Here is a 57,671-nt window from a genome sequence, read left to right as displayed (position 1 = left end):
AAAAAAACTGCCAAAAACCGGGGAAGTGAACGCAGTGGCACGAAAGTTTCCCGATGCTGCTGTAGCGCTTTCTCTACTGCACAGTATTGGTCAGTTGAATTGGCTTGACCCTTTCCATTACAGCATTATTTCGGGCGCGAAAAGTCAACCAACAACACAATTACAAGCTGCCAAGCAGATGAATCAGTATCTGATCGCCAAGCAGTGTCGCTGGCAGTTTTTGTTGAATGCTTTTGGTTTTGAAAAAGATGCTCTTAACTGGCGATGCGGTCATTGTGATAATTGTCATTAGTCAAGAGTCAAGAGTCAAAACCTATGAACTCTGAACCCTTAACTATGAACTCTTGACTATTTTTAAAATTGCTGCAAAAAGCGCAAATCGCTAGTATAGACACGCCGGATATCATCCAGTTGGTGCAGCACCATTGCAAAGCGTTCTACGCCAAAACCAGCAGCAAAGCCAGTATAAACTTCTGGGTCGTAACCTACTGCTTTTAACACATTGGGATCGACCATACCGCAGCCCATCACTTCTAACCAGCGTCCATTCCACTGCAAATCAACTTCAGCTGATGGTTCCGTAAACGGGAAATAACTGGCACGAAAGCGAATTGGCAACTCACCAAACATCTGCTGCAAAAATACTTTGATGCTACCTTTGAGGTCGGTAAAAGTTAGTCCCTCGTCAATTGCCAAAAGTTCAATCTGATGAAAAACTGCTGCGTGGGTGGCATCGACGTTATCTCTTCGATAGACTCTCCCAGGGGCAACAATGCGGATGGGAGGTTCTTCGGCTTCCATGTAACGAATTTGCACCGATGAGGTATGAGTCCGCAGCAAATTACCGTCTGGCAGATAGAAGGTATCCTGCATATCGCGGGCAGGATGATCGGGTGGGGTATTCAGCGCCTCAAAGTTGTAATAATCTGTTTCCATTTCTGGCCCAGAAGCTACTGTGTACCCCATACCAACAAAAATATCCAGCGCCCGGTCGATGATGCCGTTAATAGGATGGACTTTACCTTGGGGGCGGTAAATTCCCGGCATGGTTACATCTAAAGTTTCAGCCTCTAGCTGTGCCTGAATTTTAGCTGCTTCCAGGGTGGTACGTTGCTGGTCAAGGCTTTTTTGCAGAGCTTCTTTGACTGTATTGGCGATCGCTCCAATTTTTGGTCTCTCCTCTTGTGGGAGTTTGCCCATACCGCCTAAAAGTACTGATAAATCACCTTTTTTACCAAGGTATTTAACTCTCAGTTCTTCTAACCTTTCTAGCGTATCGACAGCGGCGATCGCTTTTTCTCCTTCTTCTTTTAGTGCTAAAAGTTGAGCCTCTAAGTTGCTTGTCATTAGTTAATAGTCATTGGTCATTGGTCATTGGTCATTGGTCATTGGTCATTGGTCATTAACAAAAGACAAATGACAAATGACTAATCAAATTAATTAATAAGTCAAATGTGGATTAAAGGCAACGCTTAAAACCCAACCTACCACTACCAGTTTAGAAGTGATTGAGTTGAATGAACGTTTTTTATTTCATACTTGTGACACACGGCATTGACAATCGACCAAAGACTGTTGACTAATGACTTAATGAGATATCACTATAAACTGATTGTGTATGAAATTACTTATCAGTAACGATGACGGTATTTATGCCCTTGGTATTCGTACACTTGCCAATACGTTGGCGGAAGCAGGACATGAAGTTACTGTAGTTTGCCCAGATCGGGAACGTTCCGCCACTGGTCATGGACTCACACTACACCAACCAATTCGCGCTGAAATTGTCGAATCAGTTTTTCATTCCGCCGTCAAAGCTTGGGCTTGTGATGGCACTCCCTCTGACTGCGTCAAATTGGCGCTATGGGCTTTGCTTGAATCTCCTCCGGACTTAGTTCTTTCTGGTATCAATCAAGGTGCAAACCTGGGAACGGAGATTCTTTATTCAGGTACTGTTTCTGCGGCAATGGAAGGCTTAATTGAAGGTATTCCTAGTGTGGCACTCAGTTTAACTAGTTTTTCTTACAAAGATTTTCAACCTGCGGCGAAATTTGCCAAAATCCTAGTAGAACATCTGGCGAAAAAACCTCTCCCTGATTTGATGTTGCTTAACGTTAATATTCCTGCTGTCGATTGGGAAGAAATTGCAGGAGTCACCATCACCCGTCAAAGCGTACGGCGCTATGTAGATGTTTTCGACAAGCGCATCGATCCGCGTGGTAAAACCTATTACTGGTTAACAGGGGAAGTTTTAGAGGATGTAGAACCACCATCAGGATTAAAATTGCCTCAAAATATACCTATGGATGTACATGTTATCCGTGAAAACTACATCAGTATAACGCCATTGCAATATAATCTTACTTACGCAACAGGATTGCATCAATTATATCAGTGGGATTTTAAATTTACGTAAATAACGGGTGTATGGGTAACAGTATTGTGATAGTTAAATGCATCACAAAAAAATATAGGCTATAAAGTAGGAGCGCATTCTTAGATAACCTGACAAACTCCCTAAAAAATTAAGGCAAACACTCTAGAATGCCTAACTTGTATTAGGGAAAACTAGCCAAGTAAATGTATGCTGTTTTACCAAATAAATTACACCTGCCAAAAGTGGTAATACAGCATAAACTGAACAAAATAAGTAACATTTTTTATTGTTCGCCCGCTCAGTCCAGCAAGCAACACCCATGTCAAGGATAGAGAACCAATTTACCGTGCATTTTTGGGGCGTTCGCGGCAGCATCCCCTGTCCAGGACCTAACACCGTCCGTTATGGAGGTAATACCCCTTGCGTAGAGATGCAAGTGGGCGGCAAGCGCTTAATTTTTGATGGTGGCACGGGACTGCATGTTCTAGGGCAATCCTTGTTGCCTAAAATGCCCATAGAAGCTCATATATTCTTTACTCACTCTCATTGGGATCACATGCAGGGTTTTCCCTTTTTTACACCAGGGTTTGTCAAGGGAAACGCTTTTTGTATCTATGGCGCGATCGCTCCCGATGGTTCAACTATAGAGCAACGTCTTAACGATCAGATGCTGCATCCAAATTTTCCTGTACCGTTGCAGATTATGCAGGCTAATTTGGATTTTTACAACGTCATACCAGGGCAATCCATACATATCGATGAGATTACTATAGAAACTGCACCGCTGAACCATCCCGGTGAAGCAGTTGGATACCGAGTTAATTGGCGTGGTGGTACTGCTGTTTACATTACCGATACCGAACATTTTCCGGATAGGCTGGATGAAAATGTTCTGTGGCTAGCTCGTGATGCTAATATCCTCATCTACGACTCCACTTATACCGATGAGGAATATCATTCACCAACTAAACCAAAAATCGGCTGGGGACATTCTACATGGCAAGAAGCCGTGAAGGTAGCTAAAGCTGCGAATGTTAAGACACTGGTGATTTTCCACCATGACCCTGCCCACGACGATGAATTTTTAGATCGTGTCGGAGAAGAAGCCCGTCGGAAATTTCCTAGTGCAGTTATGGCACGGGAAGGAATGGTTCTTCAGGTTCCTGTTTCAGTTCCCTTATCAGAATCTTTTCCTGTTAGTAAGTTTTCTGCGTAAATATTGCTCAAGGAAGCGATATTAAATTTTAGATTAGATTGGTGATCGAGAGCTTATCCTACAAGAAAGCGACCTCTGGGTATCTGTAGCAGTCAGCGATCGCCTTTGTGGAGTCGTTCACAAGTCAAAAGCTGATAGCACCAGTGCCTTCAAAACAGGTTCTCTTAGCCTAGAAGACGCTTAAAAAGGCGGCTTTGTGTAGGGTTTGCTTGAAAGCTGAACAAACCTAAAATCCCAGAATCGACGTGCCAAATCTGTCTCAAAATGGGTGTTCTGTGTGGGTAACATCTTCAACTCAATTGGCTCTAACGCCAACTGCTGTTGCGCTTGGCAAATTTGATGGTGTACATCGCGGTCATCAACGAGTCATTCAACCAATATTGGAAGACATAGGGACACGGGGACACGGGGACACGGGGACATTTTCACTCTCCGCGTCCCCACGTCCCAATCTCTCCGCGTCATCCAAAGATCGCATTTATTCGACCGTTGTCACCTTCGATCCTCATCCGCAAGAGTTTTTTACTGGTCAACCCCGGACTTTGCTCACACCATTGGATGAAAAAGTCCAGCAGTTGCGATCGCTTGGAGTCGAACAATTGGTACTATTGCCTTTCGATAAAGACTTATGCGCTTTGAGTCCCGAAGAGTTCGTAGAAAAAATTCTCGTCGAACAACTGCAAGCAGTACAAATTAGCGTTGGGCAAGATTTTCGTTTTGGTTCTAGACGCACTGGTACTGCTAAAGATTTACAAGTACTCGCCGCCAAGTACAACATTCCCGTCACCATCGTCTCTTTAGAAACTTGTGCAGACTCCCAAGCAAGCCAAAGCAGCGACGCCACCGAGGAGACTCGCATTAGCAGTTCACTAATCCGCGACATTCTTGCTAACGGCGATATCCAACAGGCAAACAAACTGCTGGGACGTCCTTACACTCTGATCGGTACTGTGATTAAAGGTCAACAACTTGGCAGAACTCTTGGCTTTCCCACCGCCAACCTACAATTACCCAAAGACAAGTTTCTGCCTCACCAAGGTGTTTATGCTGTCCGCGTTTTCATTGTTGGTGAAACATTAGATATTGCAGGGAATGGCTATTTGGGCGTCATGAATATAGGCAACCGCCCTACGGTAAATGGTATTTGTCTGTCAGTAGAAGTCCATATTTTTGATTGGTTTGGTGACTTATATGGTAAAAAGCTAGCAGTGCAGCTAGAAAAATTTTTGCGACCCGAACAAAAATTTCCCAATCTGGAAGCCCTGAAAACCCAGATTCAACTAGACTGTACTGCCGCTAGAGCTTTTTTTGGGTGCTGAATGTTAATTTCGTCCTGCCAAGGGAACACTAAAAAAGGGACTGGTTAGTGGTTAGTGGTTAGTGGTTAGTAGTTAGTTTTTGACCACTAACCACTAACTACTAACTATTTCCTCAACCCTATCCCCTAATTACTGGTGCATGAGAGATAAAATTGACGCTCTAACACAAAATTTGGCTTACACTATCGTTGGTAAAATCGAGGCGATACGCTTAGTACTAGTCGCCTTACTGGCTGGTGGTCATGCCCTGTTAGAAGATGTTCCTGGTGTAGGCAAAACACTCCTGGCAAAAACACTCGCTCGTTCCATAGATGGCAAATTTCAAAGACTACAATGCACTCCTGATTTATTACCAACTGACATCACCGGTACCAACATCTGGAACCCCAAAAGCGGTGAATTTCACTTTCTTCCCGGCCCGGTATTTGCCAATGTGCTGCTAACCGACGAAATTAACCGCGCCACACCCCGCACCCAATCGGCTTTGCTGGAAGTCATGGAGGAGCATCAAGTCACAGTTGATGGCGTTTCTCGTGCTGTCCCCACACCATTTTTTGTCATTGCGACTCAAAACCCCATCGAGTACCAAGGTACTTTTCCCTTACCGGAAGCTCAGATGGATCGGTTTATGCTGTCGTTGAGTTTGGGCTATCCTTCTGAAGAAGAAGAACTGCAAATGCTGCAACGCTTGCACAAAGGAGTGAATGTTCTTGATTTGCAGCCTTGTATTAGCTTGGCAGAAGTCCAACAATTGCAGCAAATCTGCGCTCAGGTAAAAGTGGATATTTCCTTGCAACAATACATTCTTGACTTAGTCAGGGCGACGCGATGCGATGAAGAAATTACTCTTGGCGTCAGCCCGCGTGGTACTGTGGCATTGCATCGGGCTACTCAGGCGCTGGCTTTTCTGTTAGGGCGTGATTACGCTATTCCCGATGATGTGAAGTTTCTTGCCCCTTATGTTCTTTGTCATCGCCTCATTCCCACAGGCGGACGCAGGGCAAGAACAGTGATGGAACGGTTGTTGCGAGCTGTGCCGATTCCTTAAATCAATCATCTAGAGGTTCACTCCAAACTCGAAGCTTGCCGTCCGCCTAAACGTTGTTCTTGCGCCGCAGGTAGGATGTTCACACAGATGGTTGCATAAGCACCTTGCTCCTGACCAATGATAATTAGGCGAATAAAATCTCCTAAGCCTTCCACTAATCGCGCATTGCGTAAAATTCCGGTATCGATTGGTAAAAATCCTATCTCTTCTGCAAGCTGCATTACTGTTTTTCTGGCTTGCTCATCATCTGCTGCAACAAACACGGAAACTCCATAATCCCTCAGCGGCTCAGGTGCTAATTCAAACACTTATTGTGCCATTGTGTTAAAAGCTTTGACTACACGCGCATTCGGTACATCTTTAGATTGTTGGCGGTGTTTAAATGGTTGGATGAACTATTGACAAAGCCAGATTGTTTAGGCTGTCCGTTCCTCATTACAACAGCAGAATTTGCACAATTGGACTATCCGGGACATCAAATTGCGATTAAGCATAAAGAAGCGGTGCGCGATCGCCTGATGCAATTATCCGAACAAGCAAGTGCAAGCAATCCACGCGAACTCGGTGCAAATTTACTGTTGCTAATTGATGGCGCATTTGCCCAACGGCGCTTATTTGGTCAAGTTGCGGAGGTATCTTTAGAAAAAGCAGCAGCTACGCTAATTAATGCGTACTTGTCTGCATAAATCTTAAGTTAAGAATATCCGTTAATGCACCCTCTCAATTCTCTCTCATGAGTGCAAATAGATTCGATTTTGAAGCGCTGTTCGACGAAGATTATCTTTACTTCTACGAACCACTGTTGACACCAGAACGGACGGAACGCAATGTTGATTTAATCTGTCGTCTGCTGAATTTAGAAGCAGGAATGGCTGTATTAGATTTAGCTTGTGGACACGGGCGAATTGCTAATCAACTGGCTAAAGGTGGCTGTAATGTAACTGGGCTTGATGCTACAGCTTTATTTTTGGACAAAGCCCGTCAAGATGCAGCGACTAGCAGTGTGGAAGTTGAGTACATCCAAGGTGATATGCGTTCTCTGCCGTGGAGCGATCACTTTGACTGTATTATCAATTGGTTCACCGCTTTTGGCTACTTCGATGACGATGAAAATCGCTTGGTACTAGCTGAAGCCTATCGCGCCCTCAAAACAGAGGGCAAATTGTTAATTGATATTCAAAACTTGTACCGCATAATCAAAGACTTTCATCCTACCTTTATTACCGAACGCGATGGCAATTTCATGATTGATACTAACCGCTACGATATCTCTACTGGTCGGACATACAACGAACGAATTATCATCCGTGATGGGCAGATACGTCGCATCAATTTCTTTGTTCGTCATTTTACCTTTACAGAACTCCGCGACTGGTTATGCCAACCTGGTTTCCGTCAGGTTGAGGGTTACGGACACGATGGTGAGCCATTCGCACTTGATAGCCGCAGAATGATTGTAGTAGCAACAAAGTGAAGGGATTGGGAACTAGGAATTAGGTAATAGGTCATGGAAAAAACAATCATAAATTATTAATCTCCAATCCACAATCCAAAATCTAAAATCCAAAATCAAATAGGGGTGAGGATGTCAAATATTATTAAGCGTCGTAACCACCGCCAACTCAAGAGAAAGCCTTTTGGTTTACTTTTAGTAGTCTTCGCTTGGAGTTTGGCTATGGGCTGGTTACTATCCTTTGCAACTAACGTCCAAGGTGCTACTCCCACTTCCGAGATCGGCACTGTTGATGTAGTACCTAGCCAATACCAACTAGGGCAGGAACTTTACCTCGAAAATTGTTCTAGCTGTCACATTGCCTTACCACCAGAAGTTTTTCCGACTCAAACTTGGAAAAATCTCTTAGAAGACTCACAACATTACGGCAGCCAGCTCAAACCTTTAGTCGATCCACCACGCATTTTGATTTGGAGATATCTTGCTACTTTTTCCCGTCCTCAGCTAGAAGAAGAACAAACGCCCTATCGCCTCAATAATTCTCGTTATTTCAAAGCTTTGCATCCCAAAGTCAAGCTGCCACGTCCTCTAGAGATAAACAGCTGTGCCTCCTGCCATCCTGGTGTTAATGAGTATAATTTCCGCCGTCTCACGCCGGAGTGGGAGAATTCGCCGTAATGGGAATTGGGCATAGGGCATGGGTTATGTTTGATGGAGGTTTTTTGGGTGTTTTGGATGGCACGACCCGATTTTGAAGATTTGCAAGTTTACCAACTGGCTGAGAAGCTAGCTAATGAGATTTGGCAGATTGTTCAGAGATGGGACTATTTCACGAAGGATACTATTGGCAAGCAAATTGTTCGATCTGCTGATAGTGTTTGTGCCAACATCGCAGAAGGGCGAGGTAGGTATAATGACCCGGATAATCGGCGTTGTGTCAAAATTGCCAGAGGATCTTTATATGAAACAGTCAGTTGGTTGAGACTAGCTTACGCTCGACAACTTTTAACAAATGAACAGGTAAACAAATTCAAGCCAATCATTGACGAGCTATTGCCCAAACTCAATGCTTATTTAAACTCCATAGGAAATAGGGAATATAAATAACCCATGCCCATTGCCCAATGCCCAATGCCCATTGCCCCATGCCCAATGCCCATTGCCCAATGCCCCACTCCCCCTAAAGGACGGCGATCGCTACTTGAGCATGGTTGGAGTTCACTGCTTCATCTGGGGGCAAAATGATACTATTAATAAAGTTTCAAACATAAACTTGTAGTTTAAATTCATCATTTAGTAAGTAGATTGGTCAGTCTTCTTGCTGTTTTTGAGGAAATTTACATTACCAGCCCTGCTGTTGAGTATTAAGGCTCAGTTGGGTTAGATGCTTATAATCAATTCCAAATCTTAAATTCCCCTCTCCCTTGATTTTGTTCAATAACCTGCCATGCTAAAAACTTTGTTGGGCGACCCCAACGCTCGTAAGCTTAAAAGATACCAACCTTACATTACAGAAGTTAACCTCTTAGAGGAAGATATTAAAGCCCTTTCTGATGAGGAACTCAAGGGCAAAACAGCGGAGTTTAAGCTGCGTTTGACTAAGGGCGAAACTTTGGATGATATCTTACCAGAAGCGTTCGCTGTGGTCAGAGAAGCTGCACGGCGAGTCTTAGGGTTGCGGCATTTTGATGTCCAAATATTAGGCGGTGTCATATTACACACAGGGCAAATTGCCGAAATGAAAACTGGTGAGGGCAAAACCCTGGTTGCTACCCTACCTAGTTATTTGAATGCTCTGACAGGCAAAGGCGTACACGTAGTTACGGTTAACGATTACTTGGCTCGTCGTGACGCAGAATGGATGGGACAGGTGCATCGTTTCTTGGGGTTGAGTGTGGGGCTAATTCAGGCAAGCATGACTCCCCAAGAGCGAAAGAAAAACTACGAGTGTGACATTACTTATGTCACCAACAGCGAGGTAGGTTTTGACTATCTGCGCGACAACATGGCGACAGACATGAAAGACGTGGTGCAGCGCCCGTTCAACTACTGTGTAATTGACGAAGTAGACTCGATTTTAATTGATGAAGCGCGGACTCCGTTGATTATTTCCGGGCAAGTAGAACGACCAACAGAAAAATATCTGGAAGCAGCCCGGATTGCCGCAGCACTCAAAAAAGATGAGCATTATGAAGTAGATGAAAAAGCTCGTAATGTACTGTTGACTGATGAAGGCTTTGCCGAAGCAGAACAGCTGTTGGGAGTAAAAGATTTATTCGATCCAGAAGATCCGTGGGCACACTTCGTTTTCAATGCTATTAAGGCGAAAGAACTGTTTCTCAAGGACGTCAATTACATTGTCCGCAACCGGGAAGTGGTGATTGTTGATGAATTTACTGGGCGGGTGCTACCTGGACGCCGTTGGAGTGATGGACTGCACCAGGCAATTGAAGCGAAAGAACGGGTAGAAATTCAACCAGAAACTCAGACTCTAGCAACAATTACCTATCAAAACCTGTTCTTGCTGTATCCAAAACTAGGTGGAATGACAGGAACGGCAAAAACAGAAGAAGCTGAATTTGAAAAAATTTACAAACTAGAAGTAACGGTAATTCCTACCAACCGTACCAGAAGACGTGAAGATTTGTCCGATATGGTCTTTAAGACCGAAGCGGGTAAATGGAGGGCGATCGCCAAAGAATGTGCCGAAATGCACCAACTAGGCCGACCTGTATTGGTAGGAACTACAAGTGTAGAAAAATCAGAATATCTCAGCCAGCTGTTGAAGCAAATGGAGATTCCCCACGAACTGCTCAATGCCCGACCGGAAAACGTAGAGCGTGAAGCAGAAATTGTGGCTCAAGCAGGACGCAAAGGTGCTTTGACCATTGCCACCAACATGGCTGGTAGAGGTACGGATATTATCCTTGGTGGTAACGCCGAATACATGGCGCGTTTAAAGCTGCGGGAATACTTCATGCCCCGGATCGTGAAGCCGGAAGATGAAGATATGTTTAGCATCCACAGAGCGTCTGGTTTACCTCCCGCCGGAAGTGGTGGTGGTCAAGGCTTTGTGCCTGGTAAAAAAGTTAAAACTTGGAAGGCTTCACCGCAGGTTTTCCCAACTCAGCTTTCTAAAGAAGCAGAACAAATGCTCAAACAAGCTTTAGAATCTGCGGTGCGAGAATATGGCGATCGCAGTCTGCCAGAATTAGAAGCAGAAGAAAAGGTAGCTGTAGCAGCAGAAAAAGCTCCTACCGACGATCCTGTGATTCAGCAATTGCGAAACGCCTACAACCGCGTCAAGCAAGAGTATGAAGCATTCACCAGCCGCGAACACCAAGAAGTAGTAGAACTGGGAGGCTTGCACGTAATTGGTACAGAACGTCACGAATCGCGGCGGATTGACAACCAGTTGCGGGGACGTGCCGGACGGCAAGGCGACCCTGGTTCGACGAGATTTTTCCTCAGCTTAGAGGATAACCTGATGCGGATTTTTGGTGGCGATCGCGTTGCCAAATTGATGGAGATGTTCCGCGTCGAAGAAGATATGCCCATTGAATCTGGGATGCTTACCCGCAGTTTAGAAGGCGCGCAGAAAAAAGTCGAAACTTACTACTACGACATCCGCAAACAGGTGTTTGAGTACGACGAGGTGATGAACAACCAGCGCCGCGCCATCTACGCCGAACGCCGCCGAGTCTTGGAAGGGCAAGACTTGAAAGAACAGGTGATTGAGTACGCCGAAAGAACGATGGATGACATCGTTAACTACTACATCAACCCAGACTTACCCTCAGAAGAGTGGGAATTAGACAAGTTGGTGGAGAAAGTCAAAGAATTTGTTTATCTGCTAGCAGATTTGCAGTCAAACCAACTAGTAGATATGTCAATGGCTGAGATTAAAGCCTTCCTGCACGAACAAGTGCGGATCGCCTACGACATCAAAGAAGCCCAGATTGACCAAATTCAACCCGGATTGATGCGTCAAGCCGAACGCTTCTTTATCTTGCAGCGAATTGACACCCTGTGGCGGGAACACCTACAACAAATGGATGCCCTGCGCGAGTCCGTAGGATTACGGGGTTACGGTCAAAAAGATCCATTAATTGAGTACAAGACCGAGGGTTACGAACTCTTCTTGGATATGATGACCAACATTCGCCGAGATGTGGTCTACTCATTGTTCATGTTTCAACCCCAACCCCAGCCAGTAGTGCAAACATCATCAGAGATGGTGTAAGTCTAGGCACTAGAAATCATTTTACGTAAAGACGCTAAGAATAACTTGGCGTCTTTGCTTTTTGGCGTCAATCATATTTCAGCTAGAGAATCTGGGAATAATCAAGCCAGAACAGATGAGGATGAACAATTGGCAGTTGAACGTGCGTATTGGCTAGCTTGGTCGCGTATATCTGGGATTGGCCCAGTATTGCTGCAACGATTGCAAGAGCATTTTGGCACACTCAAAGCGGCTTGGGAAGCTAGTCCGGCACAATTGCAAGCAGTTGACGGTTTTGGTTTTCAGACATTAGAAAAGGTGACAAGACAGCGATCGCGTCTCCATCCCGAACAACTACTCACCCAACACCAAGAACAAAACCCTAATTTCTGGACACCAGCAGATGCAGAATATCCCCGCTTGCTCTTAGAAACCCCTAGTCCACCGCCATTATTGTACTTTCGCGGAGAAGTCGAACCCCAAGAGAATCTCGGACAAAAGCCACTAGTTGCCATTGTCGGTACGCGCCAACCCTCAGAGTATGGTATCCGTTGGACTCGTCAAATTAGCACGGCTTTGGTTAAAAATGGCTTTACAGTCGTTTCTGGTTTAGCAGAGGGAATTGACACAGAAAGTCACGCCGCCGCTATCAAAGCTGGAGGGCGTACACTAGCAGTTTTAGGTACAGGCGTAGATGTCATCTATCCAGCCAAAAATCAGGAATTGTACAAGCGAATTCTCGCTGCTGGATTGGTTTTGAGTGAGTACCCAACTCAAACTCCCCCCGATCGCGCCCATTTTCCCCGTCGCAACCGGATTATCGCTGGGTTGAGTCGTGCTGTATTGGTGATGGAAGCACCTCTAAAATCCGGTGCACTGATAACAGCTAACTATGCGAATGAATTTGGCAGAGATGTTTATGTACTCCCAGGAAGATTGGATGATTACCCATCTCAAGGGTGTTTAAAGTTACTCAGCCAAGGTGCGGCTCCCATTCTTAAAGAACTAGACGAACTGTTAAAAATGCTGGGAGCAATACCAAAATTAGATTCTGTTCAGGCGTCACCACAATCCCAACAGTTAATATTGCCTAACTTATCAGCAGAAGTTCAGCAGGTAATGAATGCGATTTCTTCAGAGCCTTTGTCCTTTGATGTTATTGTCAAACAAACAGGCATGGCTGCGGGTGCGGTTGCTAGTGCTTTGTTGCAGTTGGAACTAATGGGTTTAGTCTCGCAACTGCCAGGAATGAGATATCAGCGTATTTGATAGCATTTTGGGATTTTTGATAAATTGATTTTCCCTTTTGAGCATCATCTTTGGTGAATTCTAGCCAGTAATCGAAAATTAAATTTCACCAAAAAATTTGGAGAGAATCTGGAATTGACCAACTTCTGTTGGTAGCTAAGTTTGTTGCGTTCAGATGGTGAAGCATACTCTTGTAAGCTCAAAATTCCAGAAGCAAGCCTATATATTTGTAACCATACTAGATTGTTTACCTATTTGTCTGTATCAATGTAGGTGCTTGTGTGCTGAATAAGTACAAATTTTTAATTCAAGGGTAATTGATAAATGCAAATACAAAAATCTAACCAAGATATTGCGCTCCGAGTCACAGATCAAGCAATTAAAAAGAAAATTTTTGGAGCAACTTTTTTGATCGCTGCTATCTACTTTCTGGTGACATTATCTGGTTTTGGCTACACATTCTGGCAAGCTTCAGATATGGGAAGCATTTCTTGGGGATGGAAAATCGCCCTAATTATTACTCATTTGCTTCCCTTTGTTATTGTTCCTGTCACCATGAAGGTATTTTACGACCGTGCAGATTACTTAGTATCAAAGGGGTTGCATTCTCCCTTTGCTCTTTACCTAGGGCTTCCTTTTCAAATGGTTGCTATTGCCTTTGAGATTGGCTGGCACATACAACAAAATTGGTTTTATCAAAATGATTATACCTTTTTGAACTTCCTATTCTATGCATTTTTAATTTCATCCTTTGCTTTGTGGGCAGATGCCTTTGCTCGAAATAAATGGGTTGATATATTATTTGTCGGCAGTTTACTTGCCATCTCAGTTTTATATCCTTTAGGAGCAAGTCTGGATATTTCTGCCTTTAAAATTCCCATTTATATTGCTCTCACAATAGTCTTTGGATTTTTGACATATAGAGCCTACAAAGTTCTCCAAGACTGGCGGATCATCTTCGTACCTATTTTTTCTGTTGGTGTTAACTTATTCTTTGTTTTTCTCCTAGCTCAACACCAATCTAATCCCACCCTAAATCCACTCTTCCATATTCTCCACGACTTAGCTGGTACAGAAATGGGAGTTATCATTTTTGCTTATTTGGTCTACATTAATCCGCTACGCCAAGCTAACTCAAAATCACTCCAACAGGCTCAAGACAAAGGCGTTATATAGGTAAGTCAATAGCGATCGCAATCAAGATGCAAGTGATGTAGATACATTGGAGAGCCAAAAAAGATGACGAATATTTTGTCAGTTATTCACCCATTCTGCCATCTCAGTTATATCTTAGTCGAATGGGTATTACTAGTTTGGTCAATTCAACTGTGGTGCAAGTCAAACAGTATAGCAATGATTGTCCTACCCATACTTTTAGTATGCAGTAGCTATGACAATTTTGTTTTGTTAGTGGGAAGCCTGCTTGGTGAAGGAAAATTGCTGGAATCACTCAGTATGCTGCGTTTTCTTGCCCACTATATTGTCGTTCCCCTGTTTATTGTAATTGTAGTTGAACTTGCTCATCGAGCCGGAGCAGATTGGGCAGGTAGTCGGTTTGTCAGAGTTTTAGGTTGGGTACTTGCGATCGGACTCGGTATATATGATGTAGCTACTCAGTTTGTAGGACTCGAACTGGTTCCTGAGACATTTGCTGGTATGTTACGTTATGTCGCGGCTCAACCCAATCAATTACCAATTATCACTATTTTAGTTAACCTCTTTGTGATGATTATTGGTATCGGTATTTGGCGTAGATTGAAATGGTCTTGGCTATTTGTAGGTGCTTTAGTTTCTTTAATTGGTAACGCTATACCCACAGATCTTGTTGGTACAGTTCTTGCTAGCGTTTCTGAACTAATACTCGCTTTGTGTATGCTATTAACTGAACAACGAACACAGTATATGATGGCTATGTTGAAGCTATCTACTGAATCTCAGCAATCTCAACTGAACTTGCAGACATATTGAAGGTACAGAATAAATTTCACTAGTTTAACAATTTACCGATCTTCGCAAGAAGAATATCTCCCTTATCTCTTTGTTTAGCATGGTTGGGAGAATTTTTTTTAATATCATATTAAATCCGTTTGTATCGAAATTATTTTTCCTTCCTCATCTCTCTGTGCCCTCAGCGTCTGGTGCGGTTTTTTAATCATTCAGATCCTACCGAATTTTATATCACAAGTAAAAATCATAAAAATAAATCTCATTATCTACGAAATCACCCTTGAAAACTGTGTATTAATATTTGATAAGTTTTTAGAGGCGTAAAAATGATAGATCCAGATTGGATGGGAAGAGTCAATTTTTATGAATTAGTTTTTGGCACTTTTCTATCTTATTTCTTCCTAGTTTTGATGTGGGAGCAAATTTTTAATACTAAATTTGACGAATGGAGATATATCATCATTACATTTCTTGGTGCTAGCTTTTTTTTAGTTAATCACTATTTTCAAAATGCGCCCTTTTACCTTTGGTTAATTTGCGGATATAGCCTTGTATTTTTTATCCTATATTACATTATTGGTGTTATACCAATGCAAGGTTTTTTTCTGAAAAAAACTTTGGCCGCTCTAAGTAGTATAGTCTTTACTATTGCCTTTATCTTGTTTGAAAATATAGCCAGATTGGGAGTTGATAATTATGGTATTAATGAGTTTTGGTTTATGTTAATAGCCTACTTTGGCTATCTCTTAATTATTCTCTGGCGTGGTGAAGTCTTCAAGCCAAGATTTCAACAAAATAAGGAATTGTAAATGAATACATTATGAATGATGAATTTTTCATAGTTTCTAATTCATCATTCATAATTTTTATGATTCACCATAAGCCATGCCATTTGCCTCAGCGTAACGATGCATAAATCTCATAAATCTTTCCCAATGGTCATCCCGTTCGATTTCAATTTTGCACTCTACCCGTTGTAGCTCATCACCTTCTGCACCCCCAAAAATAAATTTTACAGAAGAAGGTGTAACATTTATATTTCCTTCTTCATCAGTCAAAAGCATTGAATTTAAAGATTGTTTTGTGAAGCTATTCAATCCTTCTAAGGCTTTTAATTGATTGAATGTCATTAAAACTATACGCTTTCCAGAACTGCTTCGTCGCAAGCTGACATTACTCAGTTCTTCGTAAATGCCAGTAAAAAATTGAATTGATGATGTAGTAGATGCCATTAGCAATTTAATTAAATTCAGGATTCACAAGCAGCTAATAGTGATTAGCTATGAGCAATCTATAAAAACTAAAATGGGTAGGAAAAATTATCTTTGATAAGGGTAAGGATAATACTGTGGATTCATCATTGGTGGAGACTGATAACTAGTTGGAGGTAGAGAACCTCCGAAGTTATTAGGCAGAGGCGGACTCATGATGGGGTACTGATAATTAGTTGTGGGCAGAGAATTTGTCGGTGGTGCAAGAGGAGTCATGACTGGGGGCTGATAACTGCTTGTAGGCGCTGGAGTTGGTACAGCAATTGTCGGAGTGTTAGAAGTTGTAGGGGTTGGAGCCGGTACAACACCCGGGGTGTTAGAACTTGTAGGCGTTGGAGTTGGCACAGCACCCGAGGTGTTAGAACTTGTAGGCGCTGGGTTTGGTGGCGCACTTGTTGGAATAGTAGGAGTTGTTTCAGTAAATTGTTGGTAAGCAGCGCGAGAAATTGAGCTAATTAATTTTCTGGCGTTGGGGTCGTTGTTGGGGCGTTTTACCATCACAGCAACTACGTAACGTTTGTTAGTTGGGAGGTCAACTAAACCTGCATCTGCTAGCATCGTACCAATATCGCCTGTCTTGTGGGCAATAGTTGCACCCTGTCCTAAACCACTTGGTAACAAGGTATTTCTAACAGTATTACGCATGATATCAAGTATGCGATCGCGCGATATCATGCTTACTAAATTGCCTTGACTAACCATCCCCATCAAATTTCCTAATTCTTTGGGACTAGTAGTATTCGTACCTTGCAAGTCAGGAAGTTGGTTGCGAATAACTGTGGTTGTTAAACCCCAACTCCGGAAGCGCTGATTTAATGCCTCAATGCCACCCATACGCTCTATTAGCATATTGGTCGCTGTATTATCGCTAATTGTCATCATCTTAGTTGCAACTTCCAGCGCTTTGAACTGTGAACCTGCGGGTTTGTACTGCATATCACCAGAACCGCCTGCAACCATCTCTTTTTGCATGGTCAGCATTTCATCGAGGCGAATCTTTCCAGCATCCACATCCTGGAAAAAGGCAACTAGAATTGGAATCTTAATTGTACTGGCTGCGGGAAAACTTGAGGAGGCATTTATATCTACGTAACCACCATTGTCCAAATCGACCACAAAAACCCCTGGTGTCAGATTTGGGTTGCCAGCCATCAGACCTTGCATGGCAGTTTTCAAGGGGATAATTTCTTGCGATAATGATGGAGTAGAAACTGTAGCTGTAGGAGTGGGACTAGGCTGTGTCTGCGCTTGCCTTAAGTCATCATTGGCTGATATTCCAGTAGTGGCGATACGGCTAGCAGGGTCTAATACTGACAATACCGTTCCTACGATTGCACCAATACCAACTCCCACAATTAGTAAGCGCAGGGCATATAGAATGGTTCTTGCCATGGGCTTTAACCGTGTTTTTCGGGATGTTCTGATCTTTTTGGGCAAAGCCTGCTTACGCACTCGTACAGTTTTTACCTTGACATTGCTGGGCTTGAAGGGTGGAATCTTTCCCGGTTTAGTAGGGATGGGTTTGATAGCTGCTGGCACTACTACCCCCGGTCGCTTTTTAGCTGTACTAGCATTGTTGGCGGAAGGATTCACTTTTAAACGTGTCAGCGTTGTTCCGTTTTGAGGAGGGCGCTGTTGTTCCTTAGAAGCTTTCACTTGATTTGGCCCCAACTTTTGCACTTTTCGGGTAAGCTGGCGGCGTCCACTAGTAGGTTGACGTCGTGAGAAACCTGTCATATCAGTTCTGGTTTCCATAAAATAACGATGGTGATAGCGAGGTGTATAATCTAGCAGATACCTATAAAGTTTTACCTGGTTGGGGTGGGGTAGTTTTTTAATCCCTATAAGGGATAAAGACATAGACTCGACTTTTCTGCAAACTCCCGAACCACTATTTACTCCTGAAAATCCTCAAAAGCAAGCATATATGGAATATACGGACACTTAAGTGCGGCTAATACCGTCTAAGCGTGTCCTCTTCTATTTTTACTTGTATTTTTGTGTTTAGTTTAAGTCATAATTAATAGCCTTGGGGAAAATTGCGTACATGGTAGCTAATTAATTAAAATTTTTCACTATCGCTTTTGTTAGAGAGCGCCCATTTCACCTGTCGTAAAATACCTCGTAACATAGCAACCTCGCGAGTTTGTAATTGAGCGCGATTATACAATTGCCGGAATTTTTCCATCCGGCTGGCTGCTGTATGGGGATACAGATAACCAATCTTTAGCAATAGGGATTCTAATTGCTGATAGTATGCTTCCACAACATCCAAAGGTGCGATTTCGGACTCAGGTGCTGTTGCAGAAGATGCAGGGATGCAGGGAAGCGAAGATGGTGTGAAATTTTCTCTTTCTGCATCAAATTGTGCTAACTCGTAACAACAAATTGCCACAGCCGTAGCTAAATTCAGCGATGAATAATTGGGACTCGTGGGAATGCGGACAAAGCGCTGGGCATAGTTTAATTCTTGATTAGTTAATCCCCGGTCTTCTCTACCAAAAATTAGTGCTGCGGGTTGTCCTTCCTCTGCTAGTAACCAGGGTAGTGCTGTACGGGGGGTTTCTAAAGGCGCTTGCCAGTGATGATCAATACCAGTTGTGGCGATCGCTCTTTTACATCCTTGCAACGCTTCTGGTAATATCGCTACCGATACCGCTGCATCTAAAATATCCTGGGCATGAACTGCCATCTGCCTTGCTTCCATTCCCAAGGGGTCGCATTGGGGATTTACTAACACCAGTTGATGCAGCCCAAAATTTTTCATCACCCGTGCAACAGACCCAACATTCAAGGGGCCAGCTGGCTCAACCAGTATAATTTTTATTCCAGCCAATGTCATTTGTCGCCTCCCTTCAGGGACTCTTAAAATTTTGACGCCAAAACACAAAGACGCCAAGTTTCCTTAGCGTCTTTGCGATTTATTTAATATGCAATCTTGAAGCGCACCTACTCAATCATTATTGTTAAAACTTGACCGACGCAGACGACCTTGACGGCGACGCAGATAAGCTAAACCAGCTCCTGCTATTACAGTACCGCCCATTGTCAACGGTTCTGGGACTGGTTTGGATGATTTGGGAGTGAGTAATACAGTGCCGCCTCTACCATTTTTATTCTGGCCGAAAGCGATGATCTGACCTTTGTTGTTAATGGCGCTTGCGTACTCTACCGTCCAGCCCAAACTGGGGTCAATTACGGTGTTAAGATTAACCCAAATTGAAGTTTAAAGTCAGTATAAATTAAATACTTGTTTGTAAAATATTTATATGCGAATTTATCATGACAGTAATGGTAAAACTGGAATTCAAGTATTTACCAACTACCGCCATTGATTCTGCTTTTTTGTTTTTTGTGTCTAAGCTTTTGCAGAACGTCTTGCTTTTAAATATTCAAATACAGACTTATCCCCAATATCCGGAGGAATTGCTTGCACTGCCTTACGCACAGCAAAAACTAAAAACAAAATAGCCCAAGTTCCTAACAATACTCGTTCCCACTGAATAGGTAAAATCTTTAGTAAATGTCCCAGCAGTAGCAACGGCACAATCGGAGTTAGTAATTTGGTTTCCAAACGATTGAAGCAAAAGGCTTCTTTAAAATAAATACCTGTCAAAGCCGCAAAGGTAAAACCAATTCCAAGTAAGGAAAGTGGCTGAGTATAAACTGCGATCGCTAAAGGATCGCTGCTAGACAGCGCCAGTACAATTGCGGTTATACTGCCAATTAACCAAAAAACCTGTAAAAGTCGGTGCAACTCTACCATATAGATATGGATAGTCAATAAACTTACACCCAAAGCAAGACTAAAACAGGCGTACAGAGGCGTTAACAGTTTGAAAATGGTTGGGTGAGGAGCGAATAACACTAAAGCACTACCGATCGCAAAGCAAACAGCGGCTATCATTAAGCCACTGCGGTAGATAATGACGCCAGTGCGATCGCTTTTGGTAATTGTAAATTCGCCAAACTGACCTTGATATACTTCTGGTGCAGATATTGTTTGCGTAGTCATATGCCAAATTTAAGTAGACCCGTATGAATCAACGTATTTCTCGTGGTGACTGTTAGTGGTTAATGGATAGTGGATAGTGGTTAGTGGGTAGTGATTAGTTGGTAGAACAACCAACAACTAACTACTAACTACTAACTACCAACAACCAACAACCAACAACCAACTACTAACCACCAACTACTAACTACTAACTACTAACTACTTGTATGGTATCTCCCAACTGCATCTGCAACAGCGATCGCGCATTACCCCTATTAATGGCAATTTCTACCCAGCCATGACTGCCAATCAGTGCGATCGCACTCCCTACTTTAACATCTCCATAAGTTCCACTCCCGGTTATAGTCTTTTCACCTAAAACCACGCCCCAGCTTTTGCCTTGCACGTAACTTCCAGGAATATTACTGACTAAGTTACCGAAGTGGTCAATATATTGAATGCAGCCTGTTATGGTGTTACCTGTCCGACTGCATTCGGGTATCTCTAGCTTAACTAAAGTTTCTGGATCAATTTCTCGCCCTAGTTTTTTCAGGGGAACACCGCTAGCAAGATGTGCTCCCACTGGTGCAAAAATATCTCTACCGTGAAAAGTGCTGCTAGGGTGAAGAGTGCGCCAATACTCTGGGTTTGTCAGTTCTACCACTGCAATAGCAGGACTTTGACTCAAAACTCCACTAAATAAGCCATTGTCCGGCCCTACTAAAAATCCATTGGCAAATTCTACTGCGATCGCCCTTCTTAGTCCTCCTACACCCGGATCAACTACTGCCACATGCACTGTTCCCATAGGGAAATAGAAATAAGCATCCATAAGACAAAACCTGGCCGCAGCAATGTCTTGTGGTGGAATTTGATGTGTTAAGTCTACAATCTTCACTCTAGAGTTAATCGTGGCGATAACTCCCTTCATCACGCCGACATACACATCGCGATCGCCAAAATCACTTAACAATGTTAGCAGTGCTTGTTGATCCTGTTGATTCTCGAACATTACTGGTTTTTAAGATAATATAAAGTTTATTTTTTCTGTAGCAATAGTAACTAAATTTTTGATATGTTAAATTTACAAGACATAAGTAAAAAAACTAGTAAGGATAATTCTATGATTATGAATAGGCTAGAAGCCTCAAAAAAAGCACATGAAGTTCATAGAGAGAATATTAGGAAGAGCTTGCAGCATCGCTTGCAAGTAGCAAAAGCCAAAGGCGATGAAAAGCTCATTCGTCAGTTAGAAGCAGAAATGAAGTATTTCAGCTAAACCAAAAATTGATTGTTTTATGGTTCGTTCATAGTTCTGTTGTGTTTCAGCCCGCTATTTAGCGGGCTTTCCTAATTTATGAAGAAGGCTATTATGTTGAAGATAAAAAGCATGGCGTAAGGAACAATGGAAATTCTCGCTGACCAATTCGCAATGCCCAATGCCCTCTTTCATAATAATGTGCTGCTGTGAAGTGTTTATAACCGAAATATGGGAAAATATTAACTTATGTAAATAAAATCTCATGAAAAGTCAGATTTTCCTAAAATTTGAGCGAACTTAGTTAGATTAAGAGTAAGTATTGTTGCTGAATTAAAAAATTTTTAGCAAAATTTGGGTCAAACCTAGAAGCTGTAAAGATTGTGGATATTAATACGCTGTATATTAGTTTCTGATGACTGCTGTGTGTTGATTAAGCGATCGGCGCTCAGCCAAAAGTATGAAGGGTAAAAGGGCCATCCATAGGGCTTAGCTCTCACCGCTCCCTTTGGATAGGATGAAGTCAAAGAAAGCAAACTCTACACAAGCCCTCAATTTATTGGGTAAGGTTTGTTTCGTACTTCATACTTCTAACTATCCTGCGGCAGCAAGCTGCCCTACCAGCCTTTACAACCTTTAGCTGAACGCTATGAGCTTAAAGCTTTTATTTCGGTTTGATACAAAGAGGTAGAAAAATCGTGAAAGGATTGGTGCGTTTATTAACAGTCTTTGGTTTGTTATTGGTAGGATGCTTGGCATGGCTGGGTACGCCTCAGATAGCCCAAGCAAGCAATTTAAACAGTTTTGCTTTGCCATCAGTTCCTGTTCTAGCAGCGGATATTGCCCTGCGGAATCGGGCAGATGCTAAGCTTGCAGACGTATACGGTGAAAAAATCGATTTGAATAACACCAACGTGCGAGCTTTTCAGAAATACCCCGGATTTTATCCAAATTTGGCAGGCAAAATTATCAAAAATGCTCCTTACGATCAAGTGGAGGATGTGCTGAAAATTGAAGGATTAACCGAACGCCAAAAACAATTACTGCAAGCTAACCTGGATAACTTCATCGTCACAGAAGTGGAACCTGCTTTCACTGAAGGATTTGATCGCATTAACCCCGGTATCTACAGATAACAGATAACTGTATTTACAATTGATTTTTCAAACAGCAACCCACTCCTTTTCTGAGGGAGTGGGATGTTTTGCTAACACAGAGGAAAATAAAGAGGGGGAGAGTGGGAGAGAGAGAAATCTTAAAACTATTACCCCACTCCTCCACTCCCCCACTCCCCCCATTTCCCTACTCCCCCACTCCCCATCACTCATTACTCCATACCTTGCTGCAAACAGATATTCCTAGCCATTTTGATGTTTTAGTAGTCGGCGCTGGTGCTGCTGGACTATATACGGCACTTTGCTTGCCAGAGTCATTGCGAGTCGGCTTGATTACCAAAGAAACCATGTCTTTGTCGGCCAGTGATTGGGCGCAGGGTGGTATTGCAGCTGCGGTAGCCCCAGACGACTCGCCGTATCTGCACATTGAAGACACGATCAAAGCAGGTGCCTTTTTGTGCGATCGCCCTGCTGTTGAATTCCTCGCTCAACAAGCCCCAAAAAGCATTCAATCCTTAGTGGAGTTGGGTGTTGCTTTTGACCGTCAGGGCGGTGCGTTAGCTTTAACTTTAGAAGCTGCTCACTCCAAGCACCGCGTTCTCCACGCCGCCGACACTACAGGCAGGGAAGTTATTACAACTCTTACTGCCCAAGTACTCCGACGTAAAAATATTCAAGTAATTCAACAAGCTTTGGCTTTGAGCTTGTGGTTGCATCCAGAAACTTGGCACTGTCAGGGAATGAGCCTGTTTTATCAAGGTCAAATCACATGGGTTAAAGCTGGTGCGGTGGTGTTAGCAACAGGTGGTGGTGGTCAGGTATTTGCTCAAACCACTAACCCTGCCGTCAGTACGGGAGATGGAGTAGCGATCGCTTGGCGTGCTGGGGCAATTCTCAGAGATTTAGAATTTGTCCAATTTCACCCTACAGCCCTGACTAAACCTGGTGCTGACCGCTTTTTGATTAGTGAAGCTGTACGTGGTGAGGGAGCACATCTGATTGATAACGAAGGACGGCGTTTTGCCTTTGATTATCACCCTGCTGGTGAACTGGCTCCCAGAGATGTGGTAAGTCGGGCGATTTTTAGTCATTTGCAAAGTACTGCTGCCGATCCCGCCACTGCCCATGTCTGGTTGGATATGCGTCCCATTCCCGCCGAAAAGATTCGCTATCGCTTTCCTAATATCATCAGAATCTGCAAGCGCTGGGGTATTGATGTCTTTTCCGAACCAATTCCTGTTGCCCCCGCTGCCCATTACTGGATGGGTGGTATTCTCACAGATTTAATGAATCGCACCAATATTCCTGGTTTGTACGCCGTGGGAGAAACTGCTAGTACTGGCGTGCATGGTGCCAATCGTCTTGCTAGTAATTCTCTGTTGGAATGTATTGTTTTTGGCGCGCAACTGGCACATCTGCAATTGACAAGCGATCAAACTAGTGCAGAGAAAGAGACACAAGCCTTATCATTGCGAGAATACAGCGCCGGTGTAGATGAATGGCAAACCCAGCAAGAATTTTTAGAAGATTTACGACAAAAAATACCACGTTTAGTGTGGCAAAGTGCTGGTATTTGTAGGGAACAGTCAGGATTAGAAACGGCGATCGCGACAGTAGAATCTTGGCAGCAGGATTTTGCTAATTTAAGCATCAGCCAATTCTTGCTCTCTTTACGTGCCGCGGAACCTGCAAGTTTCGTCATACCTAATGTAGAACGACAATTAAGACTGTGGGCAGAAACTCGCAATTTATTAGATGTAGCTTATTTAATTCTTAAAAGTGCTGCTTTCCGGACAGAAAGCAGAGGAGGGCACTATCGCCTAGACTATCCCCAATCAGATCCCAACTGGCAAGTTCACACACTGGTACAAAACCACAATTGGTGGAAATCTCCTGTGTTGGAGTGAAGTGTTAGTAGTTAGTAGTTAGTGGTTAGTAGTTAGTAGTTAGTGGTTAGTAGTTAGTGGTTAGTGGTTAGTAGTAGCTCTTTGATGGTGGGTAAAAATGTTGCTCAAGAAACTCCTCTTTAACCCAATACAGTTCAGTTAAGCAATTTTTTCCTTTTTGGGAAGTCTATACGGCGGGGTAGTTCACCGTGTGCCACTACCATGTTCACCGTGTGCCACTACCATAAGAAGGACTGTCAGGGCCACCATAATTAGGTGGTTCGTAGTCGCTGCTTGATTTTGCACTTATATTTATAGGTTTTAAATATTGAGAGTCAACTCTGAGGCTGATTAAGCTACTTATGCTTCTTGTATTACTTCCATGATTAGTAGTCATGTTGCTGAATATCCAAGTACTATCAGCCATTTCGAGAATTATCAGAGCTGCTCCGATAAAAAACAAGACGACGCTAGTGATTTTCAAGCTAGTCCCCATAATCCTCAGTAAATTCACTTGTTTTTTATTGAATTGATTGCTTTTGGCTCTAAAAAACTGGATTTCGTTAACTATTGGATACTTTTAATTTTTTCCGGGCAATTACGTAATTAAAAAGTTACAGACAAAGTCAATAGATTTTGTCTAAAAGTTGCTGTTTTTGTAGATGCTTCATCGGTTTATTGCTGTCTACTTTCTATTACTCTGCAATAATTTACATCTACCTAAAGTAGTAGCTGTTCCATAAATACCACAATTATAATAACTACCTCCATTTAATTTTATAAAATTTTAACATTTAAGCGAGCAAACACTGTAATAACCGCATAATACACTTACATAAATTACGTATGGTTGTTGAAACTCTCTATATCAAAGGATTTACTCAGTGAAAATCACTAGAATTGAGGTAGTTAAAATGCGATTATGGCGATTTTTTCTATAATTCTACTTACAAAACTTTATATCCATAAATTTTAAGTATTATTACTTAGGCAAGGACGAATCTTAATCCGCATTTAGGCAAACACATATAATTCCATATCAAGCAAACTCATAGCGATTTTTACCAAGGTGCTTGGCACGGTACATAGCGGCATCTGCCTGTTTGATCAAAGTTTCATAGTCTTGACTATTGAGAGGGTAAACACTAATGCCAATACTGGCGGATACTTTGGTAGTGTGTCCGTCTAAGACAATTGGCTCAGTGATGGTTGCTAAGATTTTTTCAGCAACTTTGGCAGCCACTTCCAGTTTGGGAATTGCTCGTAAAATCACAGTAAATTCGTCGCCACCCAAACGGGAAACAGTATCACTACCGCGCAAGGAGTTGCTAAGCCGTTGACCTACGGTGATGAGCAAGCGATCGCCAATTTCATGTCCAAGAGTATCATTGACTTGCTTGAATCCATCCAAGTCAATAAACAGCAGTCCGAGTAACAAATTGTTGCTTTGTGCCCATTCAATTGACTCGCGCAGTTGTTCGGCAAACAATTTGCGATTGGACAGACCTGTGAGAGGATCGTGATATGCCAGATAACGCAATTGGTCTTCTTGAAGTTTCAATTCACTATTGGAGCGGAATAACTCGGCAGCAGTGCGTTTGAGTTCTTCTTCTAACAACTTACGCTCAGTAATATCGCGAATGACCCCGACTAAAAAGAAATTACCTGCGGCGTCTTTGTGGAGCGATCGCTTAGTGGAGATAAAATGAGTTTTACCTGAAGCATCTGTAAATTCTTCTTCATGCTCGTGGGGTTGCTGAGACCGAAAAATTAATTGGTCTTGCTGGCGAAACACATCAGCTTCGTGCTTCGGGAAAAAGTCATAATCTGATTTTTCTAACAGTTGGTTCTTGGAATAACCAATTAATTGACAATATGCTTCATTTAATACTATCAACTGATGTTTTTCATTTTTGACAAAAATTGGGTCAGGAATTGTATTGATGACTTGATGCAAAAACTCTTTGGAGCGTTTCAATTCTTCTTGCATCTGGGCAATTTGGGAAGTAATGACAATTGCTGAAATGCTAAAAGCAAGCAATGCAGGCAACAATGGTATCCACCAACCAAATAAGAAAGCAACGTAGGTACTGCCAGTTAGTAGCAAGCAAAACCACAAAATACAAAGAATACTTTTGCTAAAACGTTGTACTTGCCAGCTTGTCGCAGCTCCTACATAGGCCCAAGCAAAAATCCACAACCATTCTATTGGGTCAGCCCAAACCTGAAGTAACGGTCTTCCTTGCAGGGCAGATCGAATTAACTCACTAATAAAATAGGCTTGCAGTTCGATACCTGCTACTGGCTTTGCTGTACCCATTAATCGACTGGAGTATGGAATTAAGACCCAATCTTGGACACTGGATGCTGTAGAACCAATCAAAACAATGCGATCGCTAATCCACTTTTTTGGTACTCGGTCGGTTAGTACATCCCACATCGATACTCTACGGAAGCCACAAATTTCTGATGATGAGTCTCTACAGGCTAATTTGGGAAAGTTTGACAAAACTTGATAACCTCTGTTATCTGTCCCTACATAACCACCATCGTGTGGTTGAAAGCGATAAAATACTGCCTTACCCAACTGTAAATTTTCAGGATTATCTGCTGCTTTCTTGGGTGTAATTCCTTCCCCCTTTAAATACAGCTTCGCCAACTTCAGAGCAAAACTTTCGTGTGCCTGATTGTCAATATGCCAATACAACAAATTACGACGTATTTTGCCATCAGCATCTAACAGTACGTTGTTAAACCCTACTTGCTGGCGCTGACTCAGTTCTAGTGGAGGTGAAACACTATCATTTTTGTGATTTGACAGTAATTCAATGCCAATCAAGTTCGGCATTGATTTATAGGCAGCCACCAAATTTTGATGACCAGGCTCTACTTTTAAATCTCGGTAGATATCCAAACCAATGGCGCGTGGTTTGTAGACATTTAATTTTTGCAAAACCTGGGCGATCGCACCATCTGGAATTGGCCAGGAACCCACTTGGCGTAAAGAAGCCTCATCAATTGCTACTATCACGATCAATTCTTCTGGTGATTCGACGGGACGTAATTGGAAGAATTGATCTAAAGTTGCCCACTCTATGGATTGCAACAACCCAAAAAAACGTAATAGCAGAATGCAAGCTGTAACGCCGGAGGCAATCATCAATTCCCTGTGTCCTCGACTCAGGAATTGTTTAAACGTAAATAGTAACCTCACAAGATGCTTGCCTAGCTGCTTACTCATTCCCTGTACCTAGTTGGGAGAAATGTTTTCAGTTTGTTGTGGCAATCAATTAGCTGGCAAATAAGGCTGAAATGCGAGCTATACTTGCACTATTTGAGTAATTTCAAATTGGTTTGGTTCCCGAAGCCAATCCTGGCTAGTGCGTAAAGGGAACTGGGGATTGGGGATTAGGAACCTAGTACCCAATACCCAGTACCCAATCCCCAATACCCTAATATCCAATCGCCAAGTAAAAATTATGCATCACTAACTACCACTGAGCAAAAACAAAAAAGTCAACTGGTCTTGCACTAAATAAAATAAGGCAGTACTCCAGTTGACTTTCCAGATAAATTTATACTGGTAACAAAAAACTTTTATGAACGTTGTAGAGAATACTTAAAATTACGTGGCCCTGTGTAACCAGTGAGATTAGCCAATTCTTCTAAGGTTTGGACTCCCGCATAGATTTTACCGTTGATGATCCAAGTAGGGTAGCTTTGAATGTTAGCAGCCTTACATTCATCTTTGAGAGCGTTTGGGTTATCGGCAGGAGCGCAATCTGTGTGATCGAGTTCACTGTAAGCTTCTTTACCAAACAGTAGCTTTTGTTCATGGCAGTGAGGACACCACCAAGCAACATATTCTTTAGCACCTACTTGTTTGAGGTGACGTGCTAGAGCAATTTCTGCTTCACCGGAGGTGGTGGTGACATCCCAACCAACTCCTGGTACAGGCTCCTCTTTCGGTCTGAAACTAATTATTGTCGGTTGACCAGGATTTGAGACTGTGGTAACTCCGCCTTGATTGTTAGGGCTAGCATAAATACCTAAAGTACCAATTAATGTCACCATGCCCACGACAATGGCAGTAAAAAAGATTTGCCCGATATCTTCCCAAGCACGGCCAACAATAGTCAGCACCAGCATACTAAAGGAAAAAATCGCTGAGGCAATACAGTATATACACAGTGCTTTAATTTTGAAAACCAGCAGGTAGATCAAGTAACTACTGAAGACCGACATCGCGATCGCACCTGCAAGTAGCAGTAACCAAGTCCAATTTTCTAGCTTTGTACGAGAATCTTTCTTTTTGACTGGGTCTACACTTAAAGGGGCCAAAGCGAAAATTGCCATAGCAACGTAAGCCAGAAAACCAAACAAAGCTAGGGGCAGTCCAAAAACTGTGGCATAGTCGCTCTGGAGTACGATATCGCAACTCTCAGTCGGACAGGCAGCAGAGGTTTGGGTAAACTTGACAACGGTCAGATAAGCCGTTGTCAAGGCACCACAAATAGCGATCGCTCCAATTAATAAACGCGATCGGCGATAAATCCAAGGAGTAGAAGAAAGGCGGCGACTCATAGGCAAGAATTGGTAATTGGGAATTGTTGGTAGTTGGTTGTTGGTAGTTGGTTGGTGATTGTTCCAAACAACAAACAACAAACAACAAACAACAACCATTACTCAGTTAAGATTGTAGGCTCACTGAAGAAATAGATTTGCTATCGCTTTTGGAGTTCCAACTTCGGCGTGCAGCTTCCACAAATTGGCTGACACGAATTGGATCGATTGTTTGCTCGCGACGGCCATGGCGTTTCAAGGAACTGGAAACAATCACACCATCTGCTGCCCCCAGAAGCGTCGCCACATTTTCCCAGGAGGCTCCACTACCAATAAATACTGGCGTACCTCCTGCCGCTTGCGAGGCCAATTCCAAATCTTCTCGGTTAGGTGGACTGCCAGTAGCCCAACCAGATAAAATCACAGCGTCTGCCAAACCCCGTTCAATAGTATCTTGCACGGCAACGGTGAGATTTGGGGAACTCAGAGGACGGGCGTGCTTCACCAAGACATCCGCGAAGATTTTGACATCGCTGCCTAACTCTCGCCGATAGCGCAATAGATGATGGGCTTCTCCCTCAATTAAACCCTGGTCGGTTGCCATCACACCACTTAGCACGTTGACGCGGATGAATTGCGCCCTGACACAGCTAGCAATAGCCATAGCGCTTTTGGCGTCATTTCGCAAAACATTAATACCTATTGGCAGTGTCACCATATTTTGTATCCGCTGCACCACCACAGTCATCGCACTAACAACAGCAGGATCGACCTGGTTTTTGGGAAACGGGGCATCGAAAAAATTTTCCACGATGATGCCGTCAACCCCTCCACTTGCTAGAGCTGTTGCTTCTTGTTCAGCACGGTCAATCACTGCTTTGAGGCTACCTCCCCAACGGGGCGAGGTAGGCAGTGGTAGTAAATGAACTACACCAATAATCGGCGTCTGGGTTTTAAATAACTGATATAAGTCCACGTCTTTAAACTAATATGACGGAATAGGATTAGGGGAATTGGGTAAAGGGTAAAGGATAAAGGGTAAAGGAATTTATTAACCTTTTACCCTTCCCCTTTTCCCTTTCTCCCTTTTGTTTTTTCCCATTCCCCATTTTCCATTCCCCATTCCCTTCTTTTGCACTAAACTTTGTTTTGTATTGGTTGGTTTACCGCTTCCTCCTTAGGATGGAAATTTGTGTAAAACCTTCCATAAGATATGTTAAGATAAAAACTGGTTACAAGAGGAGTTTGCAACTCACAAGACGCACAAGACGCCTAGCGGTGAGTCAGCGCGCTCCAAAGGGGTTTCCCCCATGAGCGACTGAAGAACCCGTAGACGCGCACAGCGCGGCTTCTCGTAGAGTAGGGCTTCCCACAAGGTAGGTGTTTTTCGTGGGGCAGGTGACAAACCTGTCACATTTGCAGGCAAGGCCTGGGCTGAGTGGTAGCATTACCGCTATGTAGGCGTAGTTTCGTGCGTATTTTCCTAGATGGTAGCGACTTCTCACCACACACCCAATAGGGTAAAGTGGCTCCCTTTAGGGTAGGGTAGATTCACAACGCACGTGCTGCGGTAATGTAAAATACCGGAAAGCAATTTGCTGAAAAAATGACAGGCGTCTATTTTACCCAAAGACTGGTTATTTTTCCCTTGAAAAACAGAATAGTAAAGATATCATAGCACGAACTGTCTATAATCCATTGGAGTTACAACTCTGTTAAGGTGCTTGTGACTTTTGCTGTGCGAGCATCAAGGAGAAGTTTGACTCATTGGTTCAAGTGTCCAAAATTAGAAATTAGGATTTAACTTTTGGAGTGCAAAGAAAAACAGAAAAACTTTTTTATAATATGGGTGACAAACCAACCATTGCAATTTCTCACCTAGGTTGCGAAAAAAATCGAATTGATACAGAACACATGCTGGGGCTGCTAGTAGAAGCAGGCTATGGCGTAGATACTAATGAAGAGTTAGCTGATTACGTTATTGTCAATACTTGTAGTTTTATCGAAGCAGCCCGAGAAGAATCTGTCAGAACTTTGGTAGAACTGGCAGAGGCGAATAAAAGAATCGTCATCACTGGCTGTATGGCGCAGCATTTCCAGGAGCAATTACTCCAAGAATTGCCCGAAGCAGTAGCAGTGGTGGGTACGGGCGATTACCACAAAATTGTAGATGTAATTGAGCGGGTAGAACAGGGTGAGCGAGTTAAACAGGTCAGCGTCGAACCAACCTACATAGCAGATGAAAGTATACCCCGCTACCGCACTACAACCGAAGGCGTAGCATACCTGCGCGTTGCAGAAGGATGTGATTATCGCTGTGCATTTTGTATTATTCCGCATCTGCGAGGAAATCAGCGATCGCGTACTATAGAATCTATAGTCACCGAAGCACAGCAGTTAGTAAATCAAGGCGTGCAGGAAATCATTTTGATTTCCCAAATCACCACAAATTACGGTATCGATATTTACGGTAAGCCCAAGTTAGCTGAATTGCTCCGCGCCTTGGGAGAAGTGGATATACCTTGGATTAGGATGCACTACGCCTATCCCACAGGACTCACCCCAGACGTAATTGCGGCAATTGCTGAGACACCCAACGTCTTACCTTATCTAGATTTGCCCTTGCAACATTCCCATCCCGAGATTCTCCGCGCCATGAACCGGCCTTGGCAAGGACGGGTGAACGATGCGATTATCGAGCGCATCAAGGAGGCACTACCAAAAGCGGTACTGCGGACAACCTTTATAGTCGGTTTTCCTGGCGAGTGTGATGAACATTTTCAGCATCTGTTCCAGTTCATCCAACGCCATGAGTTTGATCATGTTGGTGTTTTTACTTTTTCACCAGAAGAAGGAACACCGGCTTTTGATTTGCCCAATCAGTTACCGCAAGCTGTGAAAGATGAGCGGCGGGACGTATTGATGGAACTCCAACAACCGATTTCTCTTAAGAAAAATCAGCAGGAAATCGGCAAAGTAGTTGATGTACTCATCGAACAAGAAAATCCCCAAACAGGAAAGTTAATTGGTCGTTCGGCTAGATTTGCCCCAGAAGTGGATGGCCAAGTTTACGTTCACGGGGAAGCAAGATTGGGAACCATCGTACCAGTAGCCATCAAAGAAGCTGATACGTATGACTTGTATGGAGTAGTTAGTAGTTAGTTGTTAGTAGTTAGTTGTTTACTACTAACCACTAACCACTACCCACTATCCACTATCTACTATCCACAAACAAATAACTTAAGGAAACATTAGGAGAGTTGATGACCCTTTCTTTTCAAGAATTAGGCATTTCGCCAGAGCGCATTCAGCAATTAGAAAAAATTGGTTTTACTGCACCAACCAATATTCAAGTACAAGCGATTCCCCAACTTTTGGGAGGCCGCGATGTGGTGGGTCAATCCCAAACTGGCACTGGCAAAACAGCAGCCTTTTCTTTGCCAATTTTAGAGCGGCTGGATATCAATCAAAAGGCGGTACAAGCCTTAGTTTTGACTCCGACTCGCGAGTTAGCAATCCAAGTTCAAAATGCTATCTGTGAATTCATTGGCAACGAGGGATTGCGCGTTTTAGCAATTTACGGCGGTCAATCCATTGACCGCCAAATTTTACAGCTTAAGCGTGGTGTTCACATGGTTGTGGGTACACCAGGACGGGTAATAGACTTACTCGAACGGGGTAGCTTGAAGTTGGATCGGGTGAAGTGGTTTGTTTTGGATGAAGCCGACGAAATGCTGAGTATGGGCTTTATCGATGATGTTGAGAGAATCCTCTCCCAAGCACCACAAGAACGGCAGACAGCATTATTTTCAGCCACAATGCCGCCATCGATCCGACAGCTGGTGAATAAGTTCTTAAATGACCCAGTTACAGTCGCTGTTGAACAGCCAAAAGCCGCTCCTAATAAAATCAATCAGGTGGCTTACCTGGTACCGCGTCACTGGTCAAAAGTTAAAGCCTTACAGCCCATCTTGGAAATGGAAGATCCAGAGTCAGCTTTAATCTTTGTCCGTACTAGACGCACCGCCGCAGAACTTACCAATCAATTGCAAGCCGCTGGTCATAGTGTTGATGAATACCACGGTGACTTGTCCCAACAAGCGCGGGAGCGTTTGTTAAATCGGTTCCGCAATCGTCAGGTGCGCTGGGTGGTAGCAACTGATATTGCGGCACGAGGTTTGGATGTAGACCAACTTTCTCACGTGATCAACTTCGATTTACCAGACAGTGTGGAAACCTATGTTCACCGCATCGGTCGTACCGGACGCGCTGGTAAAGAAGGTACAGCAATTACTTTAGTGCAGCCATTTGAGCGACGTAAGCAGCAGGCGTTTGAGCGTCACGTACGTCAAAGTTGGCAAGTACTGTCAATTCCCACACGGGCGCAAATTGAAGCGCGGCAATTAGACAAATTACAAACTCAGGTGCAGGAAGCTTTGGCAGGCGAACGTATGGCTTCGTTCTTGTCCATTGTGAGCCAACTAAGCGAACAATACGATGCTCATGCGATCGCTGCTGCTGCACTACAAATTGCTTACGATCAAACCCGTCCCGCCTGGTTACAATCTGAAGCGGACTTTCCCGAAGAAGACATCACCCGGCCTGCACCCAAGCCCAAATTACGGGGTGGTCGTCGCGAAGGTGGTGGCGAGAATCGCTCCCGTCGTTCTTCCTGGGTTCCATCAGAAGCAGGCGCAACTGAAGGAGAAAAACGCGGTACTCCCAAGCCCAAACTGCGGACAGGACAACGAGAGCCTTCTATGTCACCAAAAAAGCTGGGTTCTCATACAGCTAGGGAATCAGCGTCTTAGTCAACAGTCAACGGTCAATAGTCATTGCTTTTGACTATGGACTATGGACTTTTGACTGAATAGCTAATTTTTTCTAAGTGGGCGATTTCATCATCAGCCAGTCTCCAGCCCAAAGCACCTACGTTATCTCGTACCTGTTGGGCTGTCTTCGCCCCGGCAATAGGAATCACATTCCCTTGAGCAATTAACCAATTCAGAGCAACTTGGGCAGGGGTGCGACCGTATTTTTCCCCTAGTTCGCGTAGTAAAGATATTAGTGGTTCAATTTTTTGCAAGCCTTCTTTACTAAATCGTGAGTCTAATTTTCTAGCGCCAGTTGGGGTTTTGGCGCTATCAGTGGTGTACTTACCAGTTAATAGTCCTTGTGCTAGGGGACTATAAGCTAAAATTGTTACACCCAACTCGCGAGCAGTGTCGAGAATGCCATTGCTTTCAATTTGGCGAGTCAGCAAAGAATAGCGTACTTGGTTAACAGCCAGAGGCACGCCACGACGAGCTAAGATCTGGTGTGCTTCCCGCATTTGCTGTGCTGAGTAGTTACTTACACCTATTGCCTCAATTCTGCCCCTTTCCACCTCATCTGCTAGGGTATTCATCAAGGTTTCTTGACTCATTAAGAAAGTGACAGGCCAATGCACCTGATACAAGGTAACTTTCTGGACTTGCAGGCGTTTGAGGCTGTCTGTGAGGGTATCAGCGACTGACTGGGCTGTTATCCGCCAAGGAAAGGGCCCGTACTTGCTTGCAATCTGAACTTTTTGTTCGGTTTGTTGCAGGAATTGCCCCAACAATTGTTCAGAAAGTCCAAATCCGTAAACTTCAGCAGTATCAAAAAAGGTTACACCAGCTTCTAGGGCTGCATGAAAGGCTGCTTGCAACTCCTGTTGCCCGTAGTCTTGACCGTAATTCCAAAACAGGCGATCGCCCCAAGCCCAAGTACCGATACACAGGGGTGTGACAACTGCTCCGTTTTGCCCTAATGTGATGTTTTCCATTTCCACAAAACTTTACGCCTCTTAAAGTTCCAAATACCTTTTTGAGGTATTGATGTCTGTAATTTTTCTGCTAAAAGAAATTATTACAGAAGAAATTAATATTGTCACAAAAGCAATTATGAAAGTAGAGGCTAAATGTAATTACAAACGATGAATAATTTATATTTTAGTAACTAATTTATCTAAAAATTAAATAACAAACATGTGTTATAAATTAATCCAAAATGATTGATAACCAAGTAAAATCAAAAGATTGAGATATGAATGATTTTACTTAATTCTAAAAATTAGATTATTAGAAATAATAACAGATTTTAATTTGAGAAACTGCAAGCTTATCTAATGGGAAAATTATCTATAATAACAGCACTTTTGTAATAGAACAAAAACATGAAATGCTGCAAATGACAAACTTTATTTTTGCTTATTGATTCGCTAATTTCATATAGTATTAGTACGATTTGATAAAATTACTATATATTAAGATTCCTTCTTAAGAACTATAAAATCTATAGGAATTTGAGAGTTAACACGGTTTAACTTAGTTTTTTGGATATAAATGTACTGCTTAGGTTGCAAGCAATTATGGAGACTAGCAATTTATCACCCGATTCTGAACCAAACCAGTCTGTAAATTCCATATCCATCCCCAAAGTAAAACTATTGACAATGTTTCGACTGGGTCTGTTTCAAATGGCATTAGGCATCATGTCGATACTCACTCTGGGAGTACTCAATCGAGTCATGATTGAAGAGTTACGAGTGCCGGCCTTAATTGCTGCTGGGACGATCGCCATGCATCAATTTGTAGCTCCTGTACGAGTATGGTTTGGGCAGATGTCAGACACCAAACCATTGTTAGGCTATCACCGTAGTGGTTATGTTTGGGTAGGTGCGGCTTTATTTGCGATCGTTTCTTTTCTAGCTGTACAAGTCGTTTGGCAACTTGGTCTGAGTTTACAGACGGGAAATTGGACAACTCAAACCTCAGGTTGGGTGGTATTCCTGGCTCTTATCTTTGGACTCTATGGACTTGCGATTAGTGCCAGTTCTACACCTTTTGCAGCGTTGCTAGTTGATGTTTCCGATGAAGACAACCGCTCAAAATTGGTGGGGGTTGTATGGTCAATGCTGATGGTGGGTATTATTATCGGGGCGATTATCAGCAGCGGCTTGCTTCGGCAAATTGCTTTGGATGCACCTTTAGAGGTAGTGCAAACCCAAGTCAACCGTCTGTTTTTGATTGTCCCGGCAATTGCTTTCGGATTATGCTTGCTAGCAACAGTCGGCGTAGAAAAAAAATATTCCCGCTATGCTATCCGTTCCAATGCAATTGATCGAGAAGATAAGATTACTTTGGGTATGGCGATGCGGGTGCTGACTGCTAGCCGCCAAACAGGGATATTTTTCACATTCCTGCTGCTTATGACGATTAGTTTGTTCATGCAAGATGCAGTTTTAGAACCCTACGGCGGCGAAGTCTTTAGTATGACTATTGCCGAAACTACAAAACTCAATGCTTTCTTTGGCACGGGAACACTGGTTGGCTTAAGCATGACTGGTTTTTTAATTGCCCCGCGTTTGGGTAAGAAAAACACAACCAAGCTGGGATGTATTGCTGTGGCAGGTTGCTTTGTAATCATTATTCTGGCGGGGACAACCGCTAATCCTAAATTTCTGCAATGGAGTTTAATCCTGTTTGGTTTTGCTTCTGGTGTGACTACAACTGGAGCGCTAAGCTTGATGCTGGATCTGACTGCTGCGGAAACTGCCGGGACATTTATTGGTGCTTGGGGATTGGCGCAGGCTTTGGCAAGGGCGCTAGCCACGGTATCTGGTGGTGCAGTATTGAACTTAGGTAAAACTTTGCTAACAACACCACTATTAGCCTACGGATTGGTATTTGCTACACAAGCTATAGGTATTTTGTTAGCATTGGGGCTTTTAGCTAGAGTGAACGTCACAGAATTTCAGCGTAACGCCAAACAAGCGATCGCATCTATTTTGGAAAGTGAATTAGATTAATTGTTAGTAGTTAGTAGATAGTAGTTAGTAGTTAGTTGTTGGCTGTTGACTACTAACCACTAACCACTAACCACTAACCATTCATAAAATGACTGAATTTTGGACTACTGTGTTGGAATTTGCCCAAACTACTACCGCCAGGGTGGGCAAGCAGTTAATGCAAGATTTTGGGCAGGTACAGGCTTTGCATAAAGCTGATGGCAGTTTGGTAACGCGTGCCGATAAATGGGCGGATCAACAACTGCAAGATGCGATCGCTTCTACTTTTCCTGGTTATGGTATTTTGACTGAAGAAGGTGATAAGGTTTTTCCTGGTACGGAATGGTGCTGGGTAATTGATCCCTTGGATGGTACTACCAACTTTACACGCGGCATTCCTATTTGGTCAATTTCATTGGGTTTATTGTATCAAGGCACACCTGTATTTGGTTACGTTTACGTGCCACCGTTGGCAGAAGCTTTTCACGGCTTCTGGAAAGGTTCGTCAGGCTTAGCAGTCCCCACTGGCGCTTTTCGCAATTTTCATCCCATCCATACCAGTAGCGAAGTTCCCAGCAATCATCACTTCTTTAACCTCTGTTCGCGCAGTACCTCAGTGATGCAAAAAAACTTTCCCTGCAAAATCAGGATGTTAGGTGTTGCTAGCTACAACTTTCTCACCGTGGCGACAGGGGCGGTATTGGGTGGTGTTGAGGCGACACCAAAAGTTTGGGACATAGCTGCTGCTTGGGTGATAGTCCAAGCAGCTGGAGGAAGTTGGATATCGCTGAAATCAGAACCGTTTCCTTTATTAGCAGGGGTTGATTATAGCGATCGCTCTTTCCCTACCTTAGTTGTCAGTCGTCCGGAATTGGTATCGGTGTTTATGCCGTTTCTGGAAGAGTTGAAAGTTTGAACTTAGCTACTTTCTAAGTTGATTGGGTGAACTACCCCTGCTTGCTGAGGCGATCGGCAGGGGTTTTCTGGGGGCAAACTGATAATAATAAAGAGTTAACTATTACAGCACGGCGGAAATAAAGCTACCATTCTAAATCAACGAAAAGCCTAGATAATAAGCTTTTTGACTTTTGACTTTTGAATGCGTGACTTTTGACTTCCGCACAGTGGTACTATCCTATCGTTTCCCTCACCCAAGTACGAAAAGACTTCAGCAAAGCAATCTCCCCCATAGTTTTACTCTGCTCAATAAATCTATTAATGTCACTTCCCGAAACTATAGGAAAAGCAACGCTAAATTCGCGCTCTACATATTGCCTCTCTACCAGCTGATAAAATTTTAAATCTCGTCCGTTGTATCTCCAAAGTTCAGTTACACCCAATGCTGAGTAAATTCCTAACTTATTCACTGAACTGCTGGTAATATCAATTTCAATGGCTAAATCAGGTGGTGGATCGGTTTCTAAATCTAATGTTTCTCTGCCTCTAATAGCAGATTCATTTTGAATGTAGTAGCAAGTGTCTGGTTCTATTCCTTTTTTGGTAATTTTTCTTTTTAATGTTGTTGAACCAGCGCTTTTGATTTCAATTCCTAGTTCTTCAGCTAAAGCAATAATAAAATTCGCAAAATTACACTTGGGATTTTCATGTTCAAAAAGTGGAGTCATTATTTCTAAAGTGCCATCTTCATAAGCAAATCGAGAACCTCTCTCCTCACCTGTATCTTTTAGCAAGGCTTCAAAGGTTTCCCAACTAACGTTATGTAGTACCGTTCTTTGCTCGGCGGGTGTTGACGTGGCAACCATCTTTTAAGTTGGATAATTTCTAAAGCAGCTTAATTCTATTTTTACCCAAATCTTTGAGATTGAAAATTCCAACCGTAGAAACAAAGCCCGCAAATGCGGACTTTATGTGTAGCCTATATAGGCATAGGCAAGCTTAGTTTGTGTAGCCATCTATAGGCATATATTTACTCACCCTACATTTCACCGAAAATACTGCTAAAAAAGTCGATGGTTTCCTTCAATGCTTTGATGAAAACATCAATTTCCTCACGGGTGTTGTAGAAAGATAAACTTGCCCGTGCAGTTGCAGCAGCACCTAAGTAGCGGTGTAATGGTTGTGTGCAGTGGTGTCCGGAACGGATGGCAACGCCTTCTTGATCTAATAATGTCGATAAGTCGTTAGCATGGACTTCTGTGGCAGTAAATGCAGCAAGCGCAGCTCTACCTTCACCTTTTGCATCCGGTTTCGGCCCGTAAATTCTAATTTGGGGAATTTTTTCTAATTGCTCGAATAGGTAAGCAGTTAATTCTGCTTCGTAGGCGTGGATTTTATCCATGCCTATTCCGGTGAGGTAGTCAACTGCTGCACCAAGGGCGATCGCTTCTCCAATCGCAGGTGTACCAGCTTCAAATTTATGCGGTAAATCTGCGTAGGTGGAATAGTCTAAAAATACCTCAGCGATCATTTCTCCACCACCCAAAAACGGTGGCATGGCTTGCAGTAATTCCAACTTGCCGTACAACAAGCCAATCCCTGTTGGGGCGCACATTTTATGACCGGAAGCTACTAACCAATCACAGTCAATTTGCTGTACGTCAACGGGCATGTGGGGTACACTTTGGCAAGCATCAATTAATACTTTTGCCCCGTATGTGTGTGCTAGAGTGCAAATTTCTGCCACTGGGTTAATGCAACCCAAAGTGTTAGAAACATGCACCACTGACACCAATTTTGTTTTCTCGGAAAGCAGCTTTTGAAACTGTTCCAAATCAAAAGTTTCTTCTGGTGTCAATTCTACATACTTCAACACCGCACCCGTTTTTGCGGCGACAAACTGCCAAGGAACGATATTACTGTGGTGTTCCATCACCGACAGGATAATTTCATCTCCTGGCTGCAAATTGTTCATTCCCCAGCTGTAAGCAACCAAGTTAATCGCTTCAGTTGCATTGCGGGTGAAAACAATTTCCTGACGCGATGCAGCATTTATGAACGCAGCAACTTTGTCTCGCGCTGCTTCGTAAGCATCGGTAGCTTTGGCGCTGAGGGTGTGTACGCCGCGATGGACATTAGAATTGTACTGTTCGTAGTAATCCCGTAGGGTATTAAGTACGAGCAGAGGTTTTTGAGATGTCGCAGCGTTGTCAAAGTAAACTAAGGGTTTGCCATTGACTTCCTGATGTAATATCGGGAAGTCAAGACGGACTTTATTGGCAAGGGTTCTTTCTTGGGTAAAAGTCATGTTTAATAAGTCAAAAGTCAAGAGTCAAGAGTCAAGAGTCAAGAGTCATTGGATATAGACTGAAGACTATTGACTGTTTGTGTGAGTTTTTCACGCAGGGAGGAAAGTGGTATGTGGTTGATGATTTCGGCAGCAAAGGCGTTAATTAATAAGTTACGCGCACTTTCTTGATCGATACCCCGGCTTTGCAGGTAGAAGATTTCATCATCTTCTAGCTGACTAACGGTAGCACCGTGAGCGCATTTAACATTATCTGCGGTAATTTCTAGTTGAGGTTTGGTATCAACTCTGGCTTTAGATGATAGTAGCAAATTGCGATTCAATTGCGCTGCGTCTGTCAACTGCGCTGGTTTGGGAACAAAAATTTTACCGTTGAATACCGCATGAGCGCGATCGCCTACTATCGTCTTATGCAATTGCTGACTCATACCATAAGGATGATTAAGTGCGATCGCACTGTGAGTATCTGCTAACTGGTTTCCACCAATCATTGTCAACCCATTCAGAGTAGTCTCTGTTTGCTCACCAGTTTGCAAAATCTCTAAATTGTGGCGTGAAATCTTCCCACCCAAAGTAACGGCATTACAGGTATAGCGACTGTAACGTGCTTGCGTAACGGCAGTTTTACCAACGTGAAAAGCTTCAGTACCATCCCACTCCACCCGAGTGTGATTCACCTGAGCATTATCTTCTATCCAAATTTCCGTCACTACATTGGTGAAATAAACCTGTTGTTGTGAAGGCATCTTGCCTGCCACATACTCTTCCACCAAACTCACCTGAGAACCGCTTTCTGCGACTACCAAACAACGCGGCTGACAAATTATCGGTTCCTCACCAGCAGCAACGAATACCAAATGAATTGGTGTTTCTACTACCACGTTCTTAGGAACCCAAACCACAGCCACATCAGTTATGCCAGCAGTGTTGAGGGCGGTAAAAACTTCCAGTGCCCCTTCTGCTTGTGCTAAATACTGCTGCACGCGGGATTGTAGAGAAGTTACATGTAACGTCTGTGCTAAATTGCTAACTACTACTCCATCTGGTAATCCAGAAACGGCTGATAACTCAGGTGCATAAACACCGTTCACAAATACCAAGCGAGAGTTAGCCGCCTCCGGTAAAATATTCGGTTGTAGAGACGTTGCATGCAACGTCTCTACATTAAATTTCACCTGCCGTAAGGGGGATAAATCGGTAAAGCGCCATTCTTCATCGCGGGTGGTAGGCAAAACAGAATGACGTACCCAATTGCCAGCGCGATCGCGCAACTGTTGCAACCAACCCTCTGATTTTGATGCAGTTACTTGATTTAACAACTCAGTCAGATAAGCATCTCTATCGAGTAGAGTTGAAGTCAGAATGGTTGCATTCGAGTTAGGAATTGGACTGGGAGAAACTTGAATAGACATTACACACCCACCAACTCTTCTAACAACCAGTCATAGCCACGGGATTCTAACTCCAGTGCCAACTCCTTACCGCCAGACTTAATAATCCGTCCCTTTGCCATGACGTGAACATAGTCCGGCACAATATAATTAAGTAACCGCTGGTAATGGGTAATCATGATCGTGGCATTCTCTGGGCTAGCTAACTGGTTTACCCCATTCGCCACAATCTTCAAGGCATCAATATCCAAACCCGAATCTGTTTCATCTAGAATAGCCAGCTTCGGTTCTAGTAGCGCCATTTGCAGAATTTCATTCCGCTTTTTCTCGCCACCAGAAAAACCCTCATTCACGCTCCGATTGAGAAAAGTAGAGTCCATTTTCACGACTTCCAGCTTTTCGTCGATGAGATCGTCAAAATCAAATGCATCCAATTCTTCTAAACCTTGCGCCTTCCGACGAGAATTGTAAGCCACGCGCAAGAAATCCAAATTGCTGACACCCGGAATCTCTAACGGGTACTGAAACGCCAAAAATATTCCAGTCCTCGCGCGTTCTTCCGGTTCCATTTCCAGCAGGTTTTGCCCCTGGAAAATCACTTCACCGCCAGTCACCTCATACGCCGGATGTCCAGCCAACACCTTGGAAAAAGTACTCTTACCAGAACCATTCGGCCCCATAATGGCATGGATTTCTCCCGAACGCACCTCCAGATTTACACCCGTGAGAATTGGTGTCCCATCAACTTCAGCTGTCAAATCTCTTACCGACAGTATCACTTCACTATTCCCAATAATCATGTTCTCTCTCTTTTAAATTCCTTCTTTGTGTCTTAGTGTCTTTGTGGTTCAATAGTATTTTTAACCACCAAGGCACCAAGACACCAAGTTACCCAACACTACCTTCCAACTTCAGACTCAACAGCTTATCAGCTTCGACAGCGAATTCCATCGGCAAATTATTAAACACATCCTTACAGAAGCCGCTAATCATCATCTTGACTGCATCTTCTGAGGAAATGCCCCGCTGTGCAAAGTAAAATAATTGGTCTTCCCCAATCTTGGAAGTAGAAGCTTCATGCTCTACTTTAGCTGTATTATTTTGCACTTGGATGTAGGGGAAAGTATTGGCGTGGGCGTTATCCCCAATCAGCATCGAGTCGCACTGGGAATAGTTCCGCGCTCCTTTTGCCTTCGGGTTGATTTTCACCAAACCCCGGTAGCTGTTACTAGATTTACCAGCAGAGATACCTTTAGAAATAATCGTACTGCGGGTGTTTTTACCAATGTGAATCATCTTGGTGCCAGTATCGGCTTGCTGCATGTTATTTGTCAGCGCCACCGAGTAAAATTCACCGACGGAGTTATCACCCACCAGCACGCAGCTGGGATACTTCCAAGTGATAGCAGAACCAGTTTCTACCTGAGTCCAAGAAATCTTGGAATTTACACCCTGACATAAACCGCGCTTGGTGACGAAGTTGTAAATACCACCTTTGCCGCTTTCATCCCCGGCGTACCAGTTTTGCACGGTGGAGTATTTAATCTCGGCGTTGTCGAGGGCAACAAGTTCCACAACCGCAGCATGTAGCTGGTTGCTGTCGTACATTGGTGCAGTGCAGCCTTCCAGGTAAGAAACGTAGCTGTCTTCATCGGCGATAATTAATGTCCGCTCGAATTGCCCTGTATCGCCGCTGTTGATGCGGAAGTAGGTAGACAGTTCCATTGGGCATTTGACGCCTTTGGGAATGTAGACGAAGGAACCATCGCTGAATACAGCAGAATTGAGGGCGGCAAAGTAGTTGTCTGCTGTGGGAACAACGCTACCCAGGTACTTTTTGACTAATTCTGGGTATTCTTGTATTGCTTCAGAAATAGAGCAGAAGATAACCCCTTCTTTCGCCAGTTTTTCTTTGAAGGTAGTGGCGACGGAAACACTATCGAAAATCGCATCCACGGCGACGTTCGCCAGTCGCTTTTGTTCTGACAGAGGAATGCCTAGCTTCTCAAAAGTTTCTAGAAGGGTTGGATCGACTTCTTCCAAGCTTTTTTTCTTGGCTTGTTGCTTGGGCGCTGAGTAGTAAATAATATTTTGATAATCAATTGGCGGATACTTGACGCTAGGCCAAGTTGGTTCTGTCATTTTTTGCCACTGGCGATAGGCTCTAAGACGGAATTCCAACATAAATTCCGGCTCGTTTTTCTTGGCAGAGATGGTGCGGATGACATCCTCGTTTAGTCCACGGGGAATTGTGTCTGCCTCAATTTTGGTAACGAAGCCGTACTTGTAGGGCTGATTAACTAAGGTTTTGACAGTGGCACTCATCGTTAGTTTTCTCTTGTGTTCGCAAATTTAATCTCTTTAAGGATGGGAGACGGGCTTTTTACAACCAATTCCCATTTCGTGTTACCGAATGGTCACACGACTGTTACAATAAGGATAACTACTAAAACAACAGCCATGTTGTTTAACACATCTTCATTTTACGCTAGATTAACAACAATATTGTTGTCAAAGTGAAATTTAATCATGAATTTTTAGGACGACGATGGCGACTACCCACCAGTCCTCAACTAAGCAAGATATCCTAGAATATCTCCTCAAACACTTTCAAGCTACGGCTGTTGATTTGGCCGCAGCATTAGATATTAGCCCCCAAGCGATTCGTCGTCATCTCAAAGACTTGGAGACGGAGGATCTGATTGTCTATTCGTCGGTGCAGGCGGGAATGGGGCGTCCGCAGCACGTCTATAAATTAAGTAGTAAGGGACGCGATCGCCTGCGTCGAGAAGCGGCTGATAGCTATGGAGAGTTTGCCGTTTCGTTACTCGACACCGTTGCAAAAACGGTAGGACATGACCAAGTAAGTACGATTTTAAGAAAACAGTGGGAGCGTAAAGCACAAGAATATCGAGAACGCTTGGGTGAAGGTTCTTTACCAGAAAGGGTAGCTACCTTAGTAGAACTGAGAAAAGCAGAAGGCTATATGGCGGAGTACTACCCCCTAGACTCAACTGAGTCAGAAAGTGGCGATCGCTTTATTTTAATGGAGCATAACTGCGCTATTTCCAACCTTGCAGAGTCTTTCCCCACTATTTGCGGTCATGAATTAGAAATGTTTGCCGCTGTTCTACCAGATTGTACAGTAGAACGTACCCACTGGATTATTAACGGCGAACATCGTTGTGGTTATTTAGTGCAAGCGAGAAAACAAAGAATATAAGAGTAAATTAGTCTTTCATCTTCAGTGTATGTCAGAGATAATGGGTAATTGGTAATTGGTTTTACGAAACTAATTACTGTTTTTGAATTAATTAGTTTTATATACAGTTTATGGATTTACCACCACAACATCCATCAGAACAGTTTCTAACCTTGGAAGAGTCAGCACAAGTCGATGCTGCTTTACTTTCTTCTCCAGAGAAATTTTTAACAAGATTGACTATTTCATCACTAAAACTTTTGAAGCACATTGCTGATGAATACAATGTTGCAGTTGAAGATTTAACCACAAAGCAAGTGATTGCTTGGTTTGAAAAAGATAGTAAGATTAAGCGAGAACAGGGAATAGAAGCTGCATATTTAAAGTGGTAAGGGGATATTGGATAGTGGATAGTAGATAGTGGTATTCAACTACCAACTAACCACTAACTACTAACTATTAACAACAAACCAAATAGTAAAAAAGCACCTATTTTAGGTGCAAATATAAGCAGTAACAAATTATTTTCCGATCGTATGTAATTCGTATGTAATTGTATTAATTACGCTCTGTAATTTTCTGCATTACGCGGATTGCGAGTGCCAACAACTGCTCCAATCATCGCTGCAACTAAACCTAACAAAGAACCAAATACAAACCACCACAATGCCTGCCGTAAATTAGCTGCGACCTGACGAGCTTGTTCAGCAGTGAGATTGGGTAGAGTTTGCGGCACAGCCCCAGTACCAGGCTGCTGAATCTGATTTATTACTGCTCCGGCATTAGCAGCTGCAACACCAAAAGCGCCTGTTACCCCACTTGCTAATAGCCAAGAGCTTAATGCCAAAGTTGTTGCCCAGAGAATAGCACCATTGAGAAGTGCTGTATTGCGGTTCATCGGGCCACAGGCGCGAGTTGTCACCCAACCACCAGTAAATAAGGAAATCAACAAAGCAACGGTTGACCAAATACCCACATTTGTAGCAACATCTGGTGTAATTGTTCTGGGTCTACCTGAAGCTTCAATAGTACCTGCTCCGATAGCACTGAACAAGGCGCTCAAGATTAATTGAGTTGCTAGGGCAACTAACACACCGGCAATTATCGGTCCCCAGCGAACGCGATCGTGGTAATCAACTACTCGGGTTGTTGCCGCAGGTTCAGTAATAACTTCACCACTTGTACGATTTACATAGGACATAAGCTATTTATCTCCTTAGTACTTCTGTAAGGTTTTTCAGTTATTTTTTGCTTATCTTATAAATTAAATTGCTATTTATTGCTTTTAATATCTATCATGAGAAAGAGTTACTGGCTCTATCTTTAGTAATAAAAAATAGGCTGATATAAAGTAATTTAATACAGTCTTGTCTTGTTTGAAGAATGTAATTTTTCTTATGTTTTTTTTAAAAAAATTAAGGTTTTATCTAAAGTAAATCATTTGTAAAAATAATTTTGAAACATAAAAAATAGGTAAGCGTGTAGTGAGCGCTTGAGCGCTCACTGCAAATTTTAGTGTGTTTATGATTGATCTAGTAAAAATTCCCAGGCTAGCGCATTTTTACAGCCATTTTCACAGCAGTGCCTGTGGCGGTGATTAGCATCAGAACTCCTGACTGATCAACATTGATTGTACCTGTATCAAATTCAATGCCAATTACAGCGTCTGCACCCAAACGTAATGCCCGTTGTTCTAATTCTGCTAGTGCTTTTCGTTGACCTTCTTCAAACAAACGTTCGTAGCTAGCAGTGCGTCCGCCGAAAAAGTCCCGCAAGCCAGCCATAAAATCTCGCAGAAAGTTGCTGCCGTAGACGACTTCTGCTGTCACAATTCCTAAGTAAGATTCTATAATGGCTCCTTGAATCACATCAGTAGTAGTTAAAATCATAGATTTGCCTCACAAAGATAACTATCGATTTATATCAATTGTCAACATTAACGCAATGGATAATCTAGTTGTCATGAATTGCGTACACTAGGACAGATGAAAAAGAGAATAAGTAGGTCGGCACAAATAAAGTTAACTAGTAAGGATTGTCATTTGTCATTTGTCCTTTGTCATTGGTAGGGTTTTAAATCCCCTTCCAAATTTTTCCGCTTAAACCTAGTCCCCAGTCCCTAATCACCAGTCCCCAGTCCCTTTTAAAATAAGTACGAATTGAAGCTCAAGGATGGGAAACCTAGAGTCCTACCTGTGGGGATTAAGTACAAATTCCCTATTCTCAATGCCCAATGCTCCATTCCCCATATTCAAGTGAAGTCTATTGTCTGCTCTACCAGTTTGTATCGTCATGGCTCAATAGTTGTAATTTTAAGTTGAAATTTGGGATTTTGTGTTAGTTATAACCAACAATGAAAGTATTTCTTTGTTTAATAATTTCTTGCTTGTGATTTTTACAAGTATCAAAAGAGACGATGTAAATTAGTGTTTGGCACTAGAGAAAAGATTTAGTATGTTATGAATATTTGGTAAAAATAGGCAACTAGAGTTTGCAAAACAGAATATTTTTGTTTTAATGTACAAGCAATCATGTAAATTCTATAAATTTTGCATACACTTTCGGGTAGTTTGCTGTGTACAAAGGAACTTCATTCTTATTTAGTGTTCTCCTATTAGGAAGTATTGCTACAACAATGCCTTCAGTAGCTCAGGCTCAGATATCAGTAGCACAACGCCAAAGCACTCCAGAAGTGAAAGAACTGTTGGAACAAGGACGTAGATTGGTGGACACTGGCGATTATAGTGGTGCGATCGCAGTCTATCAACAAGCAGCAAACTTAGAGCCCAAAAATGCCTCAATTTATTCCGGAATTGGTTATTTACACGCATTACAAGGAAATTACCCCGCAGCATTAACTGCTTACCGCCGTGCTGTTAGTCTGAATCCAAATAATAGTGATTATCAATATGCTTTGGGTTATATCAGTGGCAATTTGGGTGATAATAACGCAGCAAAAGAAGCTTATCGCAAAGCGATACAAATCAACCGTGGTAATGTCAATGCCTATATAGGATTAGCTACTATTCTGACGCGGTTGGGAGAATATACTAATGCTCAGTGGGCATACGAGGAAGCTGTAAAACTTGACTCGAAAAATCCCCAAGTTTATGAATTGCGCGGGACGATGTTAAAAAAACAGGGTAAATCTAAAGAAGCGATCGCTGTTTTTAAAAAAGCCCGTGACTTATACGAACAGCAAGGTAAGTATGACAGCGTTACCAGAGTAGAAGCTACTCTGCGTGATTTAGGAGGATAAGATTAATCTAGCTGGCGTCCAGTAAGTTCCACAAAAATATCTTCTAGGTTAGAGGGGCGTACCATAATTCCAGTTTTATCTTGTAGTTTGTCTAAGTAAATGTTCGCTTCAGCCAAGGTTGGGAAAAAGAGATATTCCCAACGATCTCCAACTTGCTTCATCACTAAACCTTCACCGTGAGTAGAGCGCAATTCTTGTAAAGTTCCCAAAGATATCAACTTACCACTATCCATAATGCCGATGCGATCGCACAAATATTCAACCTCTTCCATGTAATGGGTTGTCAGCAGCATCGTCATACCTTGCTTATTCAAATCCTTAATAATCTCCCAAAGACGCCGCCTTGTTTGGGGATCTAGCCCCACAGTTGGTTCATCCAAAAATAGAATTTGCGGTTGGTGCAACAAAGCTCTCGCAATTTGTAAGCGCCGCTTCATCCCCCCAGACAAGGTTTTTACTAAGTCATTACGTTTTGGAGCAAGTTCTACATAATCTAGCCATTGATTAATCAGGCGCTGTCGTTGCGGGTTAGCAATGTGATGTAATCTACCGTGTAGCTCCATATTTTCCCATACGGTTAAATCACCATCAACGCTGATTTGCTGCAACACTACACCTATGCATTGCTTTGCCATTAAGGGTTGACGTACCACATCATACCCACATACCTCAATTCGCCCTTCGGTAGGTTTAGTAAGTGTGGTCAGCATCCGAATTGTAGTAGATTTACCTGCACCATTGGGGCCAAGCAAACCAAACATTTCTCCCGCCGCAATGTCAAAAGAAAGACCATTGACTACGGGAACTTTATTGTAAACCTTGTAAACGTTTTCTAGGGAAACAGCAACTGTCATGACGTGAATTTCGGTTTTGCCGCATTTGCGTAAAGTTTTATTAACAATATTAAGTACTTAGACAGAATTAATTACACACATTGTTTTCCTGTTAAGCGTTAAGAGTTAAGAGTTCCCTCGTATTTGAGTGACCTGTCGCCACAAGAAAAATGTGACAGCAGCAACGCTGACAATGGCACAGGTCAATATAATTAGAAGCCACTTTAACATTGCTGATGAGCAAGAATGCTACATACAACAACTATTGTAATAATTTAAAAAGCTTCAGAATGTTTTGCCACCAGAAATATCGTAAATTTTCAATTTATTGTAGAGACGCGAACAATCGCATCTCTATAACCCAATACACTTGGCGATCGGATAATTTACCCACCGATAAAATTTGTAGAGACGTTGCAATGCAACGTCTCTACTTAATATTGTTGACTACTACTGCAACAAAGAGCTTTTGATTTACTGGGTGTTAGCCTGAATTGTACCCGGTAAATGCTGAGTCAAAATCGCCAAAAGCCCATCTATGTATACACTAAACTTTTTTATCAAAAGGAAACTTCAGATGAGTGTTACCCGACTATTTCATACACTGTTTCCAGTGGTTTTTTGCCATTCTTAACTATGTTTTCTCCCTGGGTATATTCTTCGCTACTTATACTCATGTAACTTGTATCTGCCACACTGTTTTTGTAGTCGTTCCCAAAGTCCGTCCACGTATGTAAATTCTCAAACAAATTATTTTTATCTACAGAATTGGTGCTATTGCTAGAGATGACAGTATCGCTACTGGTTGCAATATTGTTGCTGCTAAAGCTACTAGCGCTAATTCTAAAAGTAGCAGCATCGCCATTAGCTGTATAGGTGGTAGTGGCAACTTTAGATTGTGTTGTAGTTCCAGATATCTGCGTGATAATCTGACGTACTTGAGAATCAGTCAGATTAGGGTTAGCGCTGAGCATCAATGCAACTACACCAGCAACATGAGGAGTTGCCATCGATGTGCCGCTATAAGATGCGTACTTATTACCTGGAATTGTGGAGTAAATGTTGACTCCAGGGGCTGTGACATAAGCAAGTGGATTTGTTCCGGCACGGTTCGAGAAGCTAGCCAAGTTATTATACTTATCAACTGCCCCAACAGCCAGTCCCCAGTTTTCTGCATAACGGGCAGGATAATCTGGTACTGAGCCACCATTATTGCCTGCTGCCATAACTACAATCGCTCCTTTGCTAGCGGCATATTGAACGGCTGATTGGAGATAGCTGTCGCTAGAAGAACCACCGAGGCTAAGGTTAATGACACGCGCACCATTATTAACTGCGTAACGAACACCATTGGCGATCGCACTGTAGTAACCCTGGCCACTACTATCCATAACTTTTACCGACATAATCTTGGCATTATAAGCAATACCTGTAACACCAAAGCTATTTTTAACCCCAGCAATAGTACCAGCTACGTGAGTACCGTGACCGTTATCGTCGAAGGAGTTGTTGTTGTTACCATCAAAGTTCCAGCCATAGACATCATCTATGTAACCATTACCATCATCATCTTTGCCGTTGCCAGCAATTTCTTTGCTATTCGTCCAGATATTGGTGCTGAAGTCTGGGTGATTATAGTCCACCCCTGTATCTACTACTGCAACGATAACACCCTCACCCGTGTAACCCTTTGCCCAAACTTCCGGGGCTTTCACCATATCAGCTCCCCAATTATTACCTCCTAAGTCAGGAACATCAGCAAAGGTATTTTGACCAATCGCTTTAGCCACCGCAGCAGAGGCGTCTATCAAACCATAGCCAGAGGTTGAATTATACCCTTTACCACCCGTGCCAGTAATGTTAATCTCACGAGCAACGACATTATTGCTGTTATTAGTTTCGAGTACATTATCTAGAGCATCAGCTCTATACAGTAAAAAGTAGTTTCCTGAAGCAATGTTGCTATCTAAAGTGACATTTTGAGATTGAGAGACAGAATTACCAGCTTCAATACTGCCAATCCAGTTCCAGCCTAAAAATGAGTCATCGTTACTGATACTTTTATCTTTAGAAAGATAAAAATTTGTGTAGTTAAACCCAGCATTATTTTTACCTTTGTTCTTTACTTGATAGGAAATTTGGATAGTACTGCCTGCTGTTGCGACACTAGGAGCCGAAGCATTTTGTATTACTAAATCTGCTTTTGCAGCTTTTGAGGATTTGGCTTTTGTTGATTTACGGCTCTTGCGTCCTAGTTCATTAACATCTGGTTCTAACGCATTTTCAGTTGTTTGAAAACTACTATGACTACTGAAATTAAAATTGCGATTATCTTGATAATTCAAACTATCTACTGAGGAAGCAGGAGTGATATTTAGCCCTTTATCATCAAATAAATTATGACTGCGATTATCAATGGGCATAAGTATTTGCTCCTCTAAAAATTTTCTAGTCTTGAATCCCTCCCTCTTTGACAATAATTACTATAGAAACAGATTTAGAAATGCTAGCTTATTTACAAATAAATTGATGAAATTATATATTTCAAGGTTTTAAAACATAAACACTAATTTTGTATATGTGATAACTAATAAAAAATATCGTTTTGTAATGAGCACTTAAACACTAATTAAGAACTAAATATAAAATGAGAGCTTTGTTTGTAGTGTAGACGCCCCTTGTGGGCGGCTTCCCGGAGGGTACGATTAGCGCGGACATCTTCATCATCCATTGTGCTGAGAGTAGTCAAATCAAGCTGTCCAGTAAGAATTGACTCTGCTAGCAAGCGTCCGTAAAGAGCTTTTTGGCGACTAAAGCCAATTCGTTTTAATTCAACTTCATCGAGCTGAAAAAAATGTTCCGGAGTGATTGGTGATATCGTGGCTTGCAAGCGCGTAAAGACAGCTTTCGCTGAGGCGAGAGACACTTGTTGTTCTAAAATGATTTGGATGAGCGTGGCAAAACCTGCTTCCCGCATCCACAATGGTGGTAGACCAAAAGTATTGAGGATATCTGCTAAATCGCGATCGCGGTCTGCAAGCACGCTCAAGGCGTGAGTGTAGTTATCTTGGGTTAATATTTCTGACACTGCTGTTTATAAGAAAGTACTGAACCAAGCTTCTAAATCTGCGATCGCCCAAGGGGGACTGCGCTTCGTGTGATGCCTTAGCAACGCGGATTATCAAGACTATCTTTTTTCACCATTATACGAGCAGCAATATTTGCCCCTAACCCCAGACATTTGTTTTGCCAGGCGACTACTACAGAGCCACTTTTTATGCAGCTTCTGATCTGAATTTCTATTCCAGGGATTAATCCTATACTCGACAGATAGTCAATATTATCTAGGTGATTAAAAGTTACAATACATACAACTTCACCTTGCTTTGCCTGAGATAGAGGAAATACAGGACTGCCAGATTGGATTTTATTATCACTGTCATTCAAATTCTGATTGAATGTAGTTTTAGGTGTATCGCAGACAAAAGTAAATCCCTGCCATGCTCTGATCGCAGAGCGATCGCTATTATTCACTCAAATACCTCCTGATACTAAGTCCGGACAATTAGTGCTAACTCAACCCTAACAACCTCGCTCCTTGATAAAACAGCGTACTCACAACCCACGCCCACATTAGCCCATAGGTAACTGATAGAAGGGTAAACCGGATACTCTTAGATTCGCTGCGGATGGTGGCGACTGTTGCCAAACAAGGGGTGTAAAGCAAACAAAAGAGCATAAAACTGTAGGCTTGAATTGGTGAAATTGTCTGGGCAAGGGTTGCCTGGACAGCATTAGGATCGGTGAGATTGTAGATGGTTGCTAGAGAACCAACCAAAATTTCTTTGGCGATGAACCCAAAAATCAGAGCAATAGTTAACTCCTTGGGTATGCCAGCCGGATTTAGGACAGGGGTGAAAAACTCTCCAATTCGAGTGGCGTAGCTCACATTCTCGTTGCCGGGTAAATGGGTTAGCAACCAAACAGCTAATACACCGATCGCAATCAATCCACCAGTTCGCTGCAAGAATGCTTTCACCGCATCCCAACCCGTAACCATGCCAACCAAAAGCGGGGTGGTAACTAGCATCCCAATTGGGTTTGCTGTACCTTGAGGTAAATTGCTCAACAACCAAACACCAGCCACCCCTGCTGTAATGAATCCTGTCGCCCGTTGTAGAAAGTGCTTCAATTCACCCCATCCTCGCAGAAAGATTTGCTGGAGTGTGGGAAAGCGATAGGGAGGCAGTTCAATCACAAATGGCTCCCGGTTTTGAAAATGCCCTTTCATTAGTAATCCAGTTAGCAGTGCCACCAGGAAACTGAACAGGTAAAGCGAGAACAGTACTAATGGCCCCCAAGTGCGATCGAAGAGGGCATCGATGATAAACACAAATACTGTTAACCGTGCCGAACAAAGGGCGAAGGGAACGATCAGAATTGTTAGCAAGCGTAATGCCCGCGATCGCATCACTCGCGTTCCCATGATTGCCGGGATGTTACACCCAAACCCCATAATCAGCAACACGAAACTGCGCCCATCCATGCCAAAGCGATACATCAACGAATCCATTATGTATGCTGCTCTGGAGAAGTAACCACTGTCTTCCACAATTGCCATCATGAAGAAAAATGTGATGACTAAGGGAATAAAGGATGCTACTGTCGCTAATCCACCATAAATTCCATCTACCAGAAAGCCCCGCCAAAACTCCGATAAGTTGACTGTCACCGGAGCAATGACTACTTCCTGCAACCATCCTGTGATCGCATCAGCAACATCCTGTAATGGCAATCCCACCAGCCAAACAAATTCAAACATCAAGTAAATCGACAGGAAAAATAACGGTAGTCCGATCACCGGGTGCAGCAACACTGCATCTAGGCGTTCCGTCAGCGTCTTGAACAAGCGCGAGGGCATTTCCACCGTGTCTTCTAGGATTTCCCGGATTTGCGATTCTGAGATCGAGGGGTGTGCTTCAATCCGGCGCTTCAGTTCTGTGGAGGCAATGGGAATTCGTTCTTGTGCCAATTTCTGAGTGATTTTGCGGATGGCGATCGCATAACCGCTACCATACTTGGCACTCACCAGTACCACGGGCATCTCTAACTTCTCTGCTAGTTTTTGCTCATCTATTTTGATGCCAAAATGTTTGGCCTCATCTGCCATGTTGAGAATTACCACAGCTGGCATTTCTAAAGCTTTGACTTGTAAGGGTAGACGAATCTGGCGATCGATCTGAGCAGCATTGAGAATTACTAGCACCAAATCCACTGGATAGGTTTCAAAAAAGCTTTGCACGACTTGCTCATCTTCAGAGTAGCCCTCCAAATCGTAGATTCCTGGCAGATCGACGAACTCCACCTGCCGTCCCTCCAGTTCGACTTCTGCCTCTAGCAAGTCAACCGTCACACCGGGCCAATTGCCTACAAAGGCTCCCGCCCCTGTAATCCGATTAAACAACGTGGATTTACCGACATTTGGCATTCCCATAACAGCAACCCGCTTCACTCCAGGTTTAGATAGCTGCGGGACGACTCCTGAACTGGAACCATGACAATGTGCCATTCAACACCCCTTTATCTAATGTCAAAAATCCAACATCCCTCAGTCCTGTACGTTCACAATAATTCCATCAGCTTCATGCCGCCGCATTGCCACTTCTGTAGTTAATCCCACTCGCACGTGCAGGGGGCCATTCAGCCACGCTTTGCGAAGTACCTTTACCTGCTGCCCGATTTTGAAGCCCATTGCTTCTAGTCGTCTCAACAACCCAGGTTCGTCCGCGTCCATTGAGGCGATGGTGGCTGTTTTACCGGGTTTCAGCGCCGATAGTTTCACATTCATGGCATTTGTTCTTGTTCACAAACAAATCAATGGTGAGATGTTTCACTGGCAACACTAAGCTGACGGTGGTACTCAATCTAAATGCCATTAAGAATTAATAGCAATAAATATCGTAATTCCAAATTCCTTTGCCTGTATAAGGCATTCCTTAAAGCGGTAACTGGTTTCATTTTTCTTTCTTTTTGAATTTTTATTAAGTAGTTTTAATTTTTACTTTCATTTTCCAAAAGATATAAATCTGTATCTAGAAAACATGCTTGATAACTCGTGAAGGCAAGACTAGGATATTGTCAATTTAGTAAACAAATTTTTAGGTTAAATGAGAATTATTTTTAATATAGTTGAGTTCATATGCAAAAAAACTAAATTTTTTATTAAAAAATATATTTTATGAATACATTCAAAACCGAAAATATTCTGAAGAAACACAGGGAATAGGGGACAGGGTATGAGGTAAGAAGGTATTTATTTCATTTGTTGCTAGTGGCGATCGCGTAGCATGCCGGAGGAATTCGCCGCTAGTTGGAGGCTTTTATCTTTAAAAATGATTGCGTTAGATAGAAATTAATTACTAACACTATTAAATAGATTTATATTCACAGTTAAGTGCTTCTTACAAGCAGTTTTTTACTGCTGTACCTACTCATGCCATGAATTAGTTTGTCAGTGGGATATTTAAATCCCTAACGGATGAATTCCCACCTATGAAATCGCCACAAAACAGCGAGGGGGAAATCATATAATGACGATCGCCATCAAGTCACAAACAGGTAAGCAAGCAACGCTTCAGAAGCCAGAAATTGATGCTGGAATCAATTATCATATAGTGCATGCAATTCCAGGACGGGTGAGATTTCGGGTTCCCTTGCTAACTTATGACCCCGATTATGCCGATCGCTTGCTTCATTTGCTGGAATCAGATAGTCGGGTGATGGGAGTGCGCCTCAATCGGCAAGCAGCTTCTATTGCTATTAGTTATCAATTATCTGATAGTTGCGTCGGAAATCAGTTAATGCAAGCGTATCTAGTGCGCTTGATTCAAGAGGCAAGGCAAATTAAAAGGCAACAGGGAACAGGGTTGGGGGAACAGGGGGTTTGGGATGAGGTTTTAGATCCCCATAGGGGAACAGATAAAATTCAAAAATCAAAAGCTAAAGCAGAGAAAAAAGAAGATAATGAGGTGAAATTACCTGCTTTTGCTGCTATTTTGGCTTTACTAGGTTTGGGGTTTCCAATTCCGAGAGCAATCATCGCTGCAACTGTGGCACTTGCCGCTTTACCAATCGCTAAACGTGCTTATGCCAGCATCACCAAAGAACAAAAATTAAATATAGATTGCCTGGATTTGATTGCGATCGCCTTAACTTCTGCCCAAGGCAATTTACTCACGCCAGCTTTGGTAATGACACTGCATGAAATTGGAGATACAATCCGCGATCGCACAGCACGAGTATCCCACAATCGTGCTGCGGATTTACTCGAATCTTTGGGGCATTATGCTTGGGTAGAACAACCAAATGGTCAGAAAAAACATATTCGAGCAACAGAAGTTAAGCCTGGAGATACAGTCATAGTCTATCCAGGTGAGCAAATTCCCGTAGATGGTCAAATCCTGCATGGTACAGCTTTGATCGACCAGCAAAAACTTACCGGCGAATCTATGCCAGTTGTGCGTAAGGCAGGACAATCGGTTTATGCCTCAACCTTAGTCCGTGAAGGAGAAATTTACATCCTCACCGAACGTGTAGGCATTGCTACCCGTGCAGGAGCAAGTATCGAGTTAGTGCAACAGGCTCCCGTTTACGATACGCGGATGGGGAATTACGCCGCCACCGTTGCTGACAAAGCAATAGTGCCTGCACTGATTTTTGCTGGCATTGTCTTAGCTGTAACCCGTAACCCAGCAAGAGCTGCATCTATTCTCACTCTCGACTTTGTTACTGGCATTCGCGTTTCTCTGCCCACAACCTTCTTGGCAGCATTGCATCATGCCACCAGACACGGTGTTCTCATCCGTAGTGGTCGTGCTTTAGAAAAATTGGCACAGGTAGATACTTTAGTCTTTGATAAGACAGGCACTTTAACTAAAGGAGATATCGAGGTTGTGCAGGTGGAAACAGTGGCAGGAAGAATGTCTGCCCGCAAGGTGTTAGAACTAGCAGCCGCCGCCGAACAACGCCTCACTCACCCCGTAGCTGAAGCAGTGGTGCGCTATGCCGAAAAACAAGGTGTAGAAATTCTGCCACGTCAGGAATGGGTGTATGAAATTGGTTTGGGTGTGCAGGCTGAGATTGATGGCAAACAGGTTGTAGTGGGGAGCGATCGCTTTTTACATCAGTGTGGCATTCCCCTTGACTGTCTTTACGAACCACATCCCTGCAACGAAGCCGATTGTCCTTACCACCTAAATTGCCGCATTTCTGCCCATGATTCTTTGCTATATGTTGGAGTTGATCGTGAACTTCAAGGAGTAATTTCTTACACAGATCCACTCCGTCCAGAAAGTTCGGCAGTCATCCAAAAACTGCAAACTGCATACGGTATGGAAATTCATCTGTTAACAGGAGATAGCCAGCAAAGGGCGATCGCAGTTGCCTGCGAACTTGGCATTCCTCTGTCGAGAGTCCATGCCGAAGCATTTCCAGAACAAAAAGCCGAAATTATCCGGAAACTACATGAATCAGGTAAAACTGTGGCATTTACGGGTGATGGCTTAAATGATTCAGTAGCTCTTTCTTATGCTGATGTTTCCATCTCCTTTGGTGCTGGTTCTGAGGTGGCAAGGGAAACAGCTGATGTTGTCCTCATGGATAATAACTTAACCAGTTTTTTAGAGGCAATTGCGATCGCCCGCCAAACCAAAGCAGTGATTCAGCAAAATATTGGTTTGGCAGTAATTCCTAACCTAGCAGCTTTGGGATTAGCAACAACGGTGGGATTACACCCATTAGCAGCTACAGTTGTTCACAATGGTTCGGCGATTGCTGCTGGTTTAAATGGTTTGCGTCCCCTTATGCACCAAGATCCGCCTAGAAATTTAGTTCATTAACTATTGGGAGTCTTGCAAAAATAAGTGTATATTAGCAAATTTTGGCGTTGCTGAATCAAGATATGAATTTACAATTCACGGGTATGTAGAGACGTAGCATTGCTACGTCTCTACAATGATTTGGCATCGAACTACAAAAATGTATGCACACATAATT

General features: G+C 43.0%; 52 protein-coding genes (1 of these 52 running past the window's edge). 26 read left to right on the top strand and 26 right to left on the bottom strand.

Going from position 1 to position 57,671, the window contains the following annotated elements; translation table 11 throughout:
• A protein-coding gene (locus HXY43_RS23560; RefSeq protein ID WP_290888621.1) for an ATP-dependent DNA helicase RecQ crosses the window boundary here: on the top strand, positions 1–292 show its final stretch. 1,151 nt of this gene lie to the left of the window's left edge; only the last 292 of its 1,443 coding nucleotides appear in the window; its start codon lies off the left edge, out of view; it ends in the stop codon at positions 290–292.
• A gap of 62 nt (positions 293–354) precedes the next feature.
• Here HXY43_RS23560 and pheS read toward each other — a convergent pair whose 3' ends face one another.
• Positions 355–1,347 (bottom strand): phenylalanine--tRNA ligase subunit alpha, encoded by a 993-nt coding sequence (pheS, locus tag HXY43_RS23555; RefSeq protein WP_290888594.1) that lies wholly within the window; start codon positions 1,345–1,347, stop codon positions 355–357.
• A 271-nt stretch (positions 1,348–1,618) separates the two neighbouring features.
• On the opposite strand from pheS, the gene surE reads away from it, so the two are divergent.
• From surE to HXY43_RS23535, 4 genes are all read left to right on the top strand, one after another.
• Entirely contained in the window at positions 1,619–2,416 is a 798-nt protein-coding gene (gene surE / locus HXY43_RS23550) for a 5'/3'-nucleotidase SurE (protein WP_290888591.1), read from the top strand.
• Between the two features lie 280 nt (positions 2,417–2,696).
• A complete protein-coding gene (locus HXY43_RS23545) occupies positions 2,697–3,593 on the top strand; it encodes an MBL fold metallo-hydrolase (protein ID WP_290888588.1) in 897 nt (298 codons plus the stop codon).
• A 245-nt stretch (positions 3,594–3,838) separates the two neighbouring features.
• Positions 3,839–4,912 (top strand): bifunctional riboflavin kinase/FAD synthetase, encoded by a 1,074-nt coding sequence (locus tag HXY43_RS23540; RefSeq protein ID WP_290888586.1) that lies wholly within the window; start codon positions 3,839–3,841, stop codon positions 4,910–4,912.
• 139 nt (positions 4,913–5,051) lie between these two features.
• Positions 5,052–5,960: a MoxR family ATPase gene (locus HXY43_RS23535; protein ID WP_290888582.1), complete on the top strand. Its 909-nt coding sequence runs from the start codon at positions 5,052–5,054 to the stop codon at positions 5,958–5,960.
• 17 nt (positions 5,961–5,977) lie between these two features.
• On the opposite strand, the gene HXY43_RS23530 is transcribed toward HXY43_RS23535, so the two are convergent.
• A complete protein-coding gene (locus HXY43_RS23530; protein ID WP_290888579.1) occupies positions 5,978–6,268 on the bottom strand; it encodes a hypothetical protein in 291 nt (96 codons plus the stop codon).
• A gap of 90 nt (positions 6,269–6,358) precedes the next feature.
• On the opposite strand from HXY43_RS23530, the gene HXY43_RS23525 reads away from it, so the two are divergent.
• From HXY43_RS23525 to HXY43_RS23480, 10 genes are all read left to right on the top strand, one after another.
• Positions 6,359–6,646, top strand: a complete 288-nt coding sequence (locus tag HXY43_RS23525; protein WP_290888576.1) for a hypothetical protein — start codon at positions 6,359–6,361, stop codon at positions 6,644–6,646.
• Positions 6,647–6,693: 47 nt separating this feature from the next.
• Positions 6,694–7,434, top strand: a complete 741-nt coding sequence (locus HXY43_RS23520; protein WP_290888572.1) for a class I SAM-dependent methyltransferase — start codon at positions 6,694–6,696, stop codon at positions 7,432–7,434.
• A 111-nt stretch (positions 7,435–7,545) separates the two neighbouring features.
• Complete coding sequence (locus tag HXY43_RS23515) at positions 7,546–8,091, top strand: cytochrome C (protein WP_290888569.1); 546 nt, start codon at positions 7,546–7,548, stop codon at positions 8,089–8,091.
• Positions 8,092–8,148: 57 nt separating this feature from the next.
• On the top strand, positions 8,149–8,520 hold the full coding sequence (locus HXY43_RS23510) for a four helix bundle protein (RefSeq protein ID WP_290888566.1): 372 nt from the start codon (positions 8,149–8,151) through the stop codon (positions 8,518–8,520).
• 3 nt (positions 8,521–8,523) lie between these two features.
• Positions 8,524–8,658 (top strand): hypothetical protein, encoded by a 135-nt coding sequence (locus tag HXY43_RS23505; protein WP_290888563.1) that lies wholly within the window; start codon positions 8,524–8,526, stop codon positions 8,656–8,658.
• A 202-nt stretch (positions 8,659–8,860) separates the two neighbouring features.
• Complete coding sequence (gene secA / locus HXY43_RS23500) at positions 8,861–11,656, top strand: preprotein translocase subunit SecA (protein WP_290888560.1); 2,796 nt, start codon at positions 8,861–8,863, stop codon at positions 11,654–11,656.
• A gap of 129 nt (positions 11,657–11,785) precedes the next feature.
• Positions 11,786–12,904, top strand: a complete 1,119-nt coding sequence (gene dprA / locus HXY43_RS23495; RefSeq protein WP_290888618.1) for a DNA-processing protein DprA — start codon at positions 11,786–11,788, stop codon at positions 12,902–12,904.
• Positions 12,905–13,207: 303 nt separating this feature from the next.
• On the top strand, positions 13,208–14,059 hold the full coding sequence (locus HXY43_RS23490) for a hypothetical protein (protein WP_290888557.1): 852 nt from the start codon (positions 13,208–13,210) through the stop codon (positions 14,057–14,059).
• Positions 14,060–14,122: 63 nt separating this feature from the next.
• On the top strand, positions 14,123–14,851 hold the full coding sequence (locus HXY43_RS23485) for a hypothetical protein (protein WP_290888554.1): 729 nt from the start codon (positions 14,123–14,125) through the stop codon (positions 14,849–14,851).
• Positions 14,852–15,156: 305 nt separating this feature from the next.
• Entirely contained in the window at positions 15,157–15,639 is a 483-nt protein-coding gene (locus tag HXY43_RS23480) for a hypothetical protein (protein ID WP_290888551.1), read from the top strand.
• A 57-nt stretch (positions 15,640–15,696) separates the two neighbouring features.
• Here HXY43_RS23480 and psb28 read toward each other — a convergent pair whose 3' ends face one another.
• From psb28 to HXY43_RS23450, 6 genes are all read right to left on the bottom strand, one after another.
• Positions 15,697–16,062: a photosystem II reaction center protein Psb28 gene (gene psb28, locus HXY43_RS23475; RefSeq protein WP_290888548.1), complete on the bottom strand. Its 366-nt coding sequence runs from the start codon at positions 16,060–16,062 to the stop codon at positions 15,697–15,699.
• Between the two features lie 87 nt (positions 16,063–16,149).
• Positions 16,150–17,856, bottom strand: a complete 1,707-nt coding sequence (locus HXY43_RS23470; protein ID WP_290888615.1) for a serine hydrolase — start codon at positions 17,854–17,856, stop codon at positions 16,150–16,152.
• 307 nt (positions 17,857–18,163) lie between these two features.
• On the bottom strand, positions 18,164–18,943 hold the full coding sequence (locus HXY43_RS23465) for an RNA methyltransferase (RefSeq protein WP_290888545.1): 780 nt from the start codon (positions 18,941–18,943) through the stop codon (positions 18,164–18,166).
• Positions 18,944–19,054: 111 nt separating this feature from the next.
• A complete protein-coding gene (locus tag HXY43_RS23460) occupies positions 19,055–19,285 on the bottom strand; it encodes a PEP-CTERM sorting domain-containing protein (protein WP_290888541.1) in 231 nt (76 codons plus the stop codon).
• Between the two features lie 174 nt (positions 19,286–19,459).
• Positions 19,460–20,116 (bottom strand): DUF2301 domain-containing membrane protein, encoded by a 657-nt coding sequence (locus HXY43_RS23455; protein WP_290888538.1) that lies wholly within the window; start codon positions 20,114–20,116, stop codon positions 19,460–19,462.
• A 187-nt stretch (positions 20,117–20,303) separates the two neighbouring features.
• Positions 20,304–21,107, bottom strand: a complete 804-nt coding sequence (locus HXY43_RS23450; protein ID WP_290888534.1) for an SAM-dependent chlorinase/fluorinase — start codon at positions 21,105–21,107, stop codon at positions 20,304–20,306.
• A 111-nt stretch (positions 21,108–21,218) separates the two neighbouring features.
• On the opposite strand from HXY43_RS23450, the gene HXY43_RS23445 reads away from it, so the two are divergent.
• From HXY43_RS23445 to nadB, 3 genes are all read left to right on the top strand, one after another.
• A complete protein-coding gene (locus HXY43_RS23445) occupies positions 21,219–21,374 on the top strand; it encodes a hypothetical protein (protein WP_290888531.1) in 156 nt (51 codons plus the stop codon).
• A 677-nt stretch (positions 21,375–22,051) separates the two neighbouring features.
• Positions 22,052–22,489: a photosystem II complex extrinsic protein PsbU gene (psbU, locus tag HXY43_RS23440; protein WP_290888528.1), complete on the top strand. Its 438-nt coding sequence runs from the start codon at positions 22,052–22,054 to the stop codon at positions 22,487–22,489.
• A gap of 203 nt (positions 22,490–22,692) precedes the next feature.
• Positions 22,693–24,375, top strand: a complete 1,683-nt coding sequence (gene nadB, locus HXY43_RS23435) for an L-aspartate oxidase (protein WP_290888613.1) — start codon at positions 22,693–22,695, stop codon at positions 24,373–24,375.
• A 205-nt stretch (positions 24,376–24,580) separates the two neighbouring features.
• Here the strand turns inward: nadB and HXY43_RS23430 are convergent, their stop codons facing one another.
• From HXY43_RS23430 to btpA, 4 genes are all read right to left on the bottom strand, one after another.
• On the bottom strand, positions 24,581–24,868 hold the full coding sequence (locus tag HXY43_RS23430) for a hypothetical protein (protein WP_290888525.1): 288 nt from the start codon (positions 24,866–24,868) through the stop codon (positions 24,581–24,583).
• Between the two features lie 525 nt (positions 24,869–25,393).
• Positions 25,394–27,595, bottom strand: coding sequence for a CHASE2 domain-containing protein (locus HXY43_RS23425; RefSeq protein WP_290888522.1), 2,202 nt, complete (start codon positions 27,593–27,595; stop codon positions 25,394–25,396).
• 356 nt (positions 27,596–27,951) lie between these two features.
• Positions 27,952–28,938, bottom strand: a complete 987-nt coding sequence (locus HXY43_RS23420; protein WP_290888609.1) for a vitamin K epoxide reductase family protein — start codon at positions 28,936–28,938, stop codon at positions 27,952–27,954.
• Between the two features lie 106 nt (positions 28,939–29,044).
• The gene (gene btpA / locus HXY43_RS23415) at positions 29,045–29,893 is read right to left on the bottom strand and encodes a photosystem I biogenesis protein BtpA (protein ID WP_026731395.1); all 849 of its coding nucleotides are present in this window, start codon (positions 29,891–29,893) and stop codon (positions 29,045–29,047) included.
• Positions 29,894–30,762: 869 nt separating this feature from the next.
• Here btpA and rimO point away from each other — a divergent pair.
• Positions 30,763–32,079, top strand: a complete 1,317-nt coding sequence (gene rimO / locus HXY43_RS23410) for a 30S ribosomal protein S12 methylthiotransferase RimO (protein ID WP_290888606.1) — start codon at positions 30,763–30,765, stop codon at positions 32,077–32,079.
• Positions 32,080–32,180: 101 nt separating this feature from the next.
• Positions 32,181–33,728, top strand: a complete 1,548-nt coding sequence (locus HXY43_RS23405) for a DEAD/DEAH box helicase (protein ID WP_026731393.1) — start codon at positions 32,181–32,183, stop codon at positions 33,726–33,728.
• A gap of 41 nt (positions 33,729–33,769) precedes the next feature.
• Here HXY43_RS23405 and HXY43_RS23400 read toward each other — a convergent pair whose 3' ends face one another.
• On the bottom strand, positions 33,770–34,723 hold the full coding sequence (locus HXY43_RS23400; protein ID WP_290888517.1) for an aldo/keto reductase: 954 nt from the start codon (positions 34,721–34,723) through the stop codon (positions 33,770–33,772).
• Positions 34,724–35,308: 585 nt separating this feature from the next.
• Between HXY43_RS23400 and HXY43_RS23395 the strand changes: the two genes are divergently transcribed.
• Together HXY43_RS23395 and HXY43_RS23390 are read left to right on the top strand one after the other, a co-directional pair.
• Positions 35,309–36,748: a BCD family MFS transporter gene (locus HXY43_RS23395; protein ID WP_290888514.1), complete on the top strand. Its 1,440-nt coding sequence runs from the start codon at positions 35,309–35,311 to the stop codon at positions 36,746–36,748.
• 88 nt (positions 36,749–36,836) lie between these two features.
• Positions 36,837–37,643 (top strand): inositol monophosphatase family protein, encoded by an 807-nt coding sequence (locus tag HXY43_RS23390; protein ID WP_290888511.1) that lies wholly within the window; start codon positions 36,837–36,839, stop codon positions 37,641–37,643.
• A gap of 214 nt (positions 37,644–37,857) precedes the next feature.
• Here the strand turns inward: HXY43_RS23390 and HXY43_RS23385 are convergent, their stop codons facing one another.
• The 5 genes from HXY43_RS23385 to sufB all read right to left on the bottom strand — a co-directional run bounded on the left by HXY43_RS23385 (position 37,858) and on the right by sufB (position 43,648).
• Positions 37,858–38,490, bottom strand: coding sequence for a Uma2 family endonuclease (locus tag HXY43_RS23385; protein WP_290888508.1), 633 nt, complete (start codon positions 38,488–38,490; stop codon positions 37,858–37,860).
• Positions 38,491–38,663: 173 nt separating this feature from the next.
• Positions 38,664–39,932 (bottom strand): cysteine desulfurase, encoded by a 1,269-nt coding sequence (locus tag HXY43_RS23380; protein ID WP_026731388.1) that lies wholly within the window; start codon positions 39,930–39,932, stop codon positions 38,664–38,666.
• 38 nt (positions 39,933–39,970) lie between these two features.
• Complete coding sequence (gene sufD / locus HXY43_RS23375; RefSeq protein ID WP_290888505.1) at positions 39,971–41,344, bottom strand: Fe-S cluster assembly protein SufD; 1,374 nt, start codon at positions 41,342–41,344, stop codon at positions 39,971–39,973.
• Complete coding sequence (gene sufC, locus HXY43_RS23370; protein WP_290888503.1) at positions 41,344–42,123, bottom strand: Fe-S cluster assembly ATPase SufC; 780 nt, start codon at positions 42,121–42,123, stop codon at positions 41,344–41,346. The genes sufD and sufC overlap by 1 nt, the downstream gene beginning before the upstream one ends.
• Positions 42,124–42,211: 88 nt before the next feature.
• A complete protein-coding gene (gene sufB / locus HXY43_RS23365) occupies positions 42,212–43,648 on the bottom strand; it encodes a Fe-S cluster assembly protein SufB (RefSeq protein ID WP_026731385.1) in 1,437 nt (478 codons plus the stop codon).
• Between the two features lie 223 nt (positions 43,649–43,871).
• Here sufB and sufR point away from each other — a divergent pair, with 223 nt between their 5' ends.
• On the top strand, positions 43,872–44,546 hold the full coding sequence (gene sufR, locus HXY43_RS23360) for an iron-sulfur cluster biosynthesis transcriptional regulator SufR (protein WP_026731384.1): 675 nt from the start codon (positions 43,872–43,874) through the stop codon (positions 44,544–44,546).
• 110 nt (positions 44,547–44,656) lie between these two features.
• A complete protein-coding gene (locus tag HXY43_RS23355; RefSeq protein ID WP_026731383.1) occupies positions 44,657–44,917 on the top strand; it encodes a hypothetical protein in 261 nt (86 codons plus the stop codon).
• Between the two features lie 170 nt (positions 44,918–45,087).
• Here the strand turns inward: HXY43_RS23355 and HXY43_RS23350 are convergent, their stop codons facing one another.
• Both HXY43_RS23350 and HXY43_RS23345 read right to left on the bottom strand, forming a co-directional pair.
• Positions 45,088–45,726 carry a hypothetical protein gene (locus tag HXY43_RS23350; protein WP_290888496.1) on the bottom strand — a complete coding sequence of 213 codons (639 nt, stop codon included), beginning with the start codon at positions 45,724–45,726 and terminating at the stop codon, positions 45,088–45,090.
• 349 nt (positions 45,727–46,075) lie between these two features.
• Positions 46,076–46,414: a YbjQ family protein gene (locus tag HXY43_RS23345; protein ID WP_290888493.1), complete on the bottom strand. Its 339-nt coding sequence runs from the start codon at positions 46,412–46,414 to the stop codon at positions 46,076–46,078.
• 746 nt (positions 46,415–47,160) lie between these two features.
• Here HXY43_RS23345 and HXY43_RS23340 point away from each other — a divergent pair.
• On the top strand, positions 47,161–47,784 hold the full coding sequence (locus tag HXY43_RS23340) for a tetratricopeptide repeat protein (RefSeq protein ID WP_290888490.1): 624 nt from the start codon (positions 47,161–47,163) through the stop codon (positions 47,782–47,784).
• Between the two features lie 2 nt (positions 47,785–47,786).
• Here the strand turns inward: HXY43_RS23340 and HXY43_RS23335 are convergent, their stop codons facing one another.
• The 6 genes from HXY43_RS23335 to HXY43_RS23310 all read right to left on the bottom strand — a co-directional run bounded on the left by HXY43_RS23335 (position 47,787) and on the right by HXY43_RS23310 (position 54,465).
• Positions 47,787–48,638: an ABC transporter ATP-binding protein gene (locus HXY43_RS23335; protein WP_290888487.1), complete on the bottom strand. Its 852-nt coding sequence runs from the start codon at positions 48,636–48,638 to the stop codon at positions 47,787–47,789.
• Positions 48,639–49,201: 563 nt separating this feature from the next.
• On the bottom strand, positions 49,202–51,040 hold the full coding sequence (locus HXY43_RS23330) for a S8 family serine peptidase (RefSeq protein ID WP_290888484.1): 1,839 nt from the start codon (positions 51,038–51,040) through the stop codon (positions 49,202–49,204).
• Positions 51,041–51,246: 206 nt separating this feature from the next.
• Complete coding sequence (locus HXY43_RS23325; RefSeq protein ID WP_290888481.1) at positions 51,247–51,705, bottom strand: hypothetical protein; 459 nt, start codon at positions 51,703–51,705, stop codon at positions 51,247–51,249.
• Positions 51,706–51,782: 77 nt separating this feature from the next.
• Complete coding sequence (locus HXY43_RS23320; protein WP_290888478.1) at positions 51,783–52,151, bottom strand: FeoA family protein; 369 nt, start codon at positions 52,149–52,151, stop codon at positions 51,783–51,785.
• A 37-nt stretch (positions 52,152–52,188) separates the two neighbouring features.
• The gene (locus HXY43_RS23315) at positions 52,189–54,186 is read right to left on the bottom strand and encodes a ferrous iron transporter B (protein WP_290888475.1); all 1,998 of its coding nucleotides are present in this window, start codon (positions 54,184–54,186) and stop codon (positions 52,189–52,191) included.
• 39 nt (positions 54,187–54,225) lie between these two features.
• Positions 54,226–54,465 carry a FeoA family protein gene (locus HXY43_RS23310; protein WP_026731372.1) on the bottom strand — a complete coding sequence of 80 codons (240 nt, stop codon included), beginning with the start codon at positions 54,463–54,465 and terminating at the stop codon, positions 54,226–54,228.
• 742 nt (positions 54,466–55,207) lie between these two features.
• On the opposite strand from HXY43_RS23310, the gene HXY43_RS23305 reads away from it, so the two are divergent.
• Positions 55,208–57,514: a heavy metal translocating P-type ATPase gene (locus HXY43_RS23305; protein ID WP_290888470.1), complete on the top strand. Its 2,307-nt coding sequence runs from the start codon at positions 55,208–55,210 to the stop codon at positions 57,512–57,514.
• Positions 57,515–57,671: the final 157 nt, after the last annotated feature.

Source organism: Fischerella sp. (genome assembly GCF_013388695.1).
Lineage (GTDB): Bacteria > Cyanobacteriota > Cyanobacteriia > Cyanobacteriales > Nostocaceae > PCC9605.
The sequence above is the reverse complement of the archived record's forward strand: the minus strand, read 5'-3'. Positions and strand labels throughout refer to the sequence as shown.

What these genes read in the sequence shown, in the direction of transcription:
- sufD (WP_290888505.1), bottom strand. Translation starts at nt 41,344, where the DNA reads ATGTCTATTCAAGTTTCTCCCAGTCCAATTCCTAACTCGAATGCAACC.
- rimO (WP_290888606.1), top strand. Translation starts at nt 30,763, where the DNA reads ATGGGTGACAAACCAACCATTGCAATTTCTCACCTAGGTTGCGAAAAA.
- HXY43_RS23305 (WP_290888470.1), top strand. Translation starts at nt 55,208, where the DNA reads ATGACGATCGCCATCAAGTCACAAACAGGTAAGCAAGCAACGCTTCAG.
- HXY43_RS23470 (WP_290888615.1), bottom strand. Translation starts at nt 17,856, where the DNA reads ATGGAAACCAGAACTGATATGACAGGTTTCTCACGACGTCAACCTACT.
- sufR (WP_026731384.1), top strand. Translation starts at nt 43,872, where the DNA reads ATGGCGACTACCCACCAGTCCTCAACTAAGCAAGATATCCTAGAATAT.
- HXY43_RS23545 (WP_290888588.1), top strand. Translation starts at nt 2,697, where the DNA reads ATGTCAAGGATAGAGAACCAATTTACCGTGCATTTTTGGGGCGTTCGC.
- HXY43_RS23350 (WP_290888496.1), bottom strand. Translation starts at nt 45,726, where the DNA reads ATGTCCTATGTAAATCGTACAAGTGGTGAAGTTATTACTGAACCTGCG.
- HXY43_RS23465 (WP_290888545.1), bottom strand. Translation starts at nt 18,943, where the DNA reads ATGACATTGGCTGGAATAAAAATTATACTGGTTGAGCCAGCTGGCCCC.
- HXY43_RS23515 (WP_290888569.1), top strand. Translation starts at nt 7,546, where the DNA reads ATGTCAAATATTATTAAGCGTCGTAACCACCGCCAACTCAAGAGAAAG.
- HXY43_RS23480 (WP_290888551.1), top strand. Translation starts at nt 15,157, where the DNA reads ATGATAGATCCAGATTGGATGGGAAGAGTCAATTTTTATGAATTAGTT.
- psb28 (WP_290888548.1), bottom strand. Translation starts at nt 16,062, where the DNA reads ATGGCATCTACTACATCATCAATTCAATTTTTTACTGGCATTTACGAA.
- HXY43_RS23310 (WP_026731372.1), bottom strand. Translation starts at nt 54,465, where the DNA reads ATGAATGTGAAACTATCGGCGCTGAAACCCGGTAAAACAGCCACCATC.
- HXY43_RS23405 (WP_026731393.1), top strand. Translation starts at nt 32,181, where the DNA reads ATGACCCTTTCTTTTCAAGAATTAGGCATTTCGCCAGAGCGCATTCAG.
- HXY43_RS23315 (WP_290888475.1), bottom strand. Translation starts at nt 54,186, where the DNA reads ATGGCACATTGTCATGGTTCCAGTTCAGGAGTCGTCCCGCAGCTATCT.
- HXY43_RS23355 (WP_026731383.1), top strand. Translation starts at nt 44,657, where the DNA reads ATGGATTTACCACCACAACATCCATCAGAACAGTTTCTAACCTTGGAA.
- HXY43_RS23445 (WP_290888531.1), top strand. Translation starts at nt 21,219, where the DNA reads ATGATTATGAATAGGCTAGAAGCCTCAAAAAAAGCACATGAAGTTCAT.
- HXY43_RS23340 (WP_290888490.1), top strand. Translation starts at nt 47,161, where the DNA reads ATGCCTTCAGTAGCTCAGGCTCAGATATCAGTAGCACAACGCCAAAGC.
- secA (WP_290888560.1), top strand. Translation starts at nt 8,861, where the DNA reads ATGCTAAAAACTTTGTTGGGCGACCCCAACGCTCGTAAGCTTAAAAGA.
- HXY43_RS23450 (WP_290888534.1), bottom strand. Translation starts at nt 21,107, where the DNA reads ATGTTCGAGAATCAACAGGATCAACAAGCACTGCTAACATTGTTAAGT.
- HXY43_RS23510 (WP_290888566.1), top strand. Translation starts at nt 8,149, where the DNA reads ATGGCACGACCCGATTTTGAAGATTTGCAAGTTTACCAACTGGCTGAG.
- HXY43_RS23505 (WP_290888563.1), top strand. Translation starts at nt 8,524, where the DNA reads ATGCCCATTGCCCAATGCCCAATGCCCATTGCCCCATGCCCAATGCCC.
- HXY43_RS23335 (WP_290888487.1), bottom strand. Translation starts at nt 48,638, where the DNA reads ATGACAGTTGCTGTTTCCCTAGAAAACGTTTACAAGGTTTACAATAAA.
- HXY43_RS23485 (WP_290888554.1), top strand. Translation starts at nt 14,123, where the DNA reads ATGACGAATATTTTGTCAGTTATTCACCCATTCTGCCATCTCAGTTAT.
- HXY43_RS23490 (WP_290888557.1), top strand. Translation starts at nt 13,208, where the DNA reads ATGCAAATACAAAAATCTAACCAAGATATTGCGCTCCGAGTCACAGAT.
- HXY43_RS23400 (WP_290888517.1), bottom strand. Translation starts at nt 34,723, where the DNA reads ATGGAAAACATCACATTAGGGCAAAACGGAGCAGTTGTCACACCCCTG.
- surE (WP_290888591.1), top strand. Translation starts at nt 1,619, where the DNA reads ATGAAATTACTTATCAGTAACGATGACGGTATTTATGCCCTTGGTATT.
- HXY43_RS23380 (WP_026731388.1), bottom strand. Translation starts at nt 39,932, where the DNA reads ATGACTTTTACCCAAGAAAGAACCCTTGCCAATAAAGTCCGTCTTGAC.
- HXY43_RS23330 (WP_290888484.1), bottom strand. Translation starts at nt 51,040, where the DNA reads ATGCCCATTGATAATCGCAGTCATAATTTATTTGATGATAAAGGGCTA.
- HXY43_RS23535 (WP_290888582.1), top strand. Translation starts at nt 5,052, where the DNA reads ATGAGAGATAAAATTGACGCTCTAACACAAAATTTGGCTTACACTATC.
- HXY43_RS23385 (WP_290888508.1), bottom strand. Translation starts at nt 38,490, where the DNA reads ATGGTTGCCACGTCAACACCCGCCGAGCAAAGAACGGTACTACATAAC.
- HXY43_RS23455 (WP_290888538.1), bottom strand. Translation starts at nt 20,116, where the DNA reads ATGACTACGCAAACAATATCTGCACCAGAAGTATATCAAGGTCAGTTT.
- sufB (WP_026731385.1), bottom strand. Translation starts at nt 43,648, where the DNA reads ATGAGTGCCACTGTCAAAACCTTAGTTAATCAGCCCTACAAGTACGGC.
- HXY43_RS23345 (WP_290888493.1), bottom strand. Translation starts at nt 46,414, where the DNA reads ATGATTTTAACTACTACTGATGTGATTCAAGGAGCCATTATAGAATCT.
- HXY43_RS23390 (WP_290888511.1), top strand. Translation starts at nt 36,837, where the DNA reads ATGACTGAATTTTGGACTACTGTGTTGGAATTTGCCCAAACTACTACC.
- HXY43_RS23425 (WP_290888522.1), bottom strand. Translation starts at nt 27,595, where the DNA reads ATGAGTAAGCAGCTAGGCAAGCATCTTGTGAGGTTACTATTTACGTTT.
- HXY43_RS23395 (WP_290888514.1), top strand. Translation starts at nt 35,309, where the DNA reads ATGGAGACTAGCAATTTATCACCCGATTCTGAACCAAACCAGTCTGTA.
- HXY43_RS23420 (WP_290888609.1), bottom strand. Translation starts at nt 28,938, where the DNA reads ATGAGTCGCCGCCTTTCTTCTACTCCTTGGATTTATCGCCGATCGCGT.
- sufC (WP_290888503.1), bottom strand. Translation starts at nt 42,123, where the DNA reads ATGATTATTGGGAATAGTGAAGTGATACTGTCGGTAAGAGATTTGACA.
- HXY43_RS23520 (WP_290888572.1), top strand. Translation starts at nt 6,694, where the DNA reads ATGAGTGCAAATAGATTCGATTTTGAAGCGCTGTTCGACGAAGATTAT.
- pheS (WP_290888594.1), bottom strand. Translation starts at nt 1,347, where the DNA reads ATGACAAGCAACTTAGAGGCTCAACTTTTAGCACTAAAAGAAGAAGGA.